Here is a 56,607-nt window from a genome sequence, read left to right on the forward strand (position 1 = left end):
TTCCGTAGTTATCCCCGTTTGACTTCCTCCATGGGCCCCGCCACCTCCCCCCGGCCCCGGGCCCCTTCTCCGTGTCCGGCTACGTCACTCGCCGCTCTCCCGACGCACCGAGAGCAGGTCCTCCAGCTGCTCCTCGCGCGCCTGCGTGGCCACGAACAGCAGCTCGTCGCCCGCCTCCAGAGTCTCCTCCGCGCTCGGCGTGAGGACCCGGGAGCCGCGGATGATGGTGACCAGGGAGGTGTCCTGCGGCCAGGCCACCTCGCCGACCTGCGTGCCCGCGATCGCTGACTCCGGCGGGAGCGTCAGCTCCACCAGGTTGGCGTCGCCGTGGCTGAAGCGCAGCAGCCGGACCAGGTCGCCGACGCTCACCGCCTCCTCCACCAGGGCCGACATCAGGCGTGGCGTCGAGACGGCGACGTCCACGCCCCACGCCTCGTTGAACAGCCACTCGTTCTTCGGGTTGTTGACCCTGGCGACCACGCGCGGCACGCCGTACTCGGTCTTGGCGAGCAGCGAGACGACCAGGTTCACCTTGTCGTCGCCGGTCGCCGCGATGACGACGTTGCAGCGCTGCAGCGCGGCCTCGTCGAGCGAGGTGATCTCGCAGGCGTCGGCGAGCAGCCACTCCGCCTGCGGCACCCGCTCCACCGAGATGGCGGTCGGCGCCTTGTCGATGAGGAGGACCTCGTGCCCGTTCTCCAGGAGCTCGCCCGCGATGGAACGGCCCACCGCGCCGGCGCCCGCAATAGCGACACGCATCAGTGACCGCCCTCCTCGGGACCCTCGGCGAAGGCCGCCTCGACCTTGTCGATCTCGTCCGTCCGCATCATCACGTGCACGAGGTCGCCCTCCTGCAGCACCGTCTGCGAGGTCGGCAGAATCGCTTCGCCCAGTCGGGTGAGAAACGCCACCCGCACCCCGGTCTCCTCCTGGAGCCGGCTGATCTTGTGACCGATCCACGCCGGGGCCGTGTGCACCTCGGCGAGCTGCACACCGCCGCTCGGGTCACGCCACAGCGGCTCCGCGCCCGACGGCAGCAGCCGCCGCAGCATCTGGTCGGCGGTCCAGCGGACGGTCGCGACCGTCGGGATGCCGAGGCGCTGGTAGACCTCGGCACGCCGCGGGTCGTAGATACGGGCGGCCACGTTCTCGATGCCGAACATCTCGCGCGCGACCCGCGCGGCGATGATGTTCGAGTTGTCGCCGCTGCTCACCGCGGCGAAGGCGCCGGCCTCCTCGATGCCCGCCTCACGCAGCGTGTCCTGGTCGAAGCCCACGCCCGTGACCCGGCGGCCGCCGAAGCCCGAGCCCAGACGGCGGAAAGCCGTCGGGTCCTGGTCCACGACCGCGACCGTGTGGCCCTGCTGCTCCAGGGTCTGCGCGAGAGCGGCGCCCACTCGCCCGCAGCCCATGATGACGATGTGCACGTCCCCTTACCCCGCACTCCTGATCGCCCTGTTGACCTGCGAAAACACCCTGATCACAACTTTCCTCGCCCGACTGCCCGGGCTGCGGCGGACAACGCACACGCGTGCTGTCCGGTCCGAGCTTAAGCGGCGACGCCGGGCGGGACCTCACCGGCGGTGGTAACCAGGGAGATTCCGTGCGGATGGGGGTGGGGGGTCACACGGCTCATTTCGAACGCTTACGATCCTCTGTTGTGTCCAAACTGACCGACGTGCCCAAACGGATCCTGATCGGGCGGGCCCTGCGCAGCGACAAGCTCGGCGAGACCCTGCTCTCCAAGCGGATCGCCCTTCCCGTCTTCGCCTCCGACCCGCTGTCCTCGGTGGCGTACGCGCCCGGTGAGGTGCTTCTCGTCCTCTCCGTGGCGGGCCTGTCGGCCTACCACTTCAGTCCCTGGATCGCCCTCGCGGTCGTGGTCCTGATGTTCACGGTCGTCGCCTCGTACCGGCAGAACGTGCACGCGTACCCGAGCGGCGGCGGCGACTACGAGGTCGCGACCGTCAACCTCGGACCGAAGGCCGGACTCACCGTCGCGAGCGCCCTGCTCGTCGACTACGTCCTGACCGTCGCCGTCTCGATCTCCTCCGGCATCGAGAACCTCGGCTCCGCCGTGCCGTTCGTCGTCGAGCACAAGGTGGCCTCGGCCATCGCCGTGATCGTGCTGCTGACCCTGATGAACCTCCGCGGGGTCAAGGAGTCCGGCAGCCTCTTCGCCATTCCGACCTACGTCTTCGTCTTCGGCGTCTTCGTCATGATCGGCTGGGGCGCCTGGCGCGGCCTCGTCCTCGGCGACACCATGACCGCCCCCACCGCCGGATTCGAGATCCACGCCGAGAAGGGCGGCCTGGCGGGCTTCGCGCTGGTCTTCCTGCTGCTGCGGGCCTTCTCCTCGGGCTGTGCCGCCCTCACCGGCGTCGAGGCCATCTCCAACGGTGTGCCCGCCTTCCGCAAGCCCAAGTCGAAGAACGCCGCCACCACGCTCGCGCTCATGGGCGGCCTGGCCGTCACCATGTTCTGCGGCATCATCTTCCTGGCCATGGCCACGGACGTGCGGATGGCCGAGAACCCGGCCACCGACCTCCTCAACCACGGCAAGCCGCTGGGCGAGTCCTACGTCCAGGACCCGGTCATCTCGCAGGTCGCGGCCGCCGTCTTCGGCGACGGAACGTTCTTCTTCGTGCTGCTCGCCGCCGCCACCGCGCTCGTCCTCTTCCTGGCCGCCAACACGGCGTACAACGGCTTCCCGCTCCTCGGCTCGATCCTCGCCCAGGACCGCTACCTGCCGCGCCAGCTGCACACCCGCGGCGACCGCCTCGCCTTCTCCAACGGCATCGTGCTGCTCGCCGGCGCCGCCGCGCTCCTCGTCTGGATCTACGGGGCCGACTCGACCCGCCTGATCCAGCTGTACATCGTCGGCGTCTTCGTCTCCTTCACCCTCAGCCAGACCGGCATGGTCCGGCACTGGAACCGCCACCTGGCGACGGAGACGGAGCCGGCCAAGCGCCGCCACATGATCCGCTCCCGCGCGATCAACGCCTTCGGCGCCTTCTTCACCGGCCTCGTCCTGGTCGTCGTCCTCGCCACCAAGTTCACCCACGGTGCCTGGGTCGCCCTGCTCGGCATGGTGATCTTCTACGTGACGATGACCGCGATCCGCCGGCACTACGACGCGGTCGCGGCGGAGATCGCCGCCGCCGAGGAGCGCCCCGACGAGTACGTGCGGCCCTCCCAGGTCCACTCCGTCGTCCTGGTCTCCAAGCTCCACAAGCCCACCCTGCGCGCCCTGGCCTACGCCAAGCTGATGCACCCGAGCGGCCTCGAGGCGATCACCGTCAACGTCGACGCGGCCGAGACCAAGGCGCTCAAGGAGGAGTGGGAGCGGCGCGGCATCAACGTACCGCTGAAGATCCTCGACTCGCCGTACCGCGAGATCACCCGGCCGGTCATCGAGTACGTCAAGAACATGCGCCAGGAGAGCCCGCGCGACGCCGTCTCCGTCTACATCCCGGAGTACGTGGTCGGCCACTGGTACGAGCACCTGCTGCACAACCAGAGCGCGCTGCGCCTCAAGGGCCGGCTGCTGTTCACGCCGGGCGTGATGGTGACCTCCGTGCCGTACCAGCTCCAGTCCTCCGAGGCCGCGAAGCAGCGGGCGCGCAGGCGCCAGGAGTGGAGCGCGCCGGGTGCGGTGCGCCGCGGCCCGGTGGAGAAGGGCCAGAAGGAAGCGGCGGGGAAGAACAAGTAGACTGGTGGGCTGCTGTCAACGGCAGCCCACCTTTCTTTCTGTCGTTTCCCCTCGTCTTCGCACTCTCGCCCCTGGAGCCCCTGGTCATGCAGAACACGCCTGTCTCTTCGCTGATCGGGGAGGAGTACGAGGTCGAGGTCGGCCCGGTGGCCCACGGCGGCCACTGCATCGCACGCACCGAGGAGGGCCGGGTGCTCTTCGTCCGGCACGCGCTGCCGGGCGAGCGGGTCCGGGCCCGGGTGACCGAGGGCGAGGAGACCTCGCGCTTCCTGCGCGCCGACGCCGTCGAGATCCTCCAGGCGTCCAAGGACCGGATCGAGGCCCCATGCCCCTTCTCCGGCCCCGGCAAGTGCGGCGGCTGCGACTGGCAGCACGCCAAGCCGGGCGCCCAGCGCCGCCTCAAGGGCGAGGTCGTCGCCGAGCAGCTGAAGCGGCTCGCCGGTCTCACCCCGGAGGAGGCCGGCTGGGACGGCACGGTCGTCCCGGCCGAGGGCGACAAGCTGCCCGCCGGCGAGGTGCCGCAGTGGCGCACCCGCGTCCAGTACGCGGTCGACGCCGAGGGCCACGCGGGCCTGCGCAAGCACCGCTCGCACGAGGTCGAGGTCGTCGACCACTGCATGATCGCGGCTGAGGGCGTCTCGGAGCTCGGCATCGAGAAGCGCACCTGGGAGGGCATGGCCTCCATCGAGGCCATCGCGGCCACCGGCTCGCAGGACCGCCAGGTCATCCTGACCCCGCGCCCGGGCGCCCGGCTGCCCATCGTCGAGCTGGACAAGCCGGTCTCGGTCATGCGCGTCGGCGAGAAGGACGGCGGCGTCCACCGTGTCCACGGCCGCCCCTTCGTCCGCGAGCGCGCCGACGACCGCACCTACCGCGTCGGCAACGGCGGCTTCTGGCAGGTCCACCCGAAGGCCGCCGACACCCTCGTCCGCGCCGTCATGCAGGGCCTCCTCCCGCGCAAGGGCGAGACCGCCCTCGACCTCTACTGCGGCGTCGGCCTCTTCGCCGGCGCGCTCGCCGACCGCCTCGGCGACAACGGCGCCGTCCTCGGCATCGAGTCCGGCAAGCGCGCGGTGGAGGACGCCCGCCACAACCTCGCCGACTTCCCCCGGGTCCGCATCGAACAGGGCAAGGTCGAGTCCGTCCTCCCCCGCACCGGCATCACCGACGTCGACCTCATCGTCCTCGACCCGCCCCGCGCGGGCGCCGGCAAGCAGACCGTCCACCACCTGACCGCCCTCGGCGCCCGCCGCATCGCCTACGTGGCATGCGACCCGGCGGCCCTGGCGCGGGACCTGGGCTACTTCATGGAGAGCGGCTACAGGGTGCGGACGCTGCGGGCGTTCGACCTGTTCCCGATGACGCATCATGTGGAGTGCGTGGCGATCCTGGAGCCGGTGAAGTAAGGCTCGACGTGTGACCCGACCGCCCGGGTCACCGCGCCCGGGGCAGCTCACGGGTGCCCTGGGTGTCGGTAAACGGAGGCGACGCCTTCGGCGGGCGTCGTGGCGTGGGCCGCGGCACGTTCCGGGCGTGGACGCGGCGGAGGATCCCCGGGGCTGACCACAGTCATGCCGGGGCTCTCGGCGGCGGTGTCGGCGTAGACCGAGGTCGCCCATTCGACGCGCTGGACGACGACACCGTTCGGGTCGGTCACCTGGAACAGGCGCTCGCCCCGGGGCTCATCGCGCAGCGGCATGGTCGTGGTGACGGGGCGCCCGCCGAGCGCCGCACGGCCGACAGACCCTCGACCTCTGCACCGCCCTCCCGTCCCCGAGGCCGACGAGATCCGCACCTTCCTCACCGGGCTGCCGCCGACCGCGAACGCGGCCGAACCGCCGGAGGCGTCACCGCCGACCAGTGGTCCTGACGCTCCGGCCCACGAACCGGGCGTTCTCGCACGAGTGGACGGCAAGGGACGGCTGGACGGCACCTCCGTCACCCCGTGCGCATCCGGCAGACGACATTCCGCGGAATCCGGGACGTAGGAGTGTGAAGACAGTACGCCGGCGACGTGTGTGCCCGCCGGCCGAGCAAGGAGGGCGCGATGACCGTCTCCGTCGTTCTGTACACCTCTGACCTCAGGGTCCACGATCATCCGCCGCTGAGGGCGGCGCACGACGGAGCGGGGGAAGTGGTGCCGGTCTTCGTCCGTGACCCGGCCGTGGACCGGGCGGGGTTCGCGGTGCCCAACCGGCTGGCCTTCCTCGCGGACTGCCTCGCGGACCTCGACCGGGGGCTGAAGGACCGTGGCGGCCGTCTCGTGGTGCGCGAGGGCGACACGGTGACCGAGGTCAGGGACCTGGTACGGCAGACCGGAGCGGGCGAGGTCCACATGGCCGCCGGGGTGACGGGTTTCGCCACGGCGAGGGAGGCACGGTTGCGCACGGTGCTCGAGTCGGACGGGTGCCGGCTGTACGTGCACGACGGCGTGACCGGCGTCGTGCCGCCCGGAGACCTCACGCCGCACGGCTCGGACCACTTCGCCGTGTTCACGCCCTACTACAGGCGCTGGGCCCATGAACCCGCCCGGGCGCCTCTGGCCGCCCCCAGGACGGTGCGGGTGCCCTCGGACGTGCGGTCGGAGCGGATGCCCCGGCGTTCCGGGATCGCGGACGTGTCGCCGGGCCTCGCCGCAGGAGGGGAGAGCGAAGGGCGCAGGCGGCTCAATTCCTGGCTTTCGGAGCACGTCGACGCGTACGAGGAAGGCCACGACGACCTGGCGGCGGACCTCACGTCCCGGCTCTCGCCGTATCTCCACTTCGGTGCCGTCTCCGCCGTCGAGGCCGTGCACCGGGCGAGGAAGCGTGGCGGCGCCGGGGCGGAGGCGTTCGTGCGGCAGTTGTGCTGGCGCGACTTCCACCATCAGGTGCTGGCCGCCCGGCCGGAGGCTTCAGGCGCGGACTACCGCCCTCGTCACGACCGCTGGAGGCGGGGCGCCGAGGCCGAGGCGGACCTCGCGGCCTGGCGCGAGGGGCGAACCGGCTACCCCGTGGTCGACGCGGCCATGCGGCAACTCGCCCACGAGGGCTGGATGCACAACCGCGGCCGGCTGATCGCCGCCTCCTTCCTGACCAAGACGCTCTACATCGACTGGCGCGAGGGCGCGCGCCACTTCCTCGGCCTGCTGGTGGACGGCGACGTGGCGAACAACCAGCTCAACTGGCAGTGGGTCGCCGGCACCGGCACGGACACCCGGCCCCAGCGCGTCCTGAACCCGGTGCGGCAGGGCAAGCGGTACGACCCCGACGGCAGCTACGTCCGGCGCTGGGTTCCCGAACTCGCCGGGCTCGACGGACCGGCCGTCCACGAGCCGTGGCGGCTCACCGGGCTCGACCGGGCGGCCCTCGACTACCCGGACCCGCTGGTCGAGCTCTCCGACGGCCTGGCGCGTTTCCGCCAGGCCCGGGGCGTCGCCTGAGTTCCTACTCCCGACCGCGGCCGATTGCGATGCGCTTTTTGATGCGCAAACGATGCGAGTCGATCGGCAGGGTCGACCGCACACCGACTTCCGCGACGGCTCGTCGGCCGGGGACCCGCCCGGCTCCACCGGCTCCACCGGATCCGCCGGCTCCGTCGGCTCGGCCCGCCGGGCCGCTGATGCCGCGGCGGCCTACGGCCCCGCCTCGGGCCCGTAGGCGCCGAGCGGCGCGTGCTGCCTCCGCGGGCGGGACGCCGGTCGGTACACCACTCCGCCATCGCTGCGGAAACGATGCGACCCGTTCCCCGGAAGGTCGGGAGGATCCGCATCGCGCCTCCGCATCCGCATCCGAGGGCGCCGTTTCCGGCGAACAACCCGCAGAGGGCGTGTACGTCCCGGCAATGAGTGAAACGGATCGGCGCATGGCTCCTTCCACACCGAACGAGGGCACTCGCTGCCTGGTCACCGGCGCGAGCGGCTACATCGGCGGCCGCCTCGTACCCGAGCTGCTCGACAGTGGTTACCGTGTGCGCTGCCTCGCCCGGCATCCGGCCAAGCTCCGCGACTTCCCGTGGACCGCCCGGGCGGAGATCGTGCGCGGTGACGTGACCGACGCCGCGAGCCTCCGCGAGGCCCTCGCCGGAGTCGACGTGGCCTACTACCTGGTCCACTCCATGAACTCCACGGCGGACTTCGAGAACACCGACCGGCTCGCCGCCCGCACCTTCGCCGCCGAGGCCCGTTCCGCCGGCGTGCGGCGCATCGTCTACCTGGGCGGCCTGACCCCGCGCGGAGTGCCCGTCGACCGTCTTTCGCCGCACCTGCGCTCCCGTACCGAGGTGGGCCGCATCCTCCTCGACTCGGGGGTGCCCACCACCGTCCTGCGGGCCGCCGTCGTCATCGGCTCGGGGTCGGCCTCCTTCGAGATGCTCCGGTACCTGACGGAACGGCTGCCCGTCATGGTCACGCCGAGCTGGGTCGGCAGCCTGGTCCAGCCCATCGCCGTCCGCGACGTGCTGACGTACCTGGTGGCCGCGGCCGCCATGCCCCCGGGCATCAGCCGGACCTTCGACATCGGTGGCCCCGACGTGCTCACCTACCGCGACATGATGGTGCGGTACGCGGCGGTCGCCGGGCTCCGCCGGCGTCTCATCGTTCCCGTGCCCGTCCTCACCCCGAGGTTGTCCAGCCAATGGATCGGCCTGGTCACACCGGTCCCGGCGGCCCTGGCGCGACCGCTCACCGAGTCGCTGCGGCACGAGGTGGTCTGCACCGAGAACGACATCAAGCGGTACGCCCCGGACGGCCCCGGAACGCCGATCCCGTTCGAAAGGGCTCTCCGGCTCGCCCTCCGCCGGGTACGAGACGCGGAGGTCACCACCCGATGGTCCTCCGCCTCGCCGCCCGGGGCGCCGAGCGATCCGCTGCCGACGGACCCCGGCTGGGCCGGCGGCAGCCTCTACACCGACGAGCGCACCCGCACCGTCGACGCGAGCCCGGCGTCGTTGTGGCGGGTCATCGAGGGAGTGGGAGGCGAGAACGGCTGGTACTCCTTCCCGCTCGCCTGGGCCGTCCGCGGTTGGGCCGACCGGCTCGTCGGGGGAGTGGGGCTGCGCCGGGGGCGCCGGGACGCGCAGCGCCTCCGCGTCGGCGACGCGCTCGACTTCTGGCGGGTGGAGGAGATCGACCGCGGACACCTGCTGCGCCTCCGGGCGGAGATGCGTCTGCCGGGTCTCGCGTGGCTGGAGATGGCCGTCGACCGGGACGAGCAGGGTCGCACCACGTACCGGCAGCGGGCGCTCTTCCACCCACGGGGCCTCGCGGGCCAGGCGTACTGGTGGAGCGTGGCGCCTTTCCACGCCGTCGTCTTCGGCGGAATGGCGCGGAACATCGCACGGACGGCCGAGACGGAGAGCACCCGGCGAACCGGCTCGTGAGTGCCCGCACCACGCAGAAACCCGCCCCGCCGTCGGGCCTGTTGTCGGGACTGTCGGCGGGCTTGTCGTGGGGCCTGTTGTCCGGCCTGCCGTCGGCCTGTTGTCCGGCCTCGTCGCGCCTGTTGTCGGGACCGTCGGGCCTGTTGTCGGGACCGTCGGGCCTTGTTGTCCGGCCTGTCGTCGAGCGGCTCAGTGGGGTGCGCGGAGTACCGCTCGGCGGGTGAGCCGGCGGCCCGGCCGTGGTGTCAGCCCTCCGCGCCCGGCGACACCGGCCGTTCGAAGAACGTCTCCAGCACCACCGTCGCCTGCGTCCCGCTGACCCCCTCGATCGCGTAGATCCGGCGCAGCACGTCCTGCAGCTGTTCGGTCGTCGAGGTCCTGACCTTCACGAGCACGGACGCGCTGCCCGCGATGACGTGCGCCTCCAGGATTTCGGGGAGCGCCGCGAAGTGCGGCGCCGAGTCGCCCATCCAGGCGGTCGATTCGACCATCACGTACGCCAGGACGCCGCCGCCCACCGCGGCCGGGTCGACCTCGACCGTCGTACGCCGGATGACCCCGCGCTCGCGGAGCTTGCGCACGCGGTCGTGCGCCGCGCCGGCCGAGAGGCCGACGGCCTGGCCGAGCGCGGCGTAGGACTGGGTGGCGTCCTGCTGGAGCAGGGCCAGCAGGGCGCGGTCGATGTGATCCACGACTCTCCATTCGGGAAGAACTTGTTATGACTGTATCTCATGCAGCAATCTGCCTTCTGGGCCGAATGGCATTCGGTTGCTGCGTTCTTGGTGAGCGCTCTTGGTGATTCTTGGTGATGGAGGGGGATCATGACCGATACACGTCCCGAGCTCTACGAGGTGTTCGACGACCGGTTCGTCACCGGCCGGTGCGCGTACGGCGACGAGCGCCTGGAGGTGCTCTACACCGGCTGCCGCTGGGCCGAGGGGCCGATCTACCTGCCCGCGTGGCGGCAACTGGTCTGGAGCGACATCCCCAACGACCGGATGCTGCGCTGGGACGAGGAGACCGGTGCCGTCAGCGTCTTCCGCCGCTCCGCCGGGCACACCAACGGCAACACCCTCGACCGCGAAGGCCGGCTGATCACCTGTGAGCAGGGCAACCGCCGGGTCACGCGGACCGAGCACGACGGCACGATCACGGTCCTCGCCGACCGCTGGCAGGGCAGGCGGCTCAACAGCCCGAACGACGCGACCGTGAAGTCGGACGGCTCGATCTGGTTCTCCGACCCGGACTTCGGCATCACCAGCGACTACGAGGGGCACCGCGCCGAAAGCGAGATCGGCAGCAACAACGTCTACCGGATCGACCCGCACACCGGTGAGGTCCGCCTCGTCGCCGACTGCTTCGCGGCCCCCAACGGCCTGGTGTTCTCCGCCGACGAGCGGCAGCTCTTCGTCTCCGACACCCGCGCCGGCTTCGTCCGCGTCTTCGACGTGCGCGACGACGGCACCCTCTCCGACGGCAAGGTCTTCGCCGAGGCGGCCGGCCGCCCCCGCGCGCGCTTCGACAACCTGCGGTTCGACGCCGACGGCCGGCTGTGGGTGGCCGCGATGAACGACGGGGTGCACTGCTACGACCCCGACGGCACCCTCATCGGCAGGCTCGACATCCCCGAGTCGGTGGCGAACATCTCCTGGGGCGGCGCCAAGCGCAACCGCCTCTTCATCGCCGCCGAGACCAGCCTCTACTCGCTCGTCGCGTCCGTCACCGGCACCCACCCGACCGGCCCGGGACACCGTCCCTGGGCCACCACTTTCTAGCCACTCCCGCCACGCGCTAGCCGCGGTCTCGGTCTCGGCCGTAGTCGCGGTCGCGGTCGCGGTCGGAGTCGCCGTGCCGCAACAGCCCGCGCCAGCGCCCGCGTTCCGTCACCACCGTCGCCGCGGCCAGTACGGAGACGCCGACCGCCGCCCACACCGGCCACACGGCCCAGGCGGCGGTCACGGCCGCCGCGAGCTGGAGGAGCACCAGCAGGATCGTGACCGGGCCCGGGACCGGGACGATCACCTGGTTCTTGTCGCCCGGCGTGGAGAAGACCGTCGGCAGCCCGATGAGCACCACCACGGACAGCACGGAGAGCACCCAGGAGTACGAGGCCAGCGCCCAGGGCGTCGCCACCCACGCGATCAGCTCCGTGGCGAAGCGCAGCACGGAAGCGGCGCGTTCGTCCGGCCGGTCCGTCGATCGCCGTGTCTGTCGGTCCATAGTCCGTTGCCCCATCTCCCCGCGGTGCGGTGTCGATGCCGCCCCTCACCGGCGGGAGATCATAGGGCGTCAGCCGTGTCGGTGTTGGGCCGAACGGGTGAGTAACGGGAGGATGGGCGCATGAGTAGGTACGAGAGGTACGACGTCACCGACGAGCAGTGGGAGGGCCTGGCCCAGGTCGTTCCCCTGCGCGGCCGGGACGAATGGCCGTCAAGGGTGGACCACCGCACGATCCCCGACCAGTACGAGGCCGCCGAACAGCGCCGGATGGTCGTGCTCCGCGTCCAGGTCTTCGCCGACGCCCGCGAGGTCGCCGAGTACCTCATCGCCCAGATCCCCGTGCTGCTCGACCTCACGAGCGCCGACACCGAGGTCGCCAAGCGCATCCTCGACTTCAGCAGCGGCGTCGTCTTCGGCCTCGGCAGCGGGATGCACCGCGTCGACCGAAACGTCTTCCTGCTCGCGCCGGCCGGTACGGAGGTCGAGGGCGTCGAGGACGAGAGCGCGGCGGACGCCGGTGAGGGCGCGATCCCTCGTTCGTAGGAAGGTCGTTCAGGCGTAACGGTTCGCCGTGCGGAGGGCTGCGAACCTTTCGATCATGACCACCACCGGCGGCAACGCCCCCGACCGCACCCTGACGCCGGGCATCGTGCCCCAGCAGGGACGCCCCCGCACGTACGACCACGGGCCGGTCCCGCTGGTCGCCCGGCCCGCCGTCACGGAGCTGCGGCTCTCGGCGTTCGGGGCGCACCGCGGGACCGTGGTGCCGCTCGGGCCCGTGACGCTGCTCCGGGGCCCGAGCGGCAGCGGCAAGTCGACCGTCCTGCGGGCGTACGAGGTGCTCGCGCGGTTGGGCGCGGGGGCGGGGCTCGCCGAGGCGCTGCCGGGCGCGGCCGACCACGTACCGGACCGGGCGCGCCCCGACGCCCAGGGGAGGCGGGGCTTCCGGATCGGCTGCACGGTCGGCGGCCCGGCCGGCCCGGTCCGTCTCGACGTCGCCGTCCAGGCCGAGCCCGAGCTCCGGATCGTCGGCGAACGGCTCACCTGGCAGGGCCGCACCCTTCTCACCACCGCCCTCCGCGACCCCGGCCGCGGCACCGTGCAGGCCGAGTGGCACACCGCGGGCAGCACCCCTGTCACCCGCGCCCCGTTCCCCGACGACGTCCTCGGCACGGCCCTGCTCCCGCTGCGCGTCGCCGGCAAGACCCAGGGGCAGCGTGACGTCCTGGCCGCCGCCGAGCAGGTGGTGGTGGGGCTGCGCTCCGTCTTCCCGTGCGATCCGGTGCCGCGGCGGATGCGGGCGCCCGTGCCGGTCGGCGAGGGGCGGCTGCGGCGCGACTGCCGCAACCTCGCCGAGGTGCTGCACCGCACGGCGACGGAGTGCCCGCGCCGCCACGCCCGGCTCGCGGCGTTCGCCGGCGCGGGCTGCGCCGGGCCGGTGGCCGCCCTGGGGTTACGGGAGTCGGTGGACGCCGGCACGGTCGAGGCCGTCCTGGAGCGCGCCGGCCGCCCGGCGACACCGCTCGGCCGGCTCGGCGACGGCGAGCTGCGCTATCTCGCCCTCGGGCTCGTCCTGCTCACCGGGCCCGGTGTGCTCGCCGTCGACCCGGTCGCGGAGGTTCCGCAGGCCATGCAGACGCTCACCGTCCTCGCCGACGGACTCGACCACGGACTCGACGCCCGGCAACTGCGCGCCCTGCTGGCGCTCGCCGCCGAGATCTGCGCGAGCGGGCACATGCGCCTCGTCGCGTCGGTGGGGGAGGGGGTGACGGCCGTACCGGGTCCGACGGGGGTGACGGCCGTGCCGGGGGCGTCGCCGGGAGCGGCGGGTGTGCCGGGGGCGGCGGGGGTGGCAGTGGTCGATCTGACACCTGGTAGATCTGAGGGATGACAGAACTCGATGTGGCGGGCCTGCAGCGCCGCCTCGCGGAATTCGCCGCGGCCAGGGACTGGCAGCCGTACCACACGCCCAAGAACCTGGCCGCGGCGCTCAGCGTCGAGGCGGCCGAACTCCTGGAGATCTTCCAGTGGTTGACGCCGGAGGAGTCGGACCGCGTGATGGCGGACCCGGACACGGCGCACCGGGTCACGGACGAGGTCGCGGACGTGCTCGCCTATCTGCTGCAGTTCTGCGAGGTGTTGGGGATCGATCCGCTGGCGGCGCTGGCGGCGAAGATCGACCGGAACGAGCTCCGCTTCCCGGCGAGAGGACGTCGGACGCCTGATCGTCACTCTTCGGAGTGATCGAGTTTTCCCCAACGAGCTTCCTGTCCACAGATTTCCGAATTCCTCTGGTGTTTGGGCTCAGTCGGCCTCACGCTGGGTAATGGAATGAGTGAGCGGTAAGTCATCTGAACGGGGGCGGCGTTGATGGAAGCGGAGCGATTGATCGCGAGCGGTCGGCATGCACTGGCCGAGAGCCGTACGGCACTGGACATCGTGGTCGAGGCATGGCAGGCCCAGGCCCTCGCCCAGGCGATAGGGAGTCACCTGGCGCTCGCCGGGCCGCTGGAGCTGCGTGGTGAGGCCCGCGGGCTCAGCGAGACAGGAGGGGGACGGGGTGCGGTGGACCACCCCGCCCTGCGCACCGGCGGGCTGCGCGCCGCGCAGCTCACGGCCGTCGGCGACGCGCGCACGGCGCTGACCGCGCTCGGCGCCCTTCTCGGCGAGGTGGGCATCGCCCTCGTCGGCGTGGCCTGTGCGACGGACGATGAGGGGCTCTACTGGCAGTCCATCGAGGCCATCGACGCCGCCGACGAGGCCGGCGACCGCGTCGGCACCATGCTTCGCCGGCTCTCGCTGCGCGACCGCGACGCGCACCGCCCACCCGACACGGCCCGTGGCCGCGCGGGCCCGGGGTGAACCTGGTGCCCGGGTGCCGGAAAGAGCCCGCGCCAGGCCGTCAGGCGGTCGTCGTGCCCTCCGGGCGGTCGGCCGAGGACTGGAGGTCGGCGTCGAGCTGGGAGAGGTCGGCGGTCAGGGCCGCCATCAGCTCCTCCATCTGCTCCAGCAGGCCCTTGGGGGCGCCGCCGGCCGGCTGCGGGGGCACCGGGGGGAGCGGTGGCTGGGCGGGCTGCTCGGACACGGACCGCTCCGGTGCGGCTTCCTGGGACATGGCGGCCTCCTCGGCCCGGGCCCTCCGGTGAGGAAAGGCCCACAAGAGAGAGCGACGCACCGGCAGCGGCCGCCGGCACGCGGGCCGGGCGGTCCGGCTCCGCCCGAGCCAACGACGGGTCCCCGGCCGCGGTCACTGGCCTGGCGAGAGGCCGCCCGCCGAGGGGCGGATATTCACCCGACAGGGCAGGTGGGGCTCACCCGCTGACGAAACGGTTGACGCGCACCCGACGGTGCAGGATGGAGGTATGGATCTTCGAATCTTCACGGAACCCCAGCAAGGCGCGTCCTACGACACCCTGCTCACGGTCGCCAAGGCCACGGAGGACCTGGGCTTCGACGCCTTCTTCCGCTCGGATCACTATGTGAGCATGGGCTCCGCCGACGGCCTGCCCGGGCCGACCGACGCCTGGATCACGCTGGCCGGGCTCGCACGGGAGACCCGCCGGATCCGGCTCGGCACGCTGATGACCGCCGGCACCTTCCGGTACCCCGGCGTCCTCGCGATCCAGGTCGCGCAGGTCGACCAGATGTCCGGCGGGCGGATCGAGCTGGGCCTCGGCGCGGGCTGGTTCGAGGAGGAGCACCGGGCGTACGGGATCCCGTTCCCGAAGGAGAGGTTCGGGCGCCTGGAGGAGCAGCTGGAGATCGTCACCGGGCTGTGGGGCACCGAGACCGGCAAGACGTTCTCGTACCAGGGCGAGTTCTACCAGCTGACCGACTCGCCCGCGCTGCCCAAGCCCGCCCAGACGAGGATCCCGGTGCTCGTGGGAGGACACGGCGCGCGCCGCACCCCGCGGCTCGCGGCGCGGTTCGCCGACGAGTTCAACATCCCGTTCGCCTCGCTCGAGGAGACCGGGCGGCAGTTCGGCCGGGTGCGGGAGGCGGCGGCCGAGGCCGGGCGGCCGGCCGGGGCGCTGGTGTACTCCAACGCGCTGGTGGTCTGCGTCGGTCGCGACGACGCGGAGGTCGCCCGCCGGGCGGCGGCCATCGGGCGGGACGTCGAGGAGCTGAAGGCCAACGGCCTGGCCGGGTCACCCGCCGAGGTCGTGGACAAGATCGGCCGGTACGGTGAACTGGGCTCCACCCGGATCTACCTCCAGGTTCTCGACCTGGACGATCTGGACCACCTGGAGCTGATCTCCGCACAGGTACAGACGCAGCTGGGGTGACCCGATGAAACCCGACCGCACGCTCGCCGCCGCCCTCGCCGAAGGGGTGCTCGTGCTCGACGGCGGGCTCTCCAACCAGCTGGAGGCCCAGGGCTGCGACCTCTCCGACGACCTCTGGTCCGCGCGGCTGCTCGCCGACGGGCCCGAGCAGATCGAGGCGGCCCACGCGGCCTACGCGCGGGCCGGCGCCCAGGTCCTGATCACCTCCAGTTATCAGGCCACCTTCGAGGGCTTCGCCCACCGCGGCACCGGCCGGGCGGAGGCCGCGCGGCTCCTCGCGCGCAGCGTGGAGCTGGCCCGGGCGGCGAGCGAACGGGTGGAGCGGGAGATCTGGGTCGCCGCCTCCGTCGGGCCGTACGGGGCGATGCTGGCGGACGGCAGTGAGTACCGCGGCCGGTACGGGCTGTCGGTGGACGAGCTGGAATGGTTCCACCGGCCCCGGATCGAGGTCCTGGCCGCGGCCGGGCCCGACGTCCTGGCCCTGGAGACGGTGCCCGACGCCGACGAGGCCGAGGCGCTGCTGCGGGCCGCCGAGGGGTGCGGAGTGCCGGTCTGGCTCTCGTACACCGTCGAGGGCGAGCGCACCCGGGCCGGGCAGCCGCTGGCGGACGCCTTCGGCCTGGCCGCGGGCAACGACCAGGTCGTCGCGGTCGGCGTCAACTGCTGCGACCCGGACGACGCCGGGGCCGCCGCGGAGATCGCCGCCGAGGTGACCGGCAAGCCGGTCGTCGTCTACCCCAACAGCGGGGAGCAGTGGGACGCGGGCGCGCGCGGCTGGCGCGGCGCGGCCACCTTCGACCCGGCCAGGACCGACCGCTGGCGTGCCGCCGGCGCCCGGCTCATCGGCGGCTGCTGCCGCGTCGGACCGGACGCCATCGCCGAACTGGCCGTCACCCTGCGCGGATAGCGGCCCGGCCGGCCCAGGGCCGGGGCGGAAATCCGTTGTGGCCGAGCGGCGGCAAAGGTCATTCTTGAACGTATGTTCCTGACCATCAGCACCACCGGCACGGCCGAGAAACCCGCCACCGACCTGGGCTTTCTCCTGCACAAGCATCCCGAGAAGGCGCAGGCGTTCGGCACCGCGCACGGCACCGCGCACGTCGTCTACCCCGAGGCGAGCGCGGAGCGGTGCACGGTCGCGCTGATGCTGGACGTGGACCCCGTGGCACTGGTGCGCAAGGGCAGGGGCAAGGGGCGGGGCGGGGCGCCCGACGCGGCGCTCGCGCAGTACGTGAACGACCGGCCGTACGCCGCGTCCTCGCTGCTCGCCGTCGCGCTCGCCAAGGTCTTCAAGAGCGCCCTGCACGGAAGCTGTGCGGCGCTGCCCGAGCGGGCCGCCGCGCCGCTGCCGCTGCGGATCGAGATCCCGGCGCTCCCGGCGCGCGGCGGGGCCGGGCTCGTGGCCCGGCTCTTCGGCCCGCTGGGCTGGGCGGACGTGACGGCGGAACCGGTCGCGCTCGACATGGAGTTCCCCGAATGGGGCGACTCGCGCTATGTGCGGCTGGCCCTGGAGGGCGAGCTGCGGCTCGCCGACGCGCTCAACCAGCTCTACGTCCTGCTCCCGGTCCTCGACGACGCCAAGCACTACTGGGTCGCGCCGGACGAGGTCGACAAGCTGCTGCGCGCAGGTGACGGCTGGCTCGCCGACCACCCGGAGCGGCAGCTCATCACCAGCCGCTACCTCTCCCGCCGCTGGGGCCTGACCCGGGAGGCCACCGAACGCCTCGAACTCGTCCGGCTCGCCGAGGCCGACGGCCTGGACGTCGACGACGTCGACAACGCCGTCGACGAGACGACCGACACCGAGGAGCGGCCGGTGCCGCTCGCCGAGCAGCGCCGCGAGGCGATCCTGGCCGCGCTGCGCGCCGCCGACGCCGCCCGGGTGCTCGATCTCGGCTGCGGCCAGGGCCAGTTGCTCCAGGCCCTGCTCAAGGACGTGCGCTTCACCGAGATCGTCGGCGTGGACGTGTCGGCCCGCGCCCTGTCCGTCGCCGCCCGCCGGCTGCGCCTGGAGCGCATGGGCGAGCGGCAGGCCGGCCGGGTGAAGCTGCTCCAGGGCTCGCTCACGTACACCGACAAGCGGCTGACCGGCTACGACGCCGCCGTGCTCAGCGAGGTCATCGAGCACCTCGACCTGCCGCGGCTGCCCGCGCTCGAGTACGCGGTGTTCGGCTCCGCCCGGCCGCGCACGGTCGTCGTGACGACGCCGAACGTCGAGTACAACGTGCGCTGGGAGTCGCTGCCGGCCGGGCACGTCCGGCACGGCGACCACCGCTTCGAATGGACCCGCGAGGAGTTCCGCACCTGGGCCGCGGGCGTCGCCGGCCGCCACGGCTACGAGGTCGGGTTCGCCCCCGTCGGCCCGGACGACCCCGAGGTCGGCCCGCCCACTCAGCTGGCCGTCTTCACCCGTACTGACAACGACACGAACGACACCACGAAGGAGGACGCGGCATGACCGACGACGCCACCCGGAAGACCGGGCGCACGCTGCCCGTCACCGATCTCTCCCTCGTGGTCCTCGTCGGCGCCACCGGTTCCGGCAAGTCGACCTTCGCCCGGCGGCACTTCAAGCCGACCGAGATCGTCTCCTCCGACTTCTGCCGCGGCCTGGTCGCCGACGACGAGAACGACCAGAGCGCCAGCAAGGACGCCTTCGACGTCCTCCACTACATCGCGGGCAAGCGCCTCGCCGCCGGCCGGCTGACGGTCGTCGACGCCACCAGCGTGCAGCGAGAGGCGCGCCGCCAGCTCGTCCAGCTCGCCCGCGAGCACGACGTGCTGCCGATCGCGATCGTCCTCGACCTGCCCGAGGAGGTGTGCGCGGCGCGCAACGCGGCCCGCCCGGACCGGGCGCACCTGCCCCGGCACGTGATCCAGCGGCACCGCCGCGAACTGCGCCGCTCCCTCAAGGGACTCGAACGCGAGGGCTTCCGCAAGGTGCACGTGCTGCGCAGCGTGGAAGAGGTGGAGTCGGCCCAGGTCGTCCTGGAGAAGCGGTTCAACGACCTGCGGCACCTCACCGGGCCGTTCGACATCATCGGCGACGTCCACGGCTGCCGCTCCGAGCTGGAGACGCTGCTCGCCAGGCTCGGCTACGTCGACGGACACCACCCGGAGGGCCGGACCGCCGTCTTCGTCGGCGACCTGGTCGACCGCGGGCCGGACAGCCCGGGCGTGCTGCGCCGCGTCATGGGCATGGTGGCCGCCGGGGACGCGCTGTGCGTGCCCGGAAACCACGAGAACAAGCTGGGCCGCTGGCTGCGCGGCCGCAAGGTGCAGCAGACCCACGGCCTCGCCGAGACGATCGAGCAGCTGGAGCGCGAGCCGGAGGAGTTCCGGGCACAGGTCGCGGAGTTCATCGACGGGCTGGTCAGCCACTACGTCCTCGACGAGGGCAGGCTGGTGGTCTGCCACGCCGGTCTGCCGGAGAAGTACCACGGCCGCACCTCCGGCCGGGTACGTTCGCACGCGCTGTACGGGGACACCACCGGCGAGACCGACGAGTTCGGCCTGCCGGTGCGCTACCCGTGGGCGGAGGAGTACCGGGGCCGGGCGACCGTCGTCTACGGGCACACGCCCGTGCCGACCACGTCCTGGATCAACAACACCATCTGCCTCGACACCGGTGCGGTGTTCGGCGGGAAGATGACCGCGCTGCGCTGGCCGGAGCGCGAGCTCGTCGACGTACCGGCCGAGCGGGTCTGGTACGAGCCGGCCAAGCCGCTCGTGGCCGAGGCGCCCGGCGGGCACCAGGGGCGGCCGCTCGACCTGGCCGACGTGCACGGGCGGCGGATCGTCGAGACCCGCCTGATGGGCAACGTCGCCGTCCGCGAGGAGAACGCGGCCGCGGCCCTGGAGGTGATGAGCCGGTTCGCGGTCGACCCGCGACTGCTCGCCTACCTCCCGCCGACCATGGCGCCGACCGCGACCTCGAAGGTCGACGGCTACCTGGAGCACCCCGCGGAGGCTTTCAGGCAGTACGCGGCGGACGAGGTCGGGAAGGTCGTGTGCGAGGAGAAGCACATGGGCTCCCGGGCCGTCGCGCTCGTCTGCAAGGACGCGACGGTGGCGGCGGAACGGTTCGGCGTGGCCGCGGCGGACGGTGTGACGGGCGCGCTGCACACCCGTACCGGACGTCCGTTCTTCGACGATCCGGCCGTCACCGAGCAGGTCCTCGGGCGGCTGCGGGCGGCGATCGGCGCGGCCGGGCTCTGGGAGGAGCTCGACACCAACTGGCTGCTGCTGGACGGCGAGCTGATGCCGTGGTCGCTGAAGTCCGCCGGGCTGCTGCGCTCCCAGTACGCGGCGGTCGGCGCGGCCTCCCGGGCGGTCTTCCCCGGCGCGCTCGGGGCGCTCGAACAGGCCGCGGCGCGCGGCGTGGAAGGGCTCGACGAGCTGCTCGGCCGGCAGCGGGAACGGGCGGCGGACGCGGCCGCGTTCACCGACGCGTACCGGCGCTACTGCTGGCCGACGGACGGCCTGGAGGGCGTGCGGTTCGCACCGTTCCAGGTGCTCGCCGCGCACGGCCGCTCGCTGGCCGCCGTACCCCACGACGAGCAGCTCGCCTGGCTCGACCGGCTCGTCGAGCACGATCCGACCGGCCTGCTCCAGGTGACACGGCGGCTCGTCGTCGACCCGGCCGACGAGGCGTCCGTACGCGCCGGCGTCGACTGGTGGCTCGAACTGACCGCGGCCGGCGGCGAGGGCATGGTCGTCAAGCCCCTCGCGGCCGTCGCCCTGGGCAAGGACGGGCGCCCGGTGCAGCCGGGCGTGAAGGTCCGCGGACGGGAGTACCTGCGGATCATCTACGGCCCGGAGTACACCCGTCCGGACAACCTGGAGCGGCTGCGCCAGCGGTTCCTCGGCCACAAGCGCTCGCTGGCCCTGCGCGAGTACGCGCTCGGCCTGGAGGCGCTGGACCGGCTCGCGGCGGGCGAGCCGCTGTGGCGGGTCCACGAGGCCGTGTTCGCGGTCCTCGCCCTGGAGTCGGAGCCGGTGGACCCGCGGCTCTGACGCCGTCAAGCGAGCCGGCAGGCGAGTCACGAGACGACGAGGTGGGTCCCGGTTCCGCCGCGACCCCACCTCGTCGCCCGCGTGACACGCGGAGTACTACGCGCGGGGCGCTCCGCTCGGTCAGGATGGGGCGCATGGGATTCCATGTCGATTCCGAGACCGGGCGGCTGCGCCGCGTCATACTGCACCGGCCCGATCTGGAGCTGAAGCGGCTCACCCCGAGCAACAAGGACGCGTTGCTCTTCGACGACGTGCTGTGGGTGCGCCGGGCGCGCCAGGAGCACGACGGCTTCGCGGACGTGCTGCGGGACCGGGGAGTGGAGGTGCACCTCTTCGGAGAACTGCTGGCGGAGACCCTGGAGGTGCCGGCGGCGCGCAAGCTGGTGCTCGACCGGGTCTTCGACGAGAAGGAGTACGGTCCGCTCGCGGCGGACCATCTGCGGGCGGTGTTCGACTCGCTGGACTCCGTGACCCTGGTGGAGGCGCTCGTCGGGGGCATGACCAAGCGGGAGTACCTGGCGGCGCACCGGGAGCCGACCTCGGTCCGCTTCCACGCCCTGGACCTGGACGACTTCGTGCTCGGCCCGCTGCCGAACCACATCTTCACCCGGGACACCTCCGCCTGGATCTACGACGGCGTGTCGATCAACGCGATGCGCTGGCCGGCCCGGCAGCGCGAGACCGTCCACTTCGAGGCGATCTACAAGCACCACCCGCTGTTCACCGGCCCCGAGGCGGGGAGCTTCCACCACTGGTCGGAGGGGCAGGCCGACTACCCGTCGACCATCGAGGGCGGCGACGTCCTGGTCATCGGCAACGGCGCCGTCCTCATCGGCATGAGCGAGCGCACCACGCCGCAGGCCGTGGAGATGCTGGCGCGCGGCATGTTCGCGGCCGGCTCGGCGCGCACCATCATCGCCCTGGACATGCCGAAGCGGCGCGCGTTCATGCACCTGGACACGGTGATGACGATGGTGGACGGGGACACCTTCACCCAGTACGCGGGCCTGGGCATGCTCCGCTCGTACACGATCGAGCCGGGCGACGAGGGCCAGTCCCTGCGGGTCACCGACCACCCGCCGGAGCAGATGCACAGCGCGATCGCCGCCGCCCTCGGCCTCCAGGACATCCGGGTGCTCACGGCCACCCAGGACGTGCACGCGGCGGAGCGGGAGCAGTGGGACGACGGGTGCAACGTGCTCGCCGTCGAGCCCGGCGTGGTCGTCGCGTACGAGCGGAACGTCACCACCAACACGCATCTGCGCAAGCAGGGCATCGAGGTGATCGAGATCCCCGGCAGCGAGCTGGGGCGGGGACGGGGCGGTCCGCGCTGCATGAGCTGCCCGGTGGAGCGGGACGCCGTGTGAGGCGGGGCGCCCGGTGAGGCGGGACGCTGCGGGAGCCGGGGAGCCGGGGAGCCGGGGAGCCGGGGAGCCTGCGAGGCGGCGAGGGCGGGGCTGTATAAGAATGCTGAATTACGTATACACTTCCAACGTCCTCGTCCCTCGACGTCCCCCACCGTAACCAGGAGCGCCCCATGGCCACCGACCTCATCGGCCGCCACTTCCTCAAGGAGCTGGACTTCACCGCCGAGGAGTTCCGCGGCCTGATCGCACTCGCCGCCGAGCTCAAGGCGGCGAAGAAGGCGGGCGCCGAGGTGCAGCGGCTGCGCGGCCGGAACATCGCGCTGATCTTCGAGAAGACCTCCACCCGCACCCGCTGCGCCTTCGAGGTCGCCGCCGCCGACCAGGGCGCCTCCACCACCTACCTCGACCCGGTCAGCTCGCAGATCGGGCACAAGGAGTCGGTCAAGGACACCGCCCGGGTGCTGGGCCGGATGTTCGACGCGATCGAGTACCGGGGCGAGGGCCAGGCCGTCGTCGAGGAGCTGGCCGCCCACGCCGGGGTGCCCGTCTACAACGGGCTCACCGACGACTGGCACCCCACCCAGATGCTGGCCGACGTGCTCACGATGACCGAGCACTGCGCCAAGCCGCTCGACGGGATCGCCTTCGCCTACCTCGGCGACGCCCGCTTCAACATGGGCAACTCCTACCTGATCACCGGCGCCCTGCTCGGCATGGACGTCCGGATCGTGGCCCCCGAGGCGTACTGGCCGGCCGACTCGGTCGTCGCCGAGGCGCAGCGGCTCGCCGAGGCGAGCGGGGCGGTGATCACGCTCACCGAGGACGTCGCCGAGGGCGTGCGCGGCGCCGACTTCGTCGCCACGGACGTGTGGGTGTCGATGGGAGAGCCCAAGGAGGTCTGGGACGCGCGGATCGCCGCCCTCGCGCCGTACTCCGTGACCATGGACGTCATCCGCGCCACCGGCAACCCCGACGTCAAGTTCCTGCACTGCCTGCCCGCCTTCCACGACCTCGGAACCGCCGTCGGCCGCGACCTCCACGCCCGGCACGGGCTGACCGAACTGGAGGTCTCCGACGAGGTCTTCGAGTCGGCGCACTCGGTCGTCTTCGACGAGGCGGAGAACCGGATGCACACCATCAAGGCCGTCATGGTCGCCACGCTCGCCCGGGCGTCGGACGCCTGATCGTCCGACGGAGGCCCGTTGTCAGACCCCCCTGTTACGTTCGTGAGTGTCAGCAACCGCTACGAACAGGGGGACTTGATGAGCGGCGACGACCTGCGACGCCTCGGTGTCGACATCTACGCGCAGTGGACGGCCTTGTGGAACGGTGAGCTGGAGCTCGCCGAGAAGATCATGGCGCCGGACTTCACCCTCCGCTACGCCCAGGCGAACACGGAGGCGTTCGACGCCGTCCGCACTCCGGCCGGGCTCGCGGAGATCGTCGGGGCATGGCGCCGCAGCCGCAAGGATCTGCGGTTCGCTGCCGAGGGCGAGGCGGTGGTGGACCTCGCCCTGGTGGACGGCGCACCGACCGGCCTGGTGGCCCGGCCGTACCTCGCGAGCTTCACCGGCGAGGACGGCGGGACCGTCGCCAGGAGCGGGACCGACACCCTCCGGATCACCGGCGGGCTCATAACCGAGGTGTGGTCGGTGTCCTCCGGCGCCACCGGCCGGACCTTCTACCGCTGACGTCCCGCGGTCCGGGGCGCGGCCGCCTGCGGCACGTTGCCGACCGCCCGCTTGAAGTCGGGGCAGTCGACGATCGGTTCGTGGTCGCAGACGGCCGCGTGGCGCAGGCTGTCGCGGAGCCGGGTGAGCCGGCCGATCTGCTCGTCGAGGTCGTCGGCCTTGGCGGTCATCCGGACCCGCAGGTCCGCGTCGGACGGCCGCGCCACCATGAAGCGGCTCACCTCGGCGACCGAGAACCCCGCGCTGCGCGCGCAGGTGATCAGGGCGAGGCGCTCCAGGACGTCCGGGTGGTAGGTGCGGCGCAGGCCGTTGCGGCCGGCCGGCGCGATCAGCCCCTTCTTCTCGTAGAAGCGCAGCGCCGAGGGCGCGAGGCCGCTGCGCTCCGCGACCTCGGCGATGTCCAGCAGTCCTTCGTCCACGGTCGATCCCCCGTCCCTCAGCTGCCACGCACCCGGACCCGGTCCCGGCTACCGACCCCGACCCAGACCCGGTCCCGGCCACCGACCCCGACCCCGACCCGGACCCGGTCCCGGCCACCGACCCCGACCCGGACCCGGTCCCGGCCACCGACCCCGACCCCGACCCGGACCCGGTCCCGGCCACCGACCCGGTCCCGGCCGCCGACCCTGCCTCGGGCCCTGCCTCGGTCCCCGCCGCCGACCGTGCCCGGGACGCGTCCCTTGACTTGAAGCGCGGTTCAAGTCGCAGCCTACCCGTCATGAACGTCACGAAGGTCCACCACCTGAACTGCGGCTCGGTCCGCACCATCGACCCCACCTACGACGGCCCGGCCTCCGCTCCCGCCGTCAACCACTGTCTCCTCGTGGAGACCGAGTCCGCCGGGCTCGTCCTGGTCGAGACCGGACTCGGCCTCGGCGACGTCCGCGATCCCGAGGGCACCCTGGGCGCCGACTGGGTCGCGATGGCGGCGCCCGCGCTCGACGAGGAGGAGACGGCCGTCCGCCAGGTCGCCCGGCTCGGGTACGCGCCCGCCGACGTGCGGCACGTCGTCGTGACCCACCTGGACGTGGACCACTGCGGCGGCCTGCCCGACTTCCCCGACGCCAAGGTGCATCTGCTCGCCCCCGAACTCACGGCCGCGCGCGCCGAGGCCCCGAGCTACCGCTACCGCCCGGCGCACTGGGCGCACGAGCCCGACTGGGTCACCTACGAGCCCGGCCGCGCCGACCCGGCCGACCCCTCCGACGACTGGTTCGGCTTCGACTCCGTACGCCTGCAGGGCCTGCCGTCCGGGATCCGGCTCGTCCCGCTCGGCGGCCACACCGCCGGCCATGCCGGGGTGGCCGTGCGCGACGAGGCGGCCGGCCGCTGGTTGCTGCACTGCGGCGACGCGTACTACTACCACCGCGAGATGGCGGACGCGAAGGAGCCGCATCCGCTGATGGACGTCGTGCAGACCCGCTCCGAGGTCCACCGCGACCTGCGGCTCGGCACCCAGGCCCGGCTACGCGAACTGGTCCGTGACCACGGTGACGAGGTGGAGGTGTTCTCGGCGCACGACCCGTGGGAGTTCGCCCGCTACGGGGCCTAGGGCGGGGCAGGGCATGGGAATGCCGCCGATTGGGTGAATATGCGCGGTGAGGCTTACCATCGCCTTATTCAGGGGGGTCCGGGTGCAAAACGCCCGGACCCCCCTCTCGCATGCACACCCCGCATGAGCGAGCCTGCACGACAAGAGATGAGAACCAACCCCATGTCCTCGCGGATCAAATCCCCGCAGCGGCTGCTCGCCGAGTCCGGTGCCGACCTCGAAGGCCACGGCCTGAAGCGCACCATGGGGCTGTTCCAGCTGGTGTGCTTCGGCATCGGCGCCATCGTCGGCACCGGCATCTTCGTCGGGCTCTCCGACAGCGTCGCCGAGGCCGGGCCCGCCGTGGTGGTCTCCTTCGTGCTCGCCGCGCTCACCTGCGTGTTCACCGCCTTCTCCTTCGCGGAGCTGGGCAGCGCGATCCCGGTGTCCGGCTCCTCGTACTCCTTCGCCTACGCGAGCCTCGGCGAGCGGGTCGCCTTCCTCGTCGGCTGGTGCCTGCTCCTGGAGTACGGCGTCTCCGTCTCCGCCGTCGCGGTCGGCTGGAGCCAGTACCTGAACGAGCTGCTCGACAGCCTCGTCGGCCACCACCTGCCCGCCGCGCTCTCCGCCGGGCCGGCCGACGGCGGCGTGGTCAACCTGCCGGCCGTGATCGTCATCGCGCTCGCCGCCCTGCTCCTGGTCCGCGGGGTGCGGGAGAGCGCCCGGGCGACCGCCGCCATGGCCGTGCTCAAGATCGCGATCCTGATCGTCTTCTGCGCGATCGGCTTCAGCGCCTTCCGGGCCGGCCACCTCTCCCCGTTCGCGACCCACGGCACGGCCGGCATCACCGCCGGCGCGTCCGTCGCCTTCTTCTCGTACATCGGCTTCGACGCGATCACCACCGCCGGCGAGGAGGTGAAGAACCCGCGCCGCACCATCCCGCTCGCGATCCTCATCTGCATCGGCGTGGTCACCCTGCTCTACGGCGCCGTCGCGCTCTCCGCGATCGGGGCGCTCGGCGCGGACGCCGTCGGCGACAAGCCGGCCGCGCTCTCGCTCGTCGTCGACCAGGTCACCCACTCGACGGTCGGCGGCGGGATCATCGCCTTCGGCGCGGTCGTCGCCATCGCCTCCGTCGTGCTCGCCGTGATGTACGGGCAGACCCGGATCCTGCTGTCGATGTCCCGCGACGGCCTCGTGCCCGGGGTCTTCGAGAAGGTCTCGCCGCGCAGCGCCACGCCCGTCGCCAACACCTGGATCGTCGCCGCGGTCTTCGCGGTCCCGGCGGCCTTCGCCTCGCTCGACGCCGTCGTCGACCTCACCACCATCGGCACCCTCGCGGTCATGGCCGTCGTCAACATCGCCGTGATCGCGCTGCGCCGCCGCGACCCGGAGCTGCCGCGCTCCTTCCGCGTCCCGCTCTATCCGCTCAGCCCGCTGCTCGGCGTCGGGTTCTGCGGGTACCTGATCTGGGGGACCGGCTGGACGACCTGGCTGGAGTTCGCGGCCTTCCTGGTGGTCGGAGCGCTCGTCTACGCGGGGTACGGGCGGCGCCACTCGCGGTTCGGCCCGGACGTGGCCGCCGAGGCCGTCGTGATCCCGGCTGCGGAGGCCGGCGCGGGCCCGGCTGCCCGGGCCGTCGCGGTCACCGCTCCGGAGGCCGACGCTGAGGCGGTACGGCCGGGAGCGTGAACCAGACCGCCTTGCCGTGCGCGGTGGGGCGGTGCCCGCAGTCGCTGCTCAGCGCGCGGATCAGGAGCAGACCGCGGCCGTGCTCCTGCCAGGGGTCGACCGGACCGGCCGGATCGGGGCAGACCAGATCGCCGGGAACGGCGGGATGGCCGTCGTGGACCTCGATCTGGCAGCCGCCGGAGGTCGGCAACAGCTCGACGACGAGTTCGATCGGGCCGTCACCCGGGGTGTGCTCGACGGCGTTGGCGACCAGCTCGGAGGTGAGCAGCTCGGCCGTGTAGCGGTCGGCTGCGGCCTGCTCGGGGCCCTCGATCTCGGTGAGGGCGGAGCGGACGAGAGCGCGGGCGAGCGGCACGGCGGCGGTGGTGTGGGGGAGGGTGAGGCGCCACGAGGTGGCGGGGGGAGCGGGGGGAGCGGGGACTTCGAACACGGCGGGGGGTCCGTTCGGGCTCGGTGTGGGGGCGGGCGAGGGTGATGTCCTGGTTTCAACCTTACGGAGTCGTACATCTCGTTCCATGGGGCGGTCGCCCGTTCCGACGGGGACCAGGGTCCGGGACCTTCGGCCGGCGGCCACGCGCCCCGGGTCGCGCTTATTGCGTACTCGTGACGGTGGTCACAGATGAGTGATACCCTCTGGTGGTGATGCCGTACCCGTACGCGCGCACAATCAGGGAGGTCCTCCCGAAATGAGCCCCTTCACCGGCTCCGCGACCCGCACCGAACGCTGGCGACACCTGCGCCTCACGATCGACGACGGCGTCGCCACGATCACCCTCGCCCGCCCCGAGAAGCTGAACGCCCTCACCTTCGGCGCCTACGCGGACCTGCGCGACCTGCTCGCCGAGCTGTCCCGGGAACGGGCCGTCCGCGCCCTGGTCCTCGGCGGCGAGGGGCGCGGCTTCTGCTCCGGCGGCGACGTCGACGAGATCATCGGCGCCACGCTCTCCATGGACACCGCCCAGCTGCTCGACTTCAACCGGATGACCGGGCAGACCGTGCGGGCCCTGCGCGAATGCCCCTTCCCGGTGATCGCCGCCGTCCACGGCGTCGCCGCCGGCGCGGGAGCGGTCCTCGCCCTCGCCGCCGACTTCCGCGTCGCCGACCCCACGGCCCGCTTCGCCTTCCTCTTCACCCGCGTCGGCCTCTCCGGCGGCGACATGGGCGCCGCCTACCTCCTGCCGCGCGTCGTCGGCCTCGGCCACGCCACCCGGCTCCTCATGCTCGGCGACCCCGTCGGCGCCGCCGAGGCCGAGCGCATCGGCCTCCTCAGCGAACTCACCGAGGAAGGCGCCGCCGACACCCGCGCCGCCGCCCTCGCCCGCCGCCTCGCCGACGGCCCGGCCCTCGCCCACGCCCAGACGAAGGCGCTGCTCACCGCCGAGCTGGACATGCCGCTGGCCGCCTCGGTCGAGATGGACGCGGCCACCCAGGCGCTGCTCATGCACGGCGAGGACTACGCCGAGTTCCACGCCGCGTTCACCGAGAAGCGCCCGGCGAAATGGCGGGGGCGGTGAGCGTGCGCGGCGCGGTGGAGCCGCCGGACGGGGCCGTGCACGCATGGGCGCCGACGCGACCTGCGGCACGCCCGCCCGGGTCCGCCGGGTCCGCCGGGTCCGCCGGTTCCGTCCGGCCCGCCGAACGACCCGCGGCGTCGGAGCCCGCAGGCTCCCCGCCGGCACCCACGGACCTGGCCCCCGCGCTGCCCGGGCTGCCCGTGGTGCCCCCTGGCCCCCGTACCGCGCCGGGCGGCACCGGCGCGGTACGGACCGCGGCCGCTACCGAGGCAGGTATGGCGGCCGGCGTCGGCCCCGCGGCCACGGTCGCCCCCGTCGCCGAGGCCGCGCGGCACGCCGTCCCCCGCCCCGGAGCCGTACCGCTCCGCATCGCCGTCATCGGCGGCGGCCCCGGCGGGCTCTACGCCGCGGCGCTGCTCAAGCGCGGCGACCCGGCCCGCGAGGTCACCGTCTGGGAGCGGAACGCGCCCACCGACACCTTCGGCTTCGGAGTCGTGCTGTCGGACGAGACGCTCGGCGGCATCGAGAGCGCCGATCCCGTCGTCCACGCCGCCCTCCGCAAGGAGCTGGTGCACTGGGACGACGTCGAGATCGCCCACCGCGGCCATCTGCACACCTCCACCGGCCACGGCTTCGCCGCGCTCGGCCGCCGCCGCCTCCTGGAACTGCTCCAGGCCCGCTGCACCGACCTGGGCGTACGCCTCCGCTTCCGCACCGAGGCGCCGCCGGCCGCCCGGCTCGCCGCCACCCACGACCTCGTCGTCGCCGCCGACGGCGTGCACAGCCGGACCCGCGAGGAACGGGCCGACGTCTACCGGCCCACGATCACCACCCACCGCTGCCGGTACATCTGGCTCGCCACCGACTTCGCCCTCGACGCCTTCCGCTTCGAGATCGCGGAGACCGAGTACGGCGTCATGCAGCTCCACGCCTACCCCTACTCCGCCGACTCCTCCACCGTCATCGTCGAGATGCGCGAGGAGGTCTGGCGCGCCGCCGGCTTCGACGAGCTCGGCGACGGTGCCGAGGCCCAGAACGAGTCCGCCGCCCGCTGCGCCAAGATCTTCGCCGAGGCGCTCAAGGGCCGTGGCCTGCGCTCCAACAACTCCGCCTGGACCGCCTTCCGCACGGTCGTCAACGCCCGCTGGTCGCACGGCAGCACCGTCCTCCTCGGCGACGCCGCCCACACCGCGCACTTCTCCATCGGCTCCGGCACCAAACTGGCCGTCGAGGACGCCGTAGCCCTCGCCGCCCACGTCGACGCCCGGCCCGGCCGGCTGACCGAGGCGCTCGCCGCGTACGAGGCCGAGCGCCGCCCGGTCGTCGAGTCCACCCAGCGCGCCGCGGCCGCCAGCCTGCGCTGGTTCGAGGAGATAGCCGGCCAGCTCGACCGCCCGCCCAAGCAGTTCGCCTTCAACCTGCTCACCCGCAGCCGCCGCGTCACCCACGACAACCTGCGGCTGCGCGACGCCCGCTTCACGGCCGCCGTCGAGGAGGAGTTCGGCTGCCCGCCCGGCACGCCGCCGATGTTCACCCCGTTCCGGCTCGGCGGACTGACCCTGCGCAACCGGGTCGTCGTCTCGCCGATGGACCTGTACGTCGCCGAGGACGGCGTCCCCGGCGACTTCCACCTGGTCCACCTCGGCGCCCGCGCCCTCGGCGGCGCCGGCCTCGTCATGACCGAGATGGTCTGCGTGAGCGAACGCGGCCGGATCACCCCCGGCTGCACCGGCCTGTGGACCGACGAACAGGCCGACGCCTGGGCCCGGATCACCGCCTTCGTACACGGGCAGGCACCGGGCACCGCGATCGGCGTGCAGCTCGGCCACTCCGGCCGCAAGGGCTCCACGCGCCGCATGTGGGAGGGCATCGACCAGCCCCTCCCGGACCGCAACTGGCCCCTCGTGGCCGCCTCGCCGCTGCCGTACCGCACCGGCGTCAACCAGACCCCGCACGCCCTCGACCGGGCCGGACTCACCGCCGTGCGCGAGGAGTTCACCGCCGCCGCCCGGCGCGCCGCCAGGGCCGGCTTCGACCTGCTCGAACTGCACTGCGCGCACGGCTATCTGCTCTCCGGCTTCCTCTCCCCGCTCACCAACCACCGCACCGACGGCTACGGCGGCGACCTGGCCGGCCGGCTGCGCTATCCGCTGGAGGTCTTCGACGCGGTACGGGAGGCATGGCCGGCCGACCGGCCCATGACCGTGCGCATCTCCGCCACCGACTGGGCCGAGGGCGGCACCACCGCCGAGGACGCCGTGGAGATCGCCCGCGCCTTCGCCGCACACGGCGCCGACGCCCTCGACGTCTCCACCGGCCAGGTGGTCCCCGACGAGCGCCCCGAGTTCGGCCGCTCGTACCAGACCCCGTACGCCGACCGGATCCGCGCCGCCCTCGGCGTGCCCGTCATCGCGGTCGGCGCGATCTCCTCCTGGGACGACGTGAACTCCCTCCTCCTCGCCGGCCGCGCCGACCTCTGCGCGCTGGCCCGCCCCCACCTCTACGATCCCCACTGGACCCTGCACGCAGCCGCCGAACAGGGCTACGCCGGCCCCGCCGCGCCCTGGCCGGACCCGTACCGCGCGGGCAGCCGGCGCCCGCCGACCGGCCGCAAGGACCCGTGACCCTCCGCACCCCCGCACCCCGCACCACCCGGAGCACCTCATGAGGATCAACCTGACCAGCATCTTCGTCGACGAGCAGGACAAGGCCCTGCGCTTCTACACCGAGGTGCTCGGCTTCGTGAAGAAGACCGAGGTCCCGCTCGGCGGCCACAGCTGGCTGACCGTCGTCTCGCCGGAGGACCCCGACGGCGTCGAGCTGGTCCTGGAGCCCAACCAGCACCCGGCCGCCAAGGCGTACCAGGAGGCCCTCACCGCCGACGGCATCCCGGTGAACTCCTTCGCCGTGACCGACGTGCGCGCCGAGTTCGAGCGGCTGCGCGCGCTCGGCGTGCGCTTCACGCGGGAGCCGGTGGACATGGGCCCGGTCACCGTCGCGATCCTCGACGACACCTGCGGCAACCTGATCCAGATCGCCGAGTACAAGGGCTGACGTCGAGCTGACGGCGTGAGCCGACGAATTGAGCTGACGAGGGAGGCGGACCGGTATGGGCGAGCCGCTGTACTACGTCGACCGCTCGGACGTCCGCGCGGGCGGACTCGACGAGCTGCGGGCCGGGATGCGCGACCTGGCCGCGTTCGTCGAGGAGCGCGAGCCCCGGCTGCTCGCCTACCACTTCTACCTCGACGAGCCCGCGGCCACGATGACCGTGCTCGCCGTCCACCCGGACTCGGCCTCCCTCGAGTTCCACCTGGAACTCGGCGGACCGAGGTTCCGCGCGCTCGGCGCGCACATCCGCCTGCGCACCATCGACGTGTACGGCCACCCGAGCCCGTCGGTCGTCACCCGGCTGCGCGCGAAGGCGGAGATGCTCGGCGGGCCCGAGGCCACCGTCACGCTCCACACCCACCAGGCGGGCTTCAGCCGGCCGGATCTCTAGCGGCTCACTCGGGCAGCCAGGCCGGCCACCACGGTGGCACGTTGCTCGCCGGGCACAGGCCCGAGTCGCCCGGATAGCCGTCCGGGGTGGCCTGCGCGCCCACGTACAGCCAGGCGATCGTCAGCACCACCGCCACCACCGCGACCAGCTGGGCCGAGGCCCGGACCGGGCGCGAGGCGGAGCGCGTCGCCCGGCGGGCCAGCATCGCCGTCACGAAGGCGACCGTCGCGCTGACGCCCGCGAGGACGGCCAGCTCCAGGAGATGGACGAAGCGGTGCGGCGGCTCCCAGGCCGCGTCGCAGTAGGCGCGCGCACGCGCGGTGACCGCGCTCGCGCCGTAGGAGACGGCGAACGCGAAGGGCACCGTCGCCCACCAGGACAGCCATTGCCACCCGGAGACCGGCCGGGACATGTGTGTGCTCACTCCCGCGGGGACGGCCCGCGGGCCCGTCACGGTTGCACGAACTCCGCGCCCCGCGCGTGCAGCATCTCGTGCAGCGCCAGGAAGACCTCCGCCGAGCGGGTGCCCGGCCAGTTCTCCGGGAGCAGTTCGAGGGGGAGGACCGGGTCGGCGTACGGCAGCCGGCGCCAGGAGTCCAGGGCCAGCAGATACGCCCGGTAGGCGTCCTCGGGCGTGGCCGGCGGCCCGGCCCTGAGCACCGGCTCGTGGGCGTCCAGGAACTCCTCGTGCAGCTTGGCGATCGACGGCAGGTCCCACCAGCGGGCCACCGCCTCCGCCGTCGCGGCGAAGCCCAGATGGTCGCCGCGGAACAGGTCCACGTACGGGGACAGCTCCAGGCGCTCCAGGGTGTGCCGGGTCTCGCCGTACAGCCGGGCCGGCGCGATCCAGACGCCCGGCGCGGCTGTCCCGAAGCCGAGGCGCGCGAGCCGGGAGCGCAGCAGATGGCGCTTGTGGCGCTCGGCCTCCGGGACGGAGAACACGGCGAGCACCCAGCCGTCGGAGAGCCGCGGCTCGTCACGGGCGTAGATCCGGCGGTCGCCGTCGTCGAGCAGCATCCGGGCGTCGTCCGACAGGGCGTACCCGGCGGCGCCGTCCGCCGTCTTCCGCGGCAGCAGCAGCCCGCGCCGCTTCAGCCGGGACACCGAGGAGCGCACCGAGGGCGCGTCCACGCCGAGCGCGCCGAGCAGCCTGATCAGCTCGGCCACCGCCAGCGGCGCGCCGTCCGGCGACCGGCCGTACGCGCCGTAGAGCGAGACGATCAGGGAACGGGGGGTGTGCTGCTCGGCCACGTGATCACTTTAAAGTGCCGGGTCCGGCCCCGTCGTCCCGGAGCCTGTTGTTCCGGAGCCCGTCGTCCCGGAGCCTGTTGTTTCGGAGCCCGTCGTCCCGGAGCCCGTCGTCCCGCAGCCGGAAGCGCTGCAGCTTGCCCGTCGCCGTGCGCGGCAGCGTGTCCAGGAAGACGATCTCGCGCGGCGACTTGTACGGGACGAGCCTGGCCCGTACGAAGGCGCGCAGCGCGGCCGCCGTCGTGCCGTCGCGCGGCACCCCGTCCCGTACCACCGCGTACGCCACCACGATCTCGCCGCGCAGCTGGTCGGGCCGGCCGATCACCGCCGCCTCGACGACGTCGGGGTGGGCGAGCAGGGCCTCCTCGACCTGGGGGCCCGGGATGTTGTACCCGGCCGAGATGATCATGTCGTCGGCGCGGGCGACGTAACGGAAGTAGCCGTCGGGCTCGCGGACGTAGGTGTCGCCGGTGATGTTCCAGCCCTCGCGCACGTACTCCGTCTGGCGCGGGTCGGCGAGATAGCGGCAGCCGACCGGGCCGCGCACCGCGAGCAGCCCCGGCTCGCCGTCCGCCAGCTCGCGTCCGGACGGGGTGACGACCCGGGCCTGCCAGCCGGGCACCGGGCGGCCGGTGGTGCCGGGGCGTATGTCGCCGTCGGCGGCGGAGATGAAGATGTGCAGGAGCTCGGTCGCGCCGATGCCGTTGATCAGCTTCAGGCCGGTGCGCTTGTGCCAGGCGTCCCAGGTGGCCGCCGGGAGGTTCTCGCCCGCCGAGACGCAGCGGCGCAGCGAGCCGAGGTCGTGTCCCTGCTCGTGGCCGGGGGCGTCCAGCTCCTCCAGCATCACCCGGTAGGCGGTCGGCGCGGTGAACAGCACCGACACCCGGTGCCGGGCGATCGCGGCGAGCAGTTGCTGCGGCCCAGCCTGTTCGAGCAGGACCGCGCACGCCCCGGCTCGCAGGGGGAAGACGACGAGCCCGCCGAGGCCGAAGGTGAAGCCGAGGGGCGGGGAGCCGGCGAAGACGTCGTCCGGCTCCGGGCGCAGGACGTGCGCGGAGAAGGTGTCGGCGGCGGCGAGCACGTCGCGGTGGAAGTGCATACAGCCCTTGGGCCGCCCGGTGCTGCCGGAGGTGAAGGCGATCAGCGCCACGTCGTCGGCGGCGGTCGGCACCGCCTCGTACGTCCCGGGCTTGGCCGCGGCGAGCGTCAGCAGGTCGTCGGGGCCGTCGCCGCCGAACGGGGTGACGCGCAGCCCCGGTATCTCGGCCTTGACCAGCTCGTCGAGCGCGCGCACGTCGCACAGCGCGTGGCTGCAGCGGGCCAGCTCGCACATCACGGCCAGCTCGCGCGCCCGCTGCTGGGCGAGGACGGTGACGGCGACCGCGCCCGCCTTCATCACGGCGAGCCAGCAGGCGGCCAGCCAGGGCGTGGTGGGCCCGCGGAGCAGCACCCGGTTGCCGGGGCGCACGCCCAGGTCCCCGGTCAGGACGTGGGCGATCCGGTCCACCCGCTCGCGCAGCTGCCCGTACGTCCAGACGCCGCCCTCGCCGTCCCGGAAGGCGGCGCGCTCGCCGCCGAATCGTTCCACCGTGCGGTCGAGCAGCTCGGCGCCGCAGTTGAGGCGGTCGGGATAGGAGAGCGAGGGCAGTTCGAAGAGCAGGTGCGGCCACTGCTCCGCGGGCGGCAGATGGTCGCGGGCGAAGGTGTCCTGGTGGGCCGAGGGCGTCAGCTCCATGCGTCCGTCCCCCTGTCGGTGGGATCGTCGTGGCGGTGGTGGCTGTCGTGGCGGTGGCGCCTGTCCTGGGGGCCGGTCCGGTCGGTTTCGGGGTCGGCCGTCGCCCAAGGAGCGTATCGTGATGGTGACGACAGTCAACGGTTCGCGATATGGCTTCGGCAGATACGGCTTCGACAGATACGGCTTCCGACGGGTACGGCCGACACGGATACGGCTTCCGGCAGGTACGGCCCGCCACAGACACGGCTTCCGACACAGACACGGCTTCCGACTCAGACACGGCTTCCGACACAGATACGGCTTCCTGCAGACACGGCTTCCGATACGGGCTCCGGCACCGCCGGCCCGGGAGAGGGCCCCATGGCCGCATTCTCGCTCGATCCGGAACAGATCACCTGGTGCGCCGAGCTGCGCCGGCTCGCCGCCGACCGGCTGCGCCCGCTCGCCGAGAAGGGCGAACCGGGCCGCGTCAACCGCCCCCTCGTCGCCGCCCTGGGCGAGCTCGGACTGCTCGCCCGGCTCTTCGACTCCGGCGCGCTCGACCTGTGCCTGATGCGCGAGTCCCTCGCCCACGCCTGCACGGAGGCCGAGACCGCGCTCGCCCTCCAGGGCCTCGGCGCCCACCCCGTCGCCGCCTTCGGCACCCCCGAGCAGCGCGCCCGCTGGCTCCCCGAGGTCGTCGCGGGCCGTGCCGTCGCCGCCTTCGCCCTCTCGGAGCCGGGCGCGGGATCCGACGCCGCCGCGCTGTCCCTGGAGGCCGTCGAGGACCGGGAGACCGGCGGCTGGCGGCTCCACGGCGAGAAGCGGTGGATCTCGAACGCGCCGGAGGCGGACCTGGTGACGGTGTTCGCCCGAACGGGCGACGACCCGCGGGGCGCCCGCGGCGTCACCGCCTTCCTCGTCCCCGGCGACCGGGCCGGGCTCGGCGGCGAAGCCCTGGACATGCTGGCGCCGCACGCGCTGGGCAGCCTGGTCTTCGACGGCGTGCGGGTCGGGCCCGGGGACGTGCTCGGGGCGCCGGGGGAGGGGTTCCGGGTGGCGATGGGGACGCTCAACCTGTTCCGGCCCAGCGTCGGCGCCTTCGCCGTCGGCATGGCGCAGGCCGCGCTCGACGCCGCCCTCGCCCACACCGCCGCCCGGCCCGCCTTCGGCGGCGTCCTCGCCGACCTCCAGGCCGTCGCCCACCAGGTCGCCGAGATGGCGACCCGCACCGAGGCGGCCCGGCTGCTGGTGTACGCGGCGGCCGAGGCGTACGACCGGGGCGACCCGGACGTGCCGCGGCGCGCGGCGATGGCGAAGCTGTTCGCGACCGAGACCGCCCAGTACGTCGTCGACGCCGCCGTCCAGCTGCACGGCGCCCGTGCACTCCAGCGCGGCCACCTCCTGGAACACCTCTACCGGGAGGTGCGGGCGCCGAGGATCTACGAGGGAGCCACGGAGGTCCAGCGGACGATCATCGCGAAGGAGCTGTACCGGGGCGCGGCCCGGTACGCCGAAACGGCCGGCGAAACGGCCGGTGAGGCGGCCGGCGAAAGGGGCGGCGAAAGGGGCGGCGTTCGGTCCGGGGCCCGGTCCGGGGTCCAGGCTTCCGCCCAGCCCGACGGCACCCCGCCCCGCGCCCAGACCCCCGCCCACACCCCCGACGACGCAGGAGTCCGCGCATGAGCCTGCACCGCCACAACCCCGCCCAGCTCTCCCCGCCCAGCGGCTTCAGCCACGCCGTCACCGCCACCGGCAGCCGGCTGGTGTTCCTCGCCGGGCAGACCAGCCTCGACCGCGACGGCAAGGTGATCGGGGAGACCCTGCCCGAGCAGTTCGAGACCGCTCTCACCAACCTGCTCACCGCCCTGCGCCACGCCGGTGCCACGCCCGCCGACCTGGCCCGGGTCACCGTGTACGCCACGGACGTCGCCGACTACCGCCACCACGCGCACGAACTCGGCCGGATCTGGCACCGGTTGGCGGGCCGTGACTATCCGGCCATGGCCGTGATCGGTGTCGTACGCCTGTGGGACGATCAGGCCCTGGTCGAACTGGACGGTTTCGCGGTCGTGGACGAGTGACGGACGAGTGACGCACGGGGAAGGCGGAGGGGTATGCCGGAGATCGAGCTGAGCGCCGGGACCATCGCGTACGAGGACACCGGCGGCCCCGGACCCGTCGTCGTCCTCCTCCACGGCCTGGTCCACGACGCCACGGTCTGGCGCGAGGTCACCGCCCGGCTCGCCCCCGGCCACCGGGTGATCGCGCCGACCCTTCCGTACGGCTCGCACCGCATCCCGATGCGGCCCGACGTACCGCTGTCGCCGGACACCGTGACCGACCTGGTCGGGGAGCTCCTCGACCGGCTCGACCTGCGTGAGGTGACGCTCGTCGAGAGCGACTGCGGCCGGGCCCAGACCGTCGCCGTCCGGCATCCCGAGCGGCTCGCCCGGCTCGTCCTCGTCTCCTGCGAGGCGTTCGACAACTACCCGCCCGGCGTCCCCGGCAAGATGATCGCGCTGGCCTGCCGGATCCCCGGCGGCGTCACCCTGATGGCCCGGGTGCTCGGCCTGAAGGCGCTGCGCCGTCTGCCCGTCGGCATCGGCGCGCTCACCCGGCGGCCGGTGCCGGACGCCGTCGTCGACGGCTGGCTCGAGCCGCTGCGTACCGACCCGGCCGTACGGCACGACTTCCGCCGCTACAACCTCGCCGTGCGCAAGGACGAGTTGCTGCGCGCGGCGGAGGGCCTGCGCTCCTTCGACCGGCCGGCGCTGGTGGTCTGGGCCGCCGACGACCTGATGATGCCGCGCGAGCACGGGCGCCGGCTCGCCGCGCTGCTGCCGAAGGGGCGGTACGTGGAGATCGCGGACAGCCGCACACTGATCGCGGAGGACCAGCCGGAGCGGCTCGCGACCGAGCTGCGCGCCTTCGTCGCGGAGGGCTGAAAGGGCTTGTCCGGGGCGGCCGGGGGCCGTTGCTTGATCAACTGGTGACGTCCTGGGGGCGGGCTTAGGGTCGAAAGGTGGACTGACCGGCCCACGGGTCCCTCAGGTGAGGGCGCGATGCGTCATGACTACCCCCAAGCCGACGACCTCGCAGAAGACTGCCGCCCCCCGGCACTCGGGCGACGGCAAGGGCATCGCCCTGTTCGTGATCGCCTCCTGCCAGTTGATGGTCGTCCTCGACATCACCATCGTGAACATCGCGCTGCCGCACATCCAGAGCGCACTGGACTTCTCCACCACCAGTCTGTCGTGGGTCGTCAACGCCTACACGCTGACCTTCGGCGGACTGCTGCTGCTCGGTGGCCGCACCGGTGACATCCTCGGCCGCCGCCGGGTCTTCATCTTCGGCGTGCTGCTCTTCGGACTGGCCTCGCTGCTCGGCGGATTCGCCCAGGAGTCCTGGCAGTTGCTCGCCGCCCGCTCGCTCCAGGGCGTCGGCGGGGCCATCGCCTCGCCGACCTCGCTGTCCCTGATCACCACGACCTTCGACGAGGGGCCCGAACGCAACCGGGCCTTCGGCGTGTTCGCGGGCGTCTCGGCCGGCGGCGGCGCGATCGGTCTGCTGGCCGGCGGGCTGTTGGTCGAATGGCTCAACTGGCGCTGGGTGTTCTTCGTGAACGTGCCGATCGCGCTGCTCATCGCCTTCCTGACTCCTCGTCACGTCAAGGAGTCCGAGCGCCACCCCGGTCACTTCGACGTGCTCGGCGCGCTCACCTCGACGCTGGGCATGGTGGCGCTGGTGTACGGCTTCATCCGCGCCGCGCAGGAGGGCTGGCGGGACCCGATCACAGTGGCCTCGTTCGGCGCGGCCGTCGTCCTGCTCGTCAGCTTCGTGTTCATCGAGCGGCGCTCCCGGCAGCCGATCACCCCGCTGCACATGTTCGCCGACCGCAACCGGTCCGGCACCTACGGCATCATGCTCTGCCTCGCGGCGGCCATCTTCGGAATGTTCTTCTTCCTCACGCTCTTCGTGCAGGACGTGCTGGGATTCAGCCCGCTCCAGGCCGGACTCGCCTTCCTGCCGGTCAGCGCGGTCATCGCGGTCCTGGCCGGGATCACCTCCCAACTCATGCCCCGCTACGGGCCGAAGCCGTTCATGGTCATCGGCTCGCTCTTCCTGGCGGCCGGCCTGTCCTGGCTGACCCTGACCGACGTCCACTCCACGTACCTCGGCAGCATCCTCGGACCGATGCTGGTCCTGAGCGCCGGCATGGGCATGATGTTCGTGTCGCTGACCCTGATGGCCCTCTCGGGCGTCCCCTCGTACGAGGCGGGCGCCGGCTCCGGCCTCCTCAACGCCACCCAGCAGGTGGGCGGCTCGCTCGGCCTCTCCATCCTGGTCACCGTCTTCGGCACGGCCAGCCGCAACGAGGCCCACACCCAGGTCCCGGCCTTCCTGTCCCAGGCCGGCCCCCTGCAGAAGGCCCAGTTCGCCCGGACCCAGCAACTCCCCAAACCCTGGAGCGACCAGGTCCTCACCAGCGGCGTCACGGCCGGCTTCATCGTGGCCGCGGCCTTCGCCATCCTCTCCTTCCTGATCGCCGTCATCGCGATCAAGGTCCGCCCCTCGGACATGGAACGGCTGCGGGGCGGCGAGATGATGCCGGGCGCGGGCTGAACGCGGCGGAACAGCGGTGCCGGGCTGACGTCCGTCAGCCCGGCACCGTGCGGTCGGTCGAGAGGTTCCCGGATCCCGGATATCCCTAGATGTCCCGGAAGATCTCGATCTGCGCGCCCACCGAGTTCAGCCGCTCCGCCAGGTCCTCGTAACCCCGGTTGATGACGTACACGTTGCGCAGCACCGAGGTGCCCTCGGCCGCCATCATCGCGAGGAGGACGACCACGGCCGGGCGGAGGGCCGGCGGGCACATCATCTCGGCGGCGCGCCAGCGGGTGGGGCCCTCGACGAGGACGCGGTGGGGGTCGAGGAGCTGGAGGCGGCCGCCGAGGCGGTTGAGGTCGGTGAGGTAGATGGCGCGGTTGTCGTAGACCCAGTCGTGGATCAGGGTCTTGCCCTGGGCCGTGGCCGCGATGGCCGCGAAGAAGGGCACGTTGTCGATGTTGAGGCCCGGGAAGGGCATCGGGTGGATCTTGTCGATCGGCGCCTCCAGTTTGGAGGGGCGGACCGTCAGGTCGACCAGGCGGGTGCGGCCGTTGTCGGCGGCGTACTCGGCGGAGCGGTCGTGGTCGAGGCCCATCTCCTCCAGGACCGCGAGCTCGATCTCCATGAACTCGATCGGGACCCGGCGGATCGTCAGCTCCGACTCGGTGACCACGGCCGCGGCGAGCAGGCTCATCGCCTCGACCGGGTCCTCGGAGGGGGAGTAGTCGACGTCGACGTCGATCTGCGGCACGCCGTGCACGGTGAGCGTGGTGGTGCCGATGCCGTCGACCCGTACGCCGAGCGCCTCCAGGAAGAAGCACAGGTCCTGGACCATGTAGTTGGAGGAGGCGTTGCGGATGACGGTGACGCCGTCGTGGCGGGCGGCGGCCAGGAGGGCGTTCTCGGTCACGGTGTCGCCGCGCTCGGTCAGCACGATCGGGCGGTCGGGGGCGACGTTCGGCTCGACCTGGGCGTGGTAGAGGCCCTCGGTGGCCTGGATGTCGAGGCCGAAGCGGCGCAGCGCGATCATGTGCGGCTCGATCGTGCGGGTGCCGAGGTCGCAGCCGCCGGCGTACGGCAGCTTGAAGCGGTCCAGGCGGTGCAGCAGCGGGCCGAGGAACATGATGATGGAGCGGGTGCGGATGGCCGCCTCTGCGTCGATCGACTCCATCTCCAGCTCGGCCGGCGGCACGATCTCCAGGTCGACGCCCTCGTTGATCCAGCGGGTGCGGACGCCGATGGAGTTGAGGACCTCCAGGAGCCGGAAGACCTCCTCGATGCGGGCCACCCGGCGCAGCACCGTGCGGCCCTTGTTGAGGAGGGAGGCGCACAGCAGCGCGACACAGGCGTTCTTGCTCGTCTTGACGTCGATGGCACCGGAGAGCCGGCGGCGGCCCACGACCCGCAGGTGCATGGGGCCGGCGTAACCCAGGGAGACGATCTCGCTGTCGAGAGCCTCACCGATTCGGGCGATCATCTCAAGGCTGATGTTCTGGTTGCCGCGCTCGATCCGGTTGACGGCGCTCTGGCTGGTGCCGAGTGCGTCGGCCAGCTGGGTCTGGGTCCAGCCGCGGTGCTGGCGGGCGTCACGGATGAGCTTGCCGATGCGTACGAGGTAGTCGTCTGCCATGGCGTCACGTTATCTCAGATATGAGATGACGCTCGCGGTGGGGTGGGCCATCAGGGTGACGGAGTATGAGCAATGGGGTGACGGGGTTCATACAGGGGCAGTTCGGTCCCGCTCGGCAGCCGTACGGCCCCGACCAGGCCCCAGCCCTGGTCGCTGACGGGCCGTGAGACCTCCGCCCCGCGGTCCTCGAGTGCGGCGAGTGTCCGCGCGATGTCGTCGCACATCAGATAGACCTCGCTCTTCGGCTCCCCCTCGGTCGGGTGCACCGCGATCTCGGCGGGTGGCAGCCGGAAGATGAGCCAGCCGCGCCCCGCGTCCACGTGGTCGAAGCCGAAGACGTCCCTGAGGAACGCCCGGTCCGCCTCCGCGTCCTGGGTGTAGAGGATCACATGCGCGCCGCTGAACATGCCTCAATAGTCCGCCACCGTCCGTATTGAGGCAATTGAGCATCGGCTGTACGAGGGTCAGGCCTCCCGCAGGCGGACCCGCTGGATCTGGCAGGCGAGCGCACGGCGCGCCGAGGCCGGGCCCGCCTCGCTCCCGTCCGTCGTGGCCAGGACGTCGAGGCCGCGGGCGATCCGGTCGTACGCCTTCTGGTACGCGCCGAACCGGGGTTCGGCCGAGTGCTCTCGCAGGTCCTCCTCGACGAGGCGTCGCAGCGCGTCCACGTTCGACGCGGTGAACCGCTTCCGGCCGCGGGCCAGTACGTGCACCAGTCGCGCGCAACGGGCCCTGTCGCCGAGGGCCTCCGAGACCTCCTCGGCGAGCCCCCACAGGCGCCCTTCGAGCCAGGGTGTGTCGTGCTGGTCGAGCGACACGTCCGCCGCCTCCCCGGCTCCGGGTCTGGCCAGCTGCTTGGAGACGGCCGGCTGGCTCATCCCGGCGAGCCGGGCGAGCCGGTCCTGGGTCCAGCCGGCCGCGGCCAGCGCCTGGATCATCTCGGCGCGCAGGCGGCGCATCTCCTCGCCCGCCCGGATGACCTCGTTCATCCCGGCGAACATCTGCCCGACCTGCTCCTCGGTCAGGTCCGTCGCGTCGAGGGCCTCGGGCGCATCGGTCGATTCGGCTGCCATAACCCTGTTATACACCGTGCTCGACACGCTCATAACCAGGTTGTATAACGTGGTTATGAAACCTCTCTTCTGTGTCCCCGGCGGCTCCGGCGACCCCGCCTACCTCGGCGACCTCGGCGGCCTCTCCGCCCACCGCACCCTCGTCCTCCCCGAACGGCCCAGCACCGCCGACGGCGTCGAGGCCCTCCGCATCCGCCTCGGACTCGACCGGATCGCCCTGCTCGGCCACTCCGCCGGCGCCAACACCGCCGTCCGGTACGCCGCCCGCCACCCGCACCGCGTCGAGCGGCTCGTCCTCGTCGCCCCGAGCACCCGCGCCGTCGGCATCGACATCACCGCCGGCACCCGGCTCGACCTCGCCCGCCGCCGCGCGCACGAGCCGTGGTTCCCGGCGGCCTTCGCCGCCCTGGAGGCGATCAACGCGGGCACGGGCGCCGACTGGGAGGCCGTCGCACCCTTCCGGTACGGCCGCTGGGACGCCGCCGCCCGCCGGCATCACGCGGCGAGCGTCGAGGCGGGGGCGGTCCCCGCCGTGGGTGACGCCGACACGCCTGCCGCCACTCGCGCCGGACTCCGCGCGCTCTCCGCGCCCGTTCTGCTGCTCGCGGGCGAGTTCGACGTGAACAGCCCGCCGAGCGCGGTGGGGGAGTGCGCCGGGCTCGTGTCGGACGCCGTATTCCACGTACAGGCGGGTGCCGGGCACTATCCGTGGCTGGACGACCCCGCCCGGTTCGTCGCGACCCTGACCGGGTTTCTCGGGCCCTGCCGGGCATGACCGACCGCCGGTGATGTACTAGAGTTATCTCGACATCGAGATATCTGCCGAGGCGCACCGCTGCCGTACGCCGACATCAGTCTGGCGGTAAGGGTTACCTAACTTAGCCTTACCTTAGCGGATTGGCGACGTGGCGTGGCGGCAGGATGCGGTGGAACGCGCACATATATGAAGGAGACTGTCGTGTCGGCGAACAGCTTCGACGCCCGCAGCACGCTGCGCGTGGGCGACGAGTCGTACGAGATCTTCAAGCTGGACAAGGTCGAGGGCTCCGCGCGCCTCCCTTACAGCCTGAAGGTCCTCCTGGAGAACCTGCTCCGCACCGAGGACGGCGCGAACATCACCGCCGACCACATCCGGGCGCTCGGCAACTGGGACTCCCAGGCCCAGCCGAGCCAGGAGATCCAGTTCACGCCGGCGCGCGTGATCATGCAGGACTTCACCGGTGTCCCCTGTGTCGTCGACCTCGCCACCATGCGTGAGGCCGTCGCGGCGCTCGGCGGCGACCCGGCGAAGATCAACCCGCTCTCCCCGGCCGAGATGGTCATCGACCACTCCGTCATCGCCGACAAGTTCGGCACGAACTCCGCCTTCGCGGAGAACGTGGAGCTGGAGTACGGCCGCAACAAGGAGCGCTACCAGTTCCTGCGCTGGGGCCAGACCGCGTTCGACGACTTCAAGGTCGTCCCGCCGGGCACCGGCATCGTCCACCAGGTGAACATCGAGCACCTGGCCCGTACGGTCATGGTCCGCAACGGCCAGGCGTACCCCGACACCCTCGTCGGCACCGACTCCCACACCACCATGGTCAACGGCCTCGGTGTGCTCGGCTGGGGCGTCGGCGGCATCGAGGCCGAGGCCGCCATGCTCGGCCAGCCGGTCTCCATGCTGATCCCGCGCGTCGTCGGCTTCAAGCTGACCGGCGAGCTGCCCACCGGCACCACCGCCACCGACCTGGTGCTGACCATCACCGAGATGCTGCGCAAGCACGGTGTCGTCGGCAAGTTCGTCGAGTTCTACGGTGAGGGCGTCGCCGCCACCTCGCTCGCGAACCGCGCCACCATCGGCAACATGTCGCCGGAGTTCGGCTCCACCGCCGCGGTCTTCCCGATCGACGACGAGACCCTGAACTACCTCAAGCTCACCGGCCGCTCCGAGCAGCAGGTCGCGCTCGTCGAGGCGTACGCCAAGGAGCAGGGCCTCTGGCTGGACCCGAAGGCCGAGCCGGACTTCTCCGAGAAGCTGGAGCTCGACCTCTCCACGGTCGTCCCGTCGATCGCCGGCCCGAAGCGCCCGCAGGACCGCATCGTCCTCGCGAACGCCGCCGAGCAGTTCAAGACCGACGTCCTCAACTACGTCTCCACCGTCGACGAGGCCGAGCTGGAGTCCTTCCCGGCCTCCGACGCCCCGGCCAACCACCCGAACGGTGGCGCCCCGTCGAACCCGGTCCAGGTCACCGCCCCCGACGGCACGACCTACACGATCGACCACGGTGCGGTGACGGTCGCGGCCATCACCTCCTGCACCAACACCTCGAACCCGTACGTCATGGTCGCCGCCGCGCTCGTCGCGAAGAAGGCCGTGGAGAAGGGCCTGACCCGCAAGCCGTGGGTCAAGACCACCCTCGCCCCGGGCTCGAAGGTCGTCACCGACTACTTCGACAAGGCGGGCCTGACCCCGTACCTCGACAAGGTCGGCTTCAACCTCGTCGGCTACGGCTGCACCACCTGCATCGGCAACTCCGGCCCGCTGCCGGAGGAGGTCTCCAAGGCCGTCAACGAGCACGACCTCGCGGTCACCTCGGTCCTCTCCGGCAACCGGAACTTCGAGGGCCGCATCAACCCCGACGTCAAGATGAACTACCTGGCCTCCCCGCCGCTGGTCGTCGCGTACGCCATCGCGGGCTCCATGAAGGTGGACATCACCAAGGACGCGCTGGGTGTCGACACCGAGGGCAACCCGGTCTTCCTCAAGGACATCTGGCCGTCGGAGGCCGAGGTCAACGACGTCGTCGCCAACGCCATCGGCGAGGACATGTTCTCCAAGTCCTACCAGGACGTCTTCGCCGGCGACGCCCAGTGGCAGGCGCTGTCGATCCCGACCGGCAACACCTTCGAGTGGGACCCGCAGTCGACCTACGTCCGCAAGCCCCCGTACTTCGAGGGCATGACGATGGAGACCACCCCGGTCACCGACATCGAGGGCGCCCGCGTGCTCGCGAAGCTCGGCGACTCGGTCACCACCGACCACATCTCCCCGGCCGGTGCCATCAAGGCCGACACCCCGGCCGGCAAGTACCTCACCGAGCACGGTGTGGAGCGTCGTGACTTCAACTCCTACGGCTCGCGCCGAGGCAACCACGAGGTCATGATCCGCGGCACGTTCGCCAACATCCGCCTGCGCAACCAGATCGCGCCGGGCACCGAGGGCGGCTACACCCGCGACTTCACCCAGGCCGACGGCCCGGTGTCGTTCATCTACGACGCCTCGCAGAACTACCAGGCCGCCGGCATCCCGCTGGTCATCCTGGGCGGCAAGGAGTACGGCTCCGGCTCGTCCCGTGACTGGGCGGCCAAGGGCACGGCCCTCCTCGGTGTCAAGGCCGTCATCACCGAGTCGTACGAGCGCATCCACCGCTCGAACCTCATCGGCATGGGCGTCCTCCCGCTGCAGTTCCCGGCCGGCCAGTCGGCCGACTCGCTCGGCCTGACCGGTGAGGAGACCTTCTCCATCACCGGCATCACCGAGCTGAACGAGGGCACCACCCCGAGCACGGTCAAGGTGACCACCGACACCGGTGTCGAGTTCGACGCGGTCGTCCGCATCGACACCCCCGGTGAGGCGGACTACTACCGCAACGGCGGCATCATGCAGTACGTGCTGCGCAACCTGATCCGCGGCTGAGGATCAGTACGGCAAGGGCCCTCTCCCCGTCCGGGGAGAGGGCCCTTGCCCGTGTGCGGGTCAGCCGAGGAGCTCGATCTCCGCCAACTCGCCGCCCGAGCCGGCCGCCACCAGCCGGTACCTCGCGTACGAGCCCGGCGCCGCCACCGTGAACACCCGGGTCTGCCGGTCCCACGCGAAGGACTCGCCCGACCGGCGGTCCAGGTCCGTCCACGTCACGCCGTCCGCCGAGCCCTGGAGCACCCAGCCCGCCGGAGCCTTCGCCCGGTCCGCCGACGAGGTCAGCGTGTACTGGACGGCCTTCCCGGGAGCGCTGACCGGCAGCTCGACCGCGCCGGCCACCGGGCCCGACGTCGCCGAGGTGTCGTCGAACAGCGGGCCCGCGCCCCTGACCAGATCCGTCCGCGGCGCCGGCACCTTGTCGTCCTTGGTGAGCGACACCGGGCCCGCCGAGGCGCCCGTGCCCCAGGCCGAGGGCTTCGGGCCCATGTCGAACTTCAGGGTGCCGCCCTTCGCGAGGAGGTCGTGCGGCAGCGCCGTCGACCTCCACGCCACGCCGTTCAGCCTCACGCCCTGGACGTAGATGTTGCGGGCGCTGTTCCGCGGCGCCTCCACGACCAGCGTGCGGCCGTTGTCCATCCGCACGGTCGCCTTCGTGAAGAGCGGCGAGCCGATCGCGTACTCCCCGCCGCCCATCACCAGCGGGTAGAAGCCGAGCGAGGAGAAGAGGAACCAGGCCGACTGCTCGCCGTTGTCCTCGTCGCCGTGGTAGCCCTGCCCGATCTCGCTGCCTGTGTAGAGCCGGGAGAGCACCTCACGGACCTTCTCCGCCGTCTTCCACGGCTGCCCGGCCGCGTCGTACATGTACGGCACGTGGTGCGCGACCTGGTTGGAGTGCCCGTACATGCCCATCCGCACGTCCCGGGCCTCGGTCATCTCGTGGATGACGCTGCCGTACGAGCCGGCCACGTCCGGGCTCGCCGTCTCCGGCGTGCTGAAGTACGCGTCGAGCTTCTGCGCGAGGCCCGCGCGCCCGCCGTACAGGTTGGCCAGGCCCCGGGAGTCCTGCGGGGCGGTGAAGGCGTAGCCCCAGCCGTTGGTCTCCGTGTAGTCGTAGCCCCAGATCCGCGGGTCGTACGACTCCGAGGGCACCCGCCAGGCGCCGCCGGCGTCCCGGCCCTGGAAGAAGCCGGCCTTCGTGTCGAAGAGCGTGACGTACTTGCGGGCCCGGTCGAGGAAGTACGCGGACTCCTCCGCGTACCGCTTCTTCCCGGTCCTCGCGTAGAGCGCCCGGCCCATCCTGCCGATGCCGTAGTCGTTGAGGTAGCCCTCCAGGGACCAGGACAGGCCCTCGTCGGTGTCGGTCGAGGCGTAGCCGGTGAAGGGCGAGGTCGCCATGCCCTTGCGGCCCGTGCCCCGGCTCGGCGAGACGACGGTCGCGTTCTTCAGGGCCGCCTCGTACGCCGCCTCCGCGTCGAAGTCGACCCCCTTCACGTACGCGTCGGCGAAGGCCACGTCGGAGGAGGTGCCGGTCATCAGGTCCGCGTAGCCGGGCGACGACCAGCGGGAGATCCAGCCGCCGTCCTTGTACTGCTGCACGAAGCCGTCGACCAGCTCGCCCGCCTTCTTCGGGGTGAGGAGTGAGTAGGCCGGCCAGGTGGTGCGGTAGGTGTCCCAGAAGCCGTTGTTGACGTACGGCCTGCCCTCGACGACCTTCGCGCCGGTCCGGGTCGGCGTGTCGGGCCCGGCCGGCGGAGTGAAGGGGCTGGCGTACCGGTAGGTCGAACCGACCTTCTCGAACGCCGAGTTGGGGTAGAGGTAGAGCCGGTAGAGGCTGGAGTAGAGGGTGACCAGCTGGTCGTGGCTCGCGCCCTCGACGGTGACCCGGCCGAGCACGTCGTCCCAGGCGTCCTGGGCGCGCTCGCGGACGGTGTCGAAGGACGTGCCCTCCGGGATCTCGTCGGCGAGGTTGGCCTTCGCCTGGTCGACGGAGATGAGCGAGGTCGCGATCCGCAGCGTGACCGTGCGGTCCGCGCCCGCGTCGAAGCGCAGGTGTCCCTGCACGCCCTGCGCCGAGGAGTCCGTGACCGGCGCGTCGAAGACGCCGTACACGAACATCCGGCCCGCGCCCGTCGACAGACCGCTCTTCACGTCGGAGTAGCCGGTGAAGGAGCGGGTCTCCGGGTCGAGGGTGAGGCCGCCCTGGTCGGTGACGTTGTCGAGGACGACGCTCGCGTCCGCTCCGGGATAGGTGAAGCGCATGACGGCCGCGTGGTCGGCCGGGGCGATCTCCGCCTTCAGACCGTTCTGGAAGGTGACGCCGTAGAGGTACGGCTTCGCCGTCTCGTCGGCGTGCCGGAACGGCAGCGCGCGGGCGCCCCGGTCGGTCGGCGGGGTGCCGGCGGCGGCCGACGGCATCACCTGGAAGGTCTGCCGGTCGCCCATCCACGGGCTCGGCTGGTGGCTGACGGCCAGCGCCTGGAGGGTGGGCAGGTTGTCCGCGTTGTTGCCGCGCGCGTACTCGTAGATCCAGCTCTGCGTCGCCGCGTTGGTGACCGGCGTCCAGAAGTTGAAGCCGTGCGGCACGGCCGTGGCCGGGAAGGTGTTGCCGCGCGAGAAGGAGCCGGAGGAGTTGGTGCCGCGGACCGTCGAGGCGTACTCGGAGAGGCGGTCGTACGGCTGCTGCGGCGTCTTCGGCGCGATCGAGAGGTCGTCGATCCAGCCCTGGAACTTCCCCGGGCCCTTGGGGGAGTCGTACGCCACCAGGATCCGGTCCACCGTCTTGCCGCCCGCCACGTCACCGATCCGGGCCGTCACCCGGTTCCACTGGTTGACGTAGAGCCGCTTGGCCGCGCCCTGCCCCTGCGGGGTGAGCAGCCCGCCGTACGAGTCCCTCGCGCCCAGATCGCTCAGATAGGTGCCGTCGGTGAAGGCGAGGTCCACGGACACGTTCGTGGCCGGGTAGTTCAGGTCGGCGTCGGAGGCCGACATCGACGGGAAGATCTCGTAGGACAGCTCGGTGTTGCGGACGATCCGGGTGTCGACGTCGAAGACCTTGTTGTACGAGTAGGCCCGGCCGTCGCCCTTGTGGGTGCCCGCGTAGCGCAGCGCGCGCTTCCCCGTGAAGCCCGCGCCCGCCTTGGCGGTGGGGGAGCCGCTGGGGCCGCGGTCGACGGCGCTGCGCATCTCCTCGGGGACGGGATGGGAGGTGTCGCCGTTCGAGAACTGGACGTCGGCGAGCTGGGTGAGGCCCGCGCCCGCGTTCCTGGTGATCTCCAGGCGGTAGTGGGCGTATGCGGTACCGGCTCCCGGGATGTCGTACGACTTCGTCTCGAAGCGCTTGGCGAAGCTCTCGCCCGCCCGCGTGTCGAGGACCGTCCACTCCTTGCCGTCCGCCGAGCCCTTGAGGGTCCAGTCGCGGGGATCGCGTTCGGCGGCGTCGTTGGCCGAGGTCAGCGCGTACGTCGCCAGCTTCACCGGCTGGTCGAGGTCGAACTCCAGCCAGGCGGTCGGCTCGAACACCAGCCACTTGGTGCCGGGTTGGAGATCGACCAGGTTCTCCTTCACCTCGCCGGCGCCGGCGTTCTCGCCGCTGGCGCGCACGGTCGTCACCCGGTCGGTGACGTTGCCCGGGATGCCGGTGGCGAATCCGCCGTCGACGCCCGATGCGCGCTGCTGTCCGTCGGGGCCGACTTCGACGGTGTCGCGCCAGGTCGGCTGGGTCTCGTCCGGTTCGAAGGAGGTTTTGAACTCCCGGGCGGTATCGGCGGAATCATCCGATCGGCCCGGAAGCGCCTGAGCCACCGAAGGGGTGAGGCTCAGGACCAGTGCGGCCGACGCCGCGAGCGAGAGTGCTCTGAGAGGGAGGTGCATGCCGTGTCGCCACTCCTGCCGCTGGTTGTAGACAACGTTGTCAGACTCACCGCGCAAAGTCCCAGAGAAGGGCAAGCGGCAAGGGCTGTCAAGGGCGTTGACGGCAAAATGAAGAGCGGGCCGGGGGAGGAAACGGGGCAGAAATACCGCGGATGTCCCGCAGGTCTCAACTCGGAGAAGACTGACGGGGAAAGCCGGTTTCGATCTTGCTCCGATGACGGGAAGTGGACTATACCTGTCGGCGTCCAGCCCGTCGTACCACGCAACAGTGACGACGACGCCCGACGCCTGCACGACCCAGCTGCAATTGACCGCGGTGGCGGGGCCCTTCGCCTGAGGCGAACTCTGTACGGGCGACCGGTACACCGCCTGAGTCCTGAATGAAGGCGAGGACTTGAGCATGGGATCCACCTCCGCCCAGAACGACGCCCCCGGTAACGGGGGCCTCGGCCGCCGCGATCTGATCAAGCGTTCCGCCGCGCTCGGTCTGATCTCGGTGCCCACGATGAGTTTCCTGTCGGCGTGCGCCTCCAGCGGCGGCGACGACACGAGCTCCGACAAGCCCAAGGGCGAGAAGACCAAGGACAATCCGTTCGGCGTCGCCAAGGGCGGAAAGATAGACGTCGTCGTCTTCAAGGGCGGTTACGGCGACGACTACGCCAAGGCGTGGGAGGCCAGCTTCAACAAGAAGTGGGGCATCACCGCGACCCACACCGGCACCCAGGAGATCACCGGCAAGCTCCAGCCCCGCTTCAACGCGGGCAACCCGCCGGACCTCGTCGACGACTCCGGCGCCCAGAAGATCAAGATCGACGTCCTGCAGAAGAACGGCCAGCTGCTCGACCTCGCCGAGGTCCTCGACGCGCCGTCCGTCGACGACCCCGCCAAGAAGGTCCGCGACACGCTGATCCCGGGCACCCTCGACGCCGGCATCCTGGAGGGCAAGACCGTCGCCCTCAACTACATCTACACGGTGTGGGGCCTGTGGTACTCCGGCAAGCTCTTCAAGGAGAAGGGCTGGACCGAGCCGAAGACCTGGGACGACTTCCTCGCCATCTGCAAGGACGCCACCTCACAGGGCATCGGCGGCCTCGCCCACCAGGGCAAGTACCCGTACTACATCAACGTCGCCATCATGGACCTGATCGCCAAGAAGGGCGGCCTGGACGCCATGAAGGCGATCGACAACCTCGACCCCAAGGCGTTCGTCGGCTCCGACGCCGCCAAGGAGGCCGTCGAGGCGATCTACGAGGTGGTCGAGAAGGGCTACCTCATGCCCGGCACCAACGGCCTCACCCACACCGAGTCGCAGACCCGCTGGAACCAGTACAAGGCCGCCTTCATCACCTGTGGCTCCTGGCTGGAGAACGAGCAGCTCAACCAGACCCCGGCCGACTTCGACATGAAGTTCATGCCCATGCCGCTGCTGCCCGGCAGCAAGATGCCGTACGAGGCGATCCGCGCCGGCTCCGGCGAGCCCTTCATCATCCCCGCCAAGGCCAAGAACCTGGCCGAGGCGAAGGAGTTCATGCGGATGATGCTCTCCAAGGAGTGGTCGACGCTCTTCGCCAAGGAGGCCAACTCGCTCACCATCCTCGCCGACGGCGTGGACCCGAGCGTCAAGCTGCGCCCCGGCACCCAGTCCACCGTCGAGGCGTCCAAGAAGGCCGGCACCAACACCTTCCGGTTCCTCTACACCGAGTGGTACAGCGAGATGGACACCGAGATCCAGAACGCCTCCAACGAGCTGATGGCGAAGCGCATCCAGCCCGCGGAATGGCTGAAGCGGGCCCAGGCCGCGGTCGACAAGGCCGCCAAGGACCCGGCGGCCAAGAACAACCACCGCGACTGATCTCGCGCACGACCGAGCCGGGAACAGCCGGGAACACCCGGCAACACCAGGGACAGGAACGCCACGCCATGCGCAAAGGGCAGTACAAGTTCGTCACGGGATTCCTCTTCGTCCCCGTGGCCCTCTATCTGGTCTTCGTCATCTGGCCGTACCTCCAGACGTTCGGCTACTCGCTGACCGACTGGAAAGGCCAGTCGCAGACCTTCTCCTTCGTCGGACTCGACAATTACGTCGCCCTCTTCAAGGACGACGTCTTCCTGGGAGCGGTCTGGCACAACATCCTGTTCCTGGTGTTCATCCCGGTGATCACCATCCTGCTCGCCCTCTTCTTCGCCTTCATGGTGAACGCGGGCGGGCGCAGCCGGGCCGGCGGAGTGGCCGGCGTCGGCGGATCGAAGTTCTACAAGATCGTCTACTTCTTCCCGCAGGTCCTCTCGCTCGCGATCCTCGCCGTGCTCTTCGGCGCTGTGTACCGCAGCGACACCGGCGGGATGCTCAACGGCGTGCTGCTCAAGCTCGGCCTCATCGACGCGGAGAACCCGGTCGAGTGGCTGAACGAGCCGAACTTCGTGCTCTGGGCGCTGATGGCGGTCGTCGTCTGGCACGGCGTCGGCTTCTACCTGGTGCTGTTCTCCGCCGCCATGCAGTCCATCCCCAAGGACATCTACGAGGCCGCGCTCATCGACGGCGCCGGCCGCGCCCAGTCCTTCTTCCGCATCACCCTGCCGCTGCTGTGGGACTCCGTGCAGACGGCCTGGGTCTACCTCGGCATCGTGGCGATGGACATGTTCGTCCTCGTCTCGACCATGACCTCGGGCGACTACGGCGGTGGCCCCGACCACCACAGCGAGGTCATGTCCACCGTGATGATGCGGAACTTCCTCTACTTCGGAAAGAGCGGCTACGCCTGTGCCATGGGCGTCGTGATGCTGCTGCTCACCCTGATCGTGTCCGTGGTCACGCTGCGCGCCACCCGCCGCGAGCGCCTCGAGTTCTGAGCGGGAGAACCGACGATGACTGCACCCATCCAGAAGTCCGACACCCCCACGGCCGGGGTGCCCCGCCAGCGCGCGGGCGGCAAGACCGGCAAGAGCGGCGCTCCGGCGTCCGGCCCCGCCCGTGAGGGCACCGTCCTGAACGTCTTCTCGCACGGCTTCCTCGCCCTCTGGGCGCTGATGATCGTGCTGCCGCTGATCTGGCTCGTGCTGAGCTCCTTCAAGACCGACTCGCAGATCGCCGGATCGGCCTTCGGCTGGCCCGCCCACTGGTCCTTCGACGTCTTCACCCGGGCGTGGCACAAGGGCATCGGCGACTACTTCCTCAACACCGTGATCGTCCTGGTGTTCTCGGTGCCGCTGACCATGCTCTTCGGCTCCATGGCCGCGTACGTGCTCGCGCGCTACCGCTTCTGGGGCAACCGGCTCATCTACTACTTCTTCGTCGCCGGCGCGATGTTCCCGGTCTTCCTGGCGCTCGTCCCGCTCTTCTTCATGGTGAAGATGCTCGGGATGCTCAACACCTACCAGGGCCTGGTCCTGGTGTACGTCGCCTACTCGATGCCGTTCACCGTCTTCTTCATGCACTCCTTCTTCCGGACGCTGCCGACGGCCGTCTTCGAGGCGGCGATCCTGGACGGCGCCTCGCACACCCGGGCCTTCTTCCAGGTGATGCTGCCGATGGCGAAGCCGGGCCTGGTGAGCGTGGGCATCTTCAACACGCTGGGGCAGTGGAACCAGTTCCTGCTGCCGACCGTGCTGATGCAGCCGCAGACGGGTGACGACCCCGAGCGGTACGTGCTCACCCAGGGCCTGATCCAGCTCCAGCAGCAGCAGGGCTACGCCTCCGACCTGCCGGTGCTCTTCGCCGGCGTGACGATCGCCATGATCCCGATGCTGGTGGTCTACCTGTCCTTCCAGCGGCAGGTCCAGGCAGGTCTCACCTCGGCCACGCTCAAGTAACGAGTCAGGCGCTCCGTCCGGCCTCCGGGGGACTCACTCCCCGGGGGCCGGATCTTTTGCGTCCGGATTCCGGTCCGCTGTAGGACTTGACGCCGACAAGCCCCACAGCGGAGCTTGGAGTTCATAACTTGTACACGTCATAGGGTGGAGAGAGTCAATGGAGACTCCGGGGTCGCAGTCCTCGCTGCACCGGGCCAATCTGGAGCGGGTCGTCCGGGCGGTAAGGATGGCCGGATCGCTCACCCAGGCGGAGATCGCCCGGGCGACGGGCCTGTCCGCCGCCACGGTCTCCAACATCGTGCGGGAGCTGAAGGACGGCGGCACCGTGGAGGTCACCCCGACCTCCGCCGGGGGCCGCCGGGCCCGCAGCGTCTCGCTCAGCGGCGACGCCGGCATCGTCATCGGCGTCGACTTCGGGCACACCCACCTGCGCGTCGCGGTCGGCAACCTGGCCCACCAGGTGCTCGCCGAGGAGGCCGAGCCGCTGGATGTCGACGCCTCCGCCGCGGAGGGCTTCGACCGGGCGGAACGGCTGGTCACACGGCTGATCGCGAGCACCGGCATCGGCCGGGACAAGGTCATCGGCGTCGGTCTCGGCGTGCCCGGACCGATCGACGTGTCCTCGGGCCTGCTCGGCTCCACGTCGATCCTGCCGGGCTGGAGCGGGATCAACCCCGCCGACGAGCTCTCCGCCCGCCTCGGCGTCCCCGTGCACGTCGACAACGACGCCAACCTCGGCGCGCTCGGCGAGCTGGTCTGGGGCAGCGGCCGGGGCGTGAAGGACCTCGCGTACATCAAGGTCGCCAGCGGTGTGGGCGCCGGCCTGGTGATCGACGGCCGGGTCTACCGGGGCCCGGGCGGCACGGCCGGCGAGATCGGCCACATCACGCTCGACGAGTCGGGCCCGGTGTGCCGCTGCGGCAACCGGGGCTGCCTGGAGACCTTCACCGCCGCCCGCTACGTGCTGCCGCTGCTCCAGCCCAGCCACGGGCCCGATCTGACCATGGAGCGGGTGGTGCAGCTGGCCCGCGAGGGCGACCCCGGCTGCCGCCGGGTGATCGCCGACGTCGGCCGGCACATCGGCAGCGGTGTCGCCAACCTCTGCAACCTCTTGAACCCGAGCCGGGTGATCCTGGGCGGAGATCTGGCCGAGGCCGGTGAGCTGGTGCTGGCGCCCATCAGGGACTCCGTCTCGCGCTACGCCATCCCCAGCGCCGCCCGGCAGCTCTCCGTGGCCCCGGGGGCCCTGGGCGGCCGCGCCGAGGTGCTCGGCGCGCTGGCGCTCGTGCTGAGCGAGATGGGCGAGTCGACGCTCCTCGAAGGCGCTGTGGGCGCTATGGGCGGTTTGTCGGGGGCGATGAAGTCGCAGTCTCCTGCCTTCACTTAGATAACGAATGGCACCGTTGTCGTCTCGTTAAGGATTTACTCCTTGACGACGGGCGTGTGGCCGAGTTGACTTCCAGCCACCTCGGCCGCAACGTCGCGGCCTCGTCAGGGAGGCAACCCCACATGAACGCAGTGACGCGTCGCGTCGTCATAGGCACGGCCGCGGTTTCCATGGCCCTCTCCCTTGCCGCCTGTGGCAAGGCCGGTGACAACGGCTCCGGCGGCTCGGCCGGCGGCGACAGCAAGACGATCGGTCTGCTCCTGCCGGAGAACAAGACCACGCGCTACGAGACCTTCGACCGCCCGATCATCGAGGCGAAGATCAAGGCCCTGTGCTCCGACTGCGAGGTCAAGTACAACAACGCCGCGCAGGACACCGAGACGCAGAAGAAGCAGTTCGACGCGCTCGTCACCCAGGGCGTGAAGGTCATCATCCTGGACTCGGTCGACTACAAGGCCACCAAGTCCTGGGTCCAGCAGGCCGAGGCCAAGGGCGTCAAGGTCGTCGCGTACGACCGCCTGGCCGAGGGCCCGATCTCCGCCTACGTCTCGTACGACAACGAGAAGATCGGCCGCCTGCAGGGCGAGGCCCTGGTGAAGGCCCTCGGTGCCGGCGCCAAGTCCGCCAACGTTGTCATGATCAACGGCTCGCCGACCGACCCGAACGCCCCGCTGTTCAAGAAGGGCGCGCACAGCGTCATCGACGGCGCCGTGAAGAAGGTCGTCTACGAGCAGGACATCCCGGACTGGTCCCCGGACGAGGCCAACAAGAAGATGGGCGCCGCCATCGACTCGCTGGGCAAGACCGGCTTCCAGGGCGTCTACTCCGCCAACGACGGCATGGCCGGCGGCATCATCACCGCCCTCAACAAGCAGGCCGTCAAGGTCCCGGTCGGCGGCCAGGACGCCGAACTCGCCGGTCTGCAGCGCATCCTGAAGGGCGACCAGGCCTTCACGATCTACAAGCAGATCAAGCCCGAGGCCGAGACCACCGCCGAGATCGCCGTCAAGCTCCTCAAGGGCGAGAAGATCGACGAGCTCACCCCGGTCCAGGTCGACAGCCTCACCGGTGAGTTCAAGGGCATCCCGGCGAAGCTGTACGACGCGCAGGTCGTGACCAAGGAGAACATCGCCTCCACGATCATCGCGGACAACGTCTACAAGGCGGCCGACATCTGCACCCCCGAGTACAAGGCGGCCTGCGAGGCCGCGGGCATCAAGTAGCCCGCCGGGCCCCGGCTCGCCCCGCCCCCCACGCAGAAACGGTCCGGCGCACCCGCCCCGACATCCACGCCCCGCAAGCGGGGGCGGGGCGCCGGACTCCCTCATCCGCACCCCCTCAGTCTTTCTGCACCACATCCCCGCCGGTCAGGCGGCGAAGGAGATGATTCACGTGTCCGCTGCGCCCGTGCTGGCGTTGCGCGGGGTCTCCAAGCGGTTCGGCGCCGTCCAGGTGCTCACCGATGTCGATCTGGAGATCCACGCCGGAGAGGTCGTCGCCCTCGTGGGCGACAACGGCGCCGGCAAGTCCACCCTCGTCAAGACCATCTCGGGCGTCCACCCGATCGACGAGGGCACCATCGAGTGGGACGGCCGCCCCGTCCAGATCACGAAGCCCCACGACTCCCAGAACCTCGGGGTCGCGACCGTCTACCAGGACCTCGCGCTCTGCGACAACCTCGACGTCGTCGCCA

General features: G+C 71.6%; 48 protein-coding genes (1 of these 48 only partly in view). 34 read left to right on the top strand and 14 right to left on the bottom strand.

Features of this window, described 5'->3' with window-relative positions; genetic code table 11:
• Positions 1-84: 84 nt before the first annotated feature.
• Both ACWEV0_RS17590 and ACWEV0_RS17595 read right to left on the bottom strand, forming a co-directional pair.
• The gene (locus ACWEV0_RS17590; RefSeq protein WP_453150188.1) at positions 85-759 is read right to left on the bottom strand and encodes a potassium channel family protein; all 675 of its coding nucleotides are present in this window, start codon (positions 757-759) and stop codon (positions 85-87) included.
• Positions 759-1,427: a potassium channel family protein gene (locus tag ACWEV0_RS17595; RefSeq protein ID WP_453150189.1), complete on the bottom strand. Its 669-nt coding sequence runs from the start codon at positions 1,425-1,427 to the stop codon at positions 759-761. Before ACWEV0_RS17595 ends, ACWEV0_RS17590 begins: the two co-directional genes overlap by 1 nt.
• Positions 1,428-1,660: 233 nt before the next feature.
• Here ACWEV0_RS17595 and ACWEV0_RS17600 point away from each other — a divergent pair, with 233 nt between their 5' ends.
• The 4 genes from ACWEV0_RS17600 (at position 1,661) to ACWEV0_RS17615 (ending at position 9,070) form a co-directional block, all read left to right on the top strand.
• The gene (locus ACWEV0_RS17600; RefSeq protein ID WP_453150190.1) at positions 1,661-3,712 is read left to right on the top strand and encodes an APC family permease; all 2,052 of its coding nucleotides are present in this window, start codon (positions 1,661-1,663) and stop codon (positions 3,710-3,712) included.
• 86 nt (positions 3,713-3,798) lie between these two features.
• The gene (locus ACWEV0_RS17605; protein WP_453150191.1) at positions 3,799-5,118 is read left to right on the top strand and encodes a class I SAM-dependent RNA methyltransferase; all 1,320 of its coding nucleotides are present in this window, start codon (positions 3,799-3,801) and stop codon (positions 5,116-5,118) included.
• Positions 5,119-5,759: 641 nt separating this feature from the next.
• Positions 5,760-7,133 (top strand): cryptochrome/photolyase family protein, encoded by a 1,374-nt coding sequence (locus tag ACWEV0_RS17610; RefSeq protein ID WP_453150192.1) that lies wholly within the window; start codon positions 5,760-5,762, stop codon positions 7,131-7,133.
• Positions 7,134-7,555: 422 nt separating this feature from the next.
• The gene (locus ACWEV0_RS17615) at positions 7,556-9,070 is read left to right on the top strand and encodes an SDR family oxidoreductase (protein WP_453150193.1); all 1,515 of its coding nucleotides are present in this window, start codon (positions 7,556-7,558) and stop codon (positions 9,068-9,070) included.
• Positions 9,071-9,315: 245 nt separating this feature from the next.
• On the opposite strand, the gene ACWEV0_RS17620 is transcribed toward ACWEV0_RS17615, so the two are convergent.
• Positions 9,316-9,762: an Lrp/AsnC family transcriptional regulator gene (locus ACWEV0_RS17620; protein ID WP_453150194.1), complete on the bottom strand. Its 447-nt coding sequence runs from the start codon at positions 9,760-9,762 to the stop codon at positions 9,316-9,318.
• Between the two features lie 129 nt (positions 9,763-9,891).
• Here ACWEV0_RS17620 and ACWEV0_RS17625 point away from each other — a divergent pair, with 129 nt between their 5' ends.
• Positions 9,892-10,845 (top strand): SMP-30/gluconolactonase/LRE family protein, encoded by a 954-nt coding sequence (locus tag ACWEV0_RS17625; RefSeq protein WP_453150195.1) that lies wholly within the window; start codon positions 9,892-9,894, stop codon positions 10,843-10,845.
• A 16-nt stretch (positions 10,846-10,861) separates the two neighbouring features.
• On the opposite strand, the gene ACWEV0_RS17630 is transcribed toward ACWEV0_RS17625, so the two are convergent.
• Positions 10,862-11,290, bottom strand: coding sequence for a hypothetical protein (locus ACWEV0_RS17630; RefSeq protein WP_453150196.1), 429 nt, complete (start codon positions 11,288-11,290; stop codon positions 10,862-10,864).
• Between the two features lie 120 nt (positions 11,291-11,410).
• On the opposite strand from ACWEV0_RS17630, the gene ACWEV0_RS17635 reads away from it, so the two are divergent.
• From ACWEV0_RS17635 to ACWEV0_RS17650, 4 genes are all read left to right on the top strand, one after another.
• Positions 11,411-11,833, top strand: a complete 423-nt coding sequence (locus tag ACWEV0_RS17635) for a cell division protein SepF (protein WP_453150197.1) — start codon at positions 11,411-11,413, stop codon at positions 11,831-11,833.
• A 55-nt stretch (positions 11,834-11,888) separates the two neighbouring features.
• Positions 11,889-13,181: an AAA family ATPase gene (locus ACWEV0_RS17640; protein ID WP_453150198.1), complete on the top strand. Its 1,293-nt coding sequence runs from the start codon at positions 11,889-11,891 to the stop codon at positions 13,179-13,181.
• On the top strand, positions 13,178-13,534 hold the full coding sequence (locus tag ACWEV0_RS17645) for a nucleotide pyrophosphohydrolase (RefSeq protein ID WP_453150199.1): 357 nt from the start codon (positions 13,178-13,180) through the stop codon (positions 13,532-13,534). Before ACWEV0_RS17640 ends, ACWEV0_RS17645 begins: the two co-directional genes overlap by 4 nt.
• Before the next feature lie 126 nt (positions 13,535-13,660).
• The gene (locus tag ACWEV0_RS17650; RefSeq protein WP_453150200.1) at positions 13,661-14,152 is read left to right on the top strand and encodes a DUF6099 family protein; all 492 of its coding nucleotides are present in this window, start codon (positions 13,661-13,663) and stop codon (positions 14,150-14,152) included.
• Between the two features lie 40 nt (positions 14,153-14,192).
• On the opposite strand, the gene ACWEV0_RS17655 is transcribed toward ACWEV0_RS17650, so the two are convergent.
• Complete coding sequence (locus ACWEV0_RS17655) at positions 14,193-14,405, bottom strand: hypothetical protein (RefSeq protein WP_453150201.1); 213 nt, start codon at positions 14,403-14,405, stop codon at positions 14,193-14,195.
• 247 nt (positions 14,406-14,652) lie between these two features.
• On the opposite strand from ACWEV0_RS17655, the gene ACWEV0_RS17660 reads away from it, so the two are divergent.
• From ACWEV0_RS17660 to ACWEV0_RS17690, 7 genes are all read left to right on the top strand, one after another.
• Entirely contained in the window at positions 14,653-15,576 is a 924-nt protein-coding gene (locus tag ACWEV0_RS17660) for an LLM class F420-dependent oxidoreductase (protein WP_453150202.1), read from the top strand.
• A gap of 4 nt (positions 15,577-15,580) precedes the next feature.
• Positions 15,581-16,483, top strand: coding sequence for a homocysteine S-methyltransferase (mmuM, locus tag ACWEV0_RS17665; protein ID WP_453150203.1), 903 nt, complete (start codon positions 15,581-15,583; stop codon positions 16,481-16,483).
• Between the two features lie 72 nt (positions 16,484-16,555).
• Entirely contained in the window at positions 16,556-18,034 is a 1,479-nt protein-coding gene (locus ACWEV0_RS17670) for a 3' terminal RNA ribose 2'-O-methyltransferase Hen1 (RefSeq protein ID WP_453150204.1), read from the top strand.
• Positions 18,031-20,592, top strand: a complete 2,562-nt coding sequence (locus ACWEV0_RS17675; RefSeq protein ID WP_453150205.1) for a polynucleotide kinase-phosphatase — start codon at positions 18,031-18,033, stop codon at positions 20,590-20,592. Before ACWEV0_RS17670 ends, ACWEV0_RS17675 begins: the two co-directional genes overlap by 4 nt.
• Positions 20,593-20,726: 134 nt before the next feature.
• The gene (locus tag ACWEV0_RS17680) at positions 20,727-21,959 is read left to right on the top strand and encodes an arginine deiminase (protein WP_453150206.1); all 1,233 of its coding nucleotides are present in this window, start codon (positions 20,727-20,729) and stop codon (positions 21,957-21,959) included.
• 170 nt (positions 21,960-22,129) lie between these two features.
• On the top strand, positions 22,130-23,143 hold the full coding sequence (argF, locus tag ACWEV0_RS17685; RefSeq protein WP_453150207.1) for an ornithine carbamoyltransferase: 1,014 nt from the start codon (positions 22,130-22,132) through the stop codon (positions 23,141-23,143).
• Between the two features lie 78 nt (positions 23,144-23,221).
• Complete coding sequence (locus tag ACWEV0_RS17690; protein WP_453150208.1) at positions 23,222-23,650, top strand: nuclear transport factor 2 family protein; 429 nt, start codon at positions 23,222-23,224, stop codon at positions 23,648-23,650.
• On the opposite strand, the gene ACWEV0_RS17695 is transcribed toward ACWEV0_RS17690, so the two are convergent.
• Positions 23,641-24,069, bottom strand: coding sequence for a MerR family transcriptional regulator (locus tag ACWEV0_RS17695; RefSeq protein WP_453150209.1), 429 nt, complete (start codon positions 24,067-24,069; stop codon positions 23,641-23,643). The genes ACWEV0_RS17690 and ACWEV0_RS17695 overlap by 10 nt on opposite strands.
• Positions 24,070-24,368: 299 nt before the next feature.
• Between ACWEV0_RS17695 and ACWEV0_RS17700 the strand changes: the two genes are divergently transcribed.
• Positions 24,369-25,202 (top strand): MBL fold metallo-hydrolase, encoded by an 834-nt coding sequence (locus ACWEV0_RS17700; protein ID WP_453150210.1) that lies wholly within the window; start codon positions 24,369-24,371, stop codon positions 25,200-25,202.
• A gap of 162 nt (positions 25,203-25,364) precedes the next feature.
• Entirely contained in the window at positions 25,365-26,873 is a 1,509-nt protein-coding gene (locus ACWEV0_RS17705; RefSeq protein WP_453150211.1) for an amino acid permease, read from the top strand.
• Here ACWEV0_RS17705 and ACWEV0_RS17710 read toward each other — a convergent pair.
• Positions 26,827-27,390: an ATP-binding protein gene (locus tag ACWEV0_RS17710; protein WP_453150212.1), complete on the bottom strand. Its 564-nt coding sequence runs from the start codon at positions 27,388-27,390 to the stop codon at positions 26,827-26,829. The two genes, ACWEV0_RS17705 and ACWEV0_RS17710, sit on opposite strands and share 47 nt — an antisense overlap.
• A 169-nt stretch (positions 27,391-27,559) precedes the next feature.
• On the opposite strand from ACWEV0_RS17710, the gene ACWEV0_RS17715 reads away from it, so the two are divergent.
• The 4 genes from ACWEV0_RS17715 to ACWEV0_RS17730 all read left to right on the top strand — a co-directional run bounded on the left by ACWEV0_RS17715 (position 27,560) and on the right by ACWEV0_RS17730 (position 31,889).
• Positions 27,560-28,387, top strand: coding sequence for an enoyl-CoA hydratase family protein (locus ACWEV0_RS17715; protein WP_451606412.1), 828 nt, complete (start codon positions 27,560-27,562; stop codon positions 28,385-28,387).
• A gap of 275 nt (positions 28,388-28,662) precedes the next feature.
• A complete protein-coding gene (locus ACWEV0_RS17720; RefSeq protein ID WP_453150213.1) occupies positions 28,663-31,011 on the top strand; it encodes a bifunctional salicylyl-CoA 5-hydroxylase/oxidoreductase in 2,349 nt (782 codons plus the stop codon).
• A gap of 40 nt (positions 31,012-31,051) precedes the next feature.
• Positions 31,052-31,441, top strand: a complete 390-nt coding sequence (locus ACWEV0_RS17725; RefSeq protein ID WP_453150214.1) for a VOC family protein — start codon at positions 31,052-31,054, stop codon at positions 31,439-31,441.
• A 55-nt stretch (positions 31,442-31,496) separates the two neighbouring features.
• Positions 31,497-31,889 carry a hypothetical protein gene (locus ACWEV0_RS17730; protein WP_453150215.1) on the top strand — a complete coding sequence of 131 codons (393 nt, stop codon included), beginning with the start codon at positions 31,497-31,499 and terminating at the stop codon, positions 31,887-31,889.
• A gap of 4 nt (positions 31,890-31,893) precedes the next feature.
• Here ACWEV0_RS17730 and ACWEV0_RS17735 read toward each other — a convergent pair whose 3' ends face one another.
• Genes ACWEV0_RS17735 through ACWEV0_RS17745 form a run of 3 tightly spaced genes read right to left on the bottom strand, consistent with a single transcriptional unit; the run spans position 31,894 to position 34,872 of the window.
• The gene (locus tag ACWEV0_RS17735) at positions 31,894-32,301 is read right to left on the bottom strand and encodes a hypothetical protein (protein ID WP_453150216.1); all 408 of its coding nucleotides are present in this window, start codon (positions 32,299-32,301) and stop codon (positions 31,894-31,896) included.
• 38 nt (positions 32,302-32,339) lie between these two features.
• Positions 32,340-33,140: a PaaX family transcriptional regulator gene (locus tag ACWEV0_RS17740; protein WP_453150217.1), complete on the bottom strand. Its 801-nt coding sequence runs from the start codon at positions 33,138-33,140 to the stop codon at positions 32,340-32,342.
• Positions 33,141-33,144: 4 nt separating this feature from the next.
• Positions 33,145-34,872, bottom strand: coding sequence for an AMP-binding protein (locus tag ACWEV0_RS17745; protein WP_453150218.1), 1,728 nt, complete (start codon positions 34,870-34,872; stop codon positions 33,145-33,147).
• A gap of 360 nt (positions 34,873-35,232) precedes the next feature.
• Here ACWEV0_RS17745 and ACWEV0_RS17750 point away from each other — a divergent pair, with 360 nt between their 5' ends.
• The 4 genes from ACWEV0_RS17750 (at position 35,233) to ACWEV0_RS17765 (ending at position 39,477) form a co-directional block, all read left to right on the top strand.
• The gene (locus ACWEV0_RS17750) at positions 35,233-36,537 is read left to right on the top strand and encodes an acyl-CoA dehydrogenase family protein (RefSeq protein WP_453150219.1); all 1,305 of its coding nucleotides are present in this window, start codon (positions 35,233-35,235) and stop codon (positions 36,535-36,537) included.
• Positions 36,534-36,935 (top strand): RidA family protein, encoded by a 402-nt coding sequence (locus ACWEV0_RS17755; RefSeq protein WP_453150220.1) that lies wholly within the window; start codon positions 36,534-36,536, stop codon positions 36,933-36,935. The genes ACWEV0_RS17750 and ACWEV0_RS17755 overlap by 4 nt, the downstream gene beginning before the upstream one ends.
• 33 nt (positions 36,936-36,968) lie before the next feature.
• Positions 36,969-37,799: an alpha/beta fold hydrolase gene (locus tag ACWEV0_RS17760; RefSeq protein WP_453150221.1), complete on the top strand. Its 831-nt coding sequence runs from the start codon at positions 36,969-36,971 to the stop codon at positions 37,797-37,799.
• 124 nt (positions 37,800-37,923) lie between these two features.
• Positions 37,924-39,477, top strand: a complete 1,554-nt coding sequence (locus ACWEV0_RS17765; RefSeq protein WP_453150222.1) for an MFS transporter — start codon at positions 37,924-37,926, stop codon at positions 39,475-39,477.
• An 85-nt stretch (positions 39,478-39,562) separates the two neighbouring features.
• Here the strand turns inward: ACWEV0_RS17765 and ACWEV0_RS17770 are convergent, their stop codons facing one another.
• Genes ACWEV0_RS17770 through ACWEV0_RS17780 form a run of 3 tightly spaced genes read right to left on the bottom strand, consistent with a single transcriptional unit; the run spans position 39,563 to position 42,165 of the window.
• Complete coding sequence (locus tag ACWEV0_RS17770; RefSeq protein WP_451606388.1) at positions 39,563-41,092, bottom strand: helix-turn-helix domain-containing protein; 1,530 nt, start codon at positions 41,090-41,092, stop codon at positions 39,563-39,565.
• Between the two features lie 50 nt (positions 41,093-41,142).
• Positions 41,143-41,499, bottom strand: a complete 357-nt coding sequence (locus ACWEV0_RS17775) for a VOC family protein (protein ID WP_453150223.1) — start codon at positions 41,497-41,499, stop codon at positions 41,143-41,145.
• Between the two features lie 57 nt (positions 41,500-41,556).
• The gene (locus ACWEV0_RS17780) at positions 41,557-42,165 is read right to left on the bottom strand and encodes a sigma-70 family RNA polymerase sigma factor (protein ID WP_453150224.1); all 609 of its coding nucleotides are present in this window, start codon (positions 42,163-42,165) and stop codon (positions 41,557-41,559) included.
• Between the two features lie 55 nt (positions 42,166-42,220).
• Between ACWEV0_RS17780 and ACWEV0_RS17785 the strand changes: the two genes are divergently transcribed.
• Together ACWEV0_RS17785 and acnA are read left to right on the top strand one after the other, a co-directional pair.
• Positions 42,221-42,940 carry an alpha/beta fold hydrolase gene (locus ACWEV0_RS17785; RefSeq protein ID WP_453150225.1) on the top strand — a complete coding sequence of 240 codons (720 nt, stop codon included), beginning with the start codon at positions 42,221-42,223 and terminating at the stop codon, positions 42,938-42,940.
• Between the two features lie 168 nt (positions 42,941-43,108).
• Positions 43,109-45,844, top strand: coding sequence for an aconitate hydratase AcnA (gene acnA / locus ACWEV0_RS17790; protein ID WP_453150226.1), 2,736 nt, complete (start codon positions 43,109-43,111; stop codon positions 45,842-45,844).
• A 60-nt stretch (positions 45,845-45,904) separates the two neighbouring features.
• On the opposite strand, the gene ACWEV0_RS17795 is transcribed toward acnA, so the two are convergent.
• On the bottom strand, positions 45,905-49,717 hold the full coding sequence (locus tag ACWEV0_RS17795; RefSeq protein ID WP_453150227.1) for a GH92 family glycosyl hydrolase: 3,813 nt from the start codon (positions 49,715-49,717) through the stop codon (positions 45,905-45,907).
• Between the two features lie 400 nt (positions 49,718-50,117).
• Between ACWEV0_RS17795 and ngcE the strand changes: the two genes are divergently transcribed.
• The 6 genes from ngcE to ACWEV0_RS17825 all read left to right on the top strand — a co-directional run.
• Positions 50,118-51,569, top strand: a complete 1,452-nt coding sequence (ngcE, locus tag ACWEV0_RS17800) for an N-acetylglucosamine/diacetylchitobiose ABC transporter substrate-binding protein (RefSeq protein WP_453150228.1) — start codon at positions 50,118-50,120, stop codon at positions 51,567-51,569.
• A gap of 68 nt (positions 51,570-51,637) precedes the next feature.
• Entirely contained in the window at positions 51,638-52,567 is a 930-nt protein-coding gene (locus tag ACWEV0_RS17805) for a carbohydrate ABC transporter permease (RefSeq protein ID WP_451606382.1), read from the top strand.
• A gap of 15 nt (positions 52,568-52,582) precedes the next feature.
• The gene (locus tag ACWEV0_RS17810; protein WP_453150229.1) at positions 52,583-53,527 is read left to right on the top strand and encodes a carbohydrate ABC transporter permease; all 945 of its coding nucleotides are present in this window, start codon (positions 52,583-52,585) and stop codon (positions 53,525-53,527) included.
• Between the two features lie 157 nt (positions 53,528-53,684).
• Positions 53,685-54,914 carry an ROK family transcriptional regulator gene (locus ACWEV0_RS17815; protein WP_453150230.1) on the top strand — a complete coding sequence of 410 codons (1,230 nt, stop codon included), beginning with the start codon at positions 53,685-53,687 and terminating at the stop codon, positions 54,912-54,914.
• 122 nt (positions 54,915-55,036) lie between these two features.
• Positions 55,037-56,137, top strand: coding sequence for a substrate-binding domain-containing protein (locus ACWEV0_RS17820; protein ID WP_453150231.1), 1,101 nt, complete (start codon positions 55,037-55,039; stop codon positions 56,135-56,137).
• A 160-nt stretch (positions 56,138-56,297) separates the two neighbouring features.
• Positions 56,298-56,607 carry the start of an ATP-binding cassette domain-containing protein gene (locus ACWEV0_RS17825; RefSeq protein ID WP_451606378.1) on the top strand. 485 nt of this gene lie beyond the right edge of the window, so 310 of the gene's 795 nt are visible here — the first part of the coding sequence; its start codon is at positions 56,298-56,300; the stop codon falls past the right edge of the window.

The sequence above is a fragment of the Streptomyces sp. NPDC003943 genome, assembly GCF_053605265.1.

Excerpts from the sequence above, each read along its gene's own strand:
- ACWEV0_RS17590 (WP_453150188.1), bottom strand. The coding sequence starts at position 759 with ATGCGTGTCGCTATTGCGGGCGCCGGCGCGGTGGGCCGTTCCATCGCG.
- ACWEV0_RS17605 (WP_453150191.1), top strand. The coding sequence starts at position 3,799 with ATGCAGAACACGCCTGTCTCTTCGCTGATCGGGGAGGAGTACGAGGTC.
- ACWEV0_RS17610 (WP_453150192.1), top strand. The coding sequence starts at position 5,760 with ATGACCGTCTCCGTCGTTCTGTACACCTCTGACCTCAGGGTCCACGAT.
- ACWEV0_RS17615 (WP_453150193.1), top strand. The coding sequence starts at position 7,556 with ATGGCTCCTTCCACACCGAACGAGGGCACTCGCTGCCTGGTCACCGGC.
- ACWEV0_RS17625 (WP_453150195.1), top strand. The coding sequence starts at position 9,892 with ATGACCGATACACGTCCCGAGCTCTACGAGGTGTTCGACGACCGGTTC.
- ACWEV0_RS17630 (WP_453150196.1), bottom strand. The coding sequence starts at position 11,290 with ATGGACCGACAGACACGGCGATCGACGGACCGGCCGGACGAACGCGCC.
- ACWEV0_RS17635 (WP_453150197.1), top strand. The coding sequence starts at position 11,411 with ATGAGTAGGTACGAGAGGTACGACGTCACCGACGAGCAGTGGGAGGGC.
- ACWEV0_RS17640 (WP_453150198.1), top strand. The coding sequence starts at position 11,889 with ATGACCACCACCGGCGGCAACGCCCCCGACCGCACCCTGACGCCGGGC.
- ACWEV0_RS17645 (WP_453150199.1), top strand. The coding sequence starts at position 13,178 with ATGACAGAACTCGATGTGGCGGGCCTGCAGCGCCGCCTCGCGGAATTC.
- ACWEV0_RS17650 (WP_453150200.1), top strand. The coding sequence starts at position 13,661 with ATGGAAGCGGAGCGATTGATCGCGAGCGGTCGGCATGCACTGGCCGAG.
- ACWEV0_RS17655 (WP_453150201.1), bottom strand. The coding sequence starts at position 14,405 with ATGTCCCAGGAAGCCGCACCGGAGCGGTCCGTGTCCGAGCAGCCCGCC.
- ACWEV0_RS17660 (WP_453150202.1), top strand. The coding sequence starts at position 14,653 with ATGGATCTTCGAATCTTCACGGAACCCCAGCAAGGCGCGTCCTACGAC.
- mmuM (WP_453150203.1), top strand. The coding sequence starts at position 15,581 with ATGAAACCCGACCGCACGCTCGCCGCCGCCCTCGCCGAAGGGGTGCTC.
- ACWEV0_RS17670 (WP_453150204.1), top strand. The coding sequence starts at position 16,556 with ATGTTCCTGACCATCAGCACCACCGGCACGGCCGAGAAACCCGCCACC.
- ACWEV0_RS17675 (WP_453150205.1), top strand. The coding sequence starts at position 18,031 with ATGACCGACGACGCCACCCGGAAGACCGGGCGCACGCTGCCCGTCACC.
- ACWEV0_RS17680 (WP_453150206.1), top strand. The coding sequence starts at position 20,727 with ATGGGATTCCATGTCGATTCCGAGACCGGGCGGCTGCGCCGCGTCATA.
- argF (WP_453150207.1), top strand. The coding sequence starts at position 22,130 with ATGGCCACCGACCTCATCGGCCGCCACTTCCTCAAGGAGCTGGACTTC.
- ACWEV0_RS17690 (WP_453150208.1), top strand. The coding sequence starts at position 23,222 with ATGAGCGGCGACGACCTGCGACGCCTCGGTGTCGACATCTACGCGCAG.
- ACWEV0_RS17700 (WP_453150210.1), top strand. The coding sequence starts at position 24,369 with ATGAACGTCACGAAGGTCCACCACCTGAACTGCGGCTCGGTCCGCACC.
- ACWEV0_RS17705 (WP_453150211.1), top strand. The coding sequence starts at position 25,365 with ATGTCCTCGCGGATCAAATCCCCGCAGCGGCTGCTCGCCGAGTCCGGT.
- ACWEV0_RS17710 (WP_453150212.1), bottom strand. The coding sequence starts at position 27,390 with ATGGAACGAGATGTACGACTCCGTAAGGTTGAAACCAGGACATCACCC.
- ACWEV0_RS17715 (WP_451606412.1), top strand. The coding sequence starts at position 27,560 with ATGAGCCCCTTCACCGGCTCCGCGACCCGCACCGAACGCTGGCGACAC.
- ACWEV0_RS17720 (WP_453150213.1), top strand. The coding sequence starts at position 28,663 with ATGGCGGCCGGCGTCGGCCCCGCGGCCACGGTCGCCCCCGTCGCCGAG.
- ACWEV0_RS17725 (WP_453150214.1), top strand. The coding sequence starts at position 31,052 with ATGAGGATCAACCTGACCAGCATCTTCGTCGACGAGCAGGACAAGGCC.
- ACWEV0_RS17730 (WP_453150215.1), top strand. The coding sequence starts at position 31,497 with ATGGGCGAGCCGCTGTACTACGTCGACCGCTCGGACGTCCGCGCGGGC.
- ACWEV0_RS17735 (WP_453150216.1), bottom strand. The coding sequence starts at position 32,301 with ATGTCCCGGCCGGTCTCCGGGTGGCAATGGCTGTCCTGGTGGGCGACG.
- ACWEV0_RS17745 (WP_453150218.1), bottom strand. The coding sequence starts at position 34,872 with ATGGAGCTGACGCCCTCGGCCCACCAGGACACCTTCGCCCGCGACCAT.
- ACWEV0_RS17750 (WP_453150219.1), top strand. The coding sequence starts at position 35,233 with ATGGCCGCATTCTCGCTCGATCCGGAACAGATCACCTGGTGCGCCGAG.
- ACWEV0_RS17755 (WP_453150220.1), top strand. The coding sequence starts at position 36,534 with ATGAGCCTGCACCGCCACAACCCCGCCCAGCTCTCCCCGCCCAGCGGC.
- ACWEV0_RS17760 (WP_453150221.1), top strand. The coding sequence starts at position 36,969 with ATGCCGGAGATCGAGCTGAGCGCCGGGACCATCGCGTACGAGGACACC.
- ACWEV0_RS17765 (WP_453150222.1), top strand. The coding sequence starts at position 37,924 with ATGACTACCCCCAAGCCGACGACCTCGCAGAAGACTGCCGCCCCCCGG.
- ACWEV0_RS17770 (WP_451606388.1), bottom strand. The coding sequence starts at position 41,092 with ATGGCAGACGACTACCTCGTACGCATCGGCAAGCTCATCCGTGACGCC.
- ACWEV0_RS17775 (WP_453150223.1), bottom strand. The coding sequence starts at position 41,499 with ATGTTCAGCGGCGCGCATGTGATCCTCTACACCCAGGACGCGGAGGCG.
- ACWEV0_RS17780 (WP_453150224.1), bottom strand. The coding sequence starts at position 42,165 with ATGGCAGCCGAATCGACCGATGCGCCCGAGGCCCTCGACGCGACGGAC.
- ACWEV0_RS17785 (WP_453150225.1), top strand. The coding sequence starts at position 42,221 with ATGAAACCTCTCTTCTGTGTCCCCGGCGGCTCCGGCGACCCCGCCTAC.
- acnA (WP_453150226.1), top strand. The coding sequence starts at position 43,109 with ATGAAGGAGACTGTCGTGTCGGCGAACAGCTTCGACGCCCGCAGCACG.
- ACWEV0_RS17795 (WP_453150227.1), bottom strand. The coding sequence starts at position 49,717 with ATGCACCTCCCTCTCAGAGCACTCTCGCTCGCGGCGTCGGCCGCACTG.
- ngcE (WP_453150228.1), top strand. The coding sequence starts at position 50,118 with ATGGGATCCACCTCCGCCCAGAACGACGCCCCCGGTAACGGGGGCCTC.
- ACWEV0_RS17805 (WP_451606382.1), top strand. The coding sequence starts at position 51,638 with ATGCGCAAAGGGCAGTACAAGTTCGTCACGGGATTCCTCTTCGTCCCC.
- ACWEV0_RS17810 (WP_453150229.1), top strand. The coding sequence starts at position 52,583 with ATGACTGCACCCATCCAGAAGTCCGACACCCCCACGGCCGGGGTGCCC.
- ACWEV0_RS17815 (WP_453150230.1), top strand. The coding sequence starts at position 53,685 with ATGGAGACTCCGGGGTCGCAGTCCTCGCTGCACCGGGCCAATCTGGAG.
- ACWEV0_RS17820 (WP_453150231.1), top strand. The coding sequence starts at position 55,037 with ATGAACGCAGTGACGCGTCGCGTCGTCATAGGCACGGCCGCGGTTTCC.